Origin of the sequence: Klebsiella sp. K4 (assembly GCF_014596785.2) — a bacterium.
Lineage (GTDB): Bacteria > Pseudomonadota > Gammaproteobacteria > Enterobacterales > Enterobacteriaceae > Klebsiella > Klebsiella pneumoniae.
Genome location: NZ_CP115021.1, coordinates 2,111,752 through 2,169,050 on the forward strand (window position 1 = coordinate 2,111,752; position 57,299 = coordinate 2,169,050).

Here is a 57,299-nt window from a genome sequence, read left to right on the forward strand (position 1 = left end):
CCAACCGCACCCGTGAACGCGCCCAGGCGCTGGCGGAGGAAGTGGGCGCCGAGGTGATAGCCCTCAGCGATATCGACGAACGGCTGAAAGAGGCCGACATCATTATCAGCTCCACCGCCAGCCCGCTGCCGATCATCGGCAAAGGCATGGTGGAGCGTGCGCTTAAGGCGCGGCGTAACCAGCCGATGCTGCTGGTGGATATCGCCGTCCCGCGCGACGTTGAACCAGAGGTCGGCAAACTGGCTAACGCCTACCTCTACAGCGTCGACGATTTGCAAAACATCATTCAGCATAACCTGGCGCAGCGTAAGGCTGCCGCGGTGCAGGCGGAATCGATCGTCGAGCAGGAAACCAGCGAATTTATGGCCTGGCTGCGCGCGCAGAGCGCCAGCGAGACCATTCGCGAATACCGTTCTCAGTCTGAGCAGGTCCGTGAGGAGCTGACGGCGAAAGCGCTGGCCGCGCTGGAGCAGGGCGGTGATGCCCAGGAAATTATGCAGGATCTGGCGCGCAAGCTCACTAACCGCCTGATCCACGCGCCAACCAAATCTCTTCAGCAGGCCGCCCGTGACGGGGACGACGAACGTCTGCATATTCTGCGCAACAGCCTCGGGCTGGAATAGCGCACCTTTCTCTTATTTTCAGGACAGGGTGAATTCACGCCTATGAAGTCTTCTATTGTTGCCAAACTGGAAGCGTTGTACGAGCGCCATGAAGAAGTGCAGGCGCTGCTCGGCGATGCCGCGACGATTGCCGATCAGGATAAATTCCGCGCGCTGTCGCGGGAGTATGCTCAACTGAGCGATGTGGCGCGCTGCTATACCGACTGGCGTCAGGTGCAGGAGGATATTGAAACCGCGCAGATGATGCTCGACGATCCGGAAATGCGCGAAATGGCGCAGGAAGAGCTGCGTGACGCCAAAGAAAAAGGCGACCAGCTGGAGCAACAGCTGCAGGTTCTCCTCCTGCCGAAAGATCCTGATGACGAGCGTAACGCCTTCGTGGAAGTGCGCGCCGGGACCGGCGGCGACGAAGCAGCGCTGTTTGCCGGCGATCTATTCCGCATGTACACCCGTTACGCAGAATCGCGCCGCTGGCAGGTAGAGATCCTCAGCGCCAACGAAGGTGAGCACGGCGGCTTTAAAGAGGTGATCGCCAAGATCAGCGGTGACGGCGTCTATGGTCGGCTCAAATTTGAATCCGGCGGCCATCGCGTGCAGCGTGTGCCGGCCACCGAATCGCAGGGGCGGATCCACACCTCCGCCTGTACGGTGGCGGTGATGCCGGAGCTGCCGGAAGCCGAAATGCCGGACATTAACCCGGCGGATCTGCGCATCGATACCTTCCGTTCCTCCGGGGCAGGCGGTCAGCACGTTAACACCACCGACTCGGCTATCCGCATTACCCACCTGCCCACCGGCATCGTGGTGGAGTGCCAGGACGAGCGTTCTCAGCATAAAAACAAAGCCAAGGCGCTGTCGGTGCTGGGCGCGCGCATCCGCGCCGCCGAAGTGGCCAAACGTCAGCAGGCGGAAGCCTCCACGCGCCGCAACCTGCTGGGCAGCGGCGACCGCAGCGACCGCAATCGCACCTATAACTTCCCGCAGGGCCGCGTGACCGACCACCGCATCAACCTGACGCTCTACCGTCTGGATGAGGCGATGGAGGGCAAACTAGACATGCTGATTGAGCCGATTGTCCAGGAACATCAGGCCGATCAGCTGGCGGCGCTGTCCGAGCAGGAATGATGACCTTTCAGGCCTGGCTGCAGCAGGCGATCGCCCGCCTGGCGGAGAGCGACAGCCCGCGACGCGACGCCGAGATCTTGCTGGGACACGTTACCGGCCGGGCGCGAACCTGGATTTTGGCCTTCGGTGAAACGACGCTTTCTGCTGACGAGGCGGCGAGGCTGGAGGCGCTCCTGGTGCGACGCCAGCGCGGGGAACCTATTGCTCATCTGGTCGGGCAGCGCGAGTTTTGGTCGCTGCCGCTGTTCGTCTCCCCGGCGACGCTGATCCCCCGCCCGGATACCGAATGTCTGGTAGAGCAGGCGCTGGCGCGTCTGCCAACCGCGCCGTGCCGTATTCTCGACCTCGGCACCGGGACCGGCGCCATTGCCCTGGCGCTGGCCAGCGAACGTCCGGACTGTGAGGTCACCGCGGTGGACGTGATGCCGGACGCCGTGGCGCTGGCGTTGCGCAATGCCGAACATCTGGGCATCGCTAACGTGACGATAAGTCAAAGCGACTGGTTTAGCGCGCTGGACGGGCAGCGCTTCGCCACGATCGTCAGCAATCCCCCCTATATCGACGCCGCCGACCCGCATCTCGCCGAAGGCGATGTGCGCTTTGAGCCGTTGACGGCGCTGGTCGCAGGCGACCAGGGGCTGGCCGATCTGGCGCATATCATCCGCGAGGGACGGCAGTATCTGCAGCCCGGCGGTTGGATGCTGCTGGAGCATGGCTGGACTCAGGGCGAGGCGGTTCGCGCGCTGTTCCGCGAAGCGGGCTATCTGGACGTCGCGACCTGTCGCGACTATGGCGACAATGAGCGTCTGACCCTCGGACGTTTACCCGACATGGAGAATGTTGGCTGATGAACTTATTCACGGCTGTCCTCTACCTGCACATTGCCACAGTGGCGGTGTCGGTAGGATTGTTCGTTTTACGTTACTGGTGGATGTATCACCAGAGCCCGCTGCTGAACCAGCGGTGGGTGCGAATTGCGCCGCACTGCAGCGATACGCTGCTGTTTCTCAGCGGCGCAGGGTTAATGGCGATAACGCACTACCTGCCGTTCACAGAAGACGGCGCATGGCTGACTGAAAAGCTGTTTGGCGTTATCATTTACATCGCATTAGGTTTTATCGCGTTGGGCCGTCGTCGTCCGCGCAGCCAGCAGAGCCGCTTTATCGCGTTCCTGCTGGCGCTGGTGGTGTTGTTTATCATCATTCAACTCGCCATCACAAGAATACCGATACTGGGGTAGGTCATGGGGTCATTAGCGGATTTCGAATTTAACAAAGCGCCATTGTGTGATGGCATGGTCCTCATTTCTGAACAGGTCCGCGACGATTTTCCGTCGCGTTTTGTCGAGGAAGAGCTGCAGCGATTGCTGCGCCTCGCGCAGGAGGAGATTGCGCCGTCGTGGGACCAGGAGCGCCAGATAGAACGATTGCTGGAGCTGTTTTATGACGAGTGGGGCTTTGGCGCCTCGCAGGGCGTGTATCGTCTTTCCGACGCGCTATGGCTGGATAAAGTGCTGGTTAACCGCCAGGGGAGCGCGGTGTCGTTAGGCGCGATCCTGCTGTGGATCGCCCAGCGCCTGGCGCTGCCGGTGGTGCCGGTGATTTTCCCGACCCAAATGCTGCTGCGTGCGGACCCGGAAACCAGCGAAGAGATGTGGCTGATTAATCCGTTTAACGGCGAGACCCTCGACGAGCATACCCTGGAGGTATGGCTGAAGGGCAACATCGGGCCGGTGGCGGAACTGTTTAATGAAGATCTCGACGAAGCGGATAACGCCGAGGTGATCCGCAAGCTGCTGGACACCCTGAAGTCGGCGCTGATGGAAGAGCGGCAGATGGAGCTGGCCCTGCGCGCCAGCGAAGCGCTGCTGCAGTTTAATCCGGAAGATCCGTATGAGATCCGCGACCGCGGGCTGATATACGCCCAGCTGGACTGCGATCACGTGGCGCTGTTGGATCTGAGCTATTTCGTTGAGCAGTGCCCGGAGGATCCGATCAGCGAGATGATCCGCGCGCAGATCAACACGATTTCGCATAAACAAATTACATTGCATTAGTCTGGAACCATTCCGGTTACACCCTGATAAGGCGAACTTATGAAACAAAAAGTGGTTAGCATTGGTGATATCAACGTAGCGAACGACCTGCCGTTCGTGCTGTTCGGCGGGATGAACGTGCTGGAGTCGCGCGACCTGGCGATGCGTATCTGCGAACATTATGTCACCGTTACGCAGAAGCTTGGTATTCCCTACGTCTTCAAAGCCTCCTTTGATAAAGCCAACCGTTCCTCCATCCACTCCTATCGTGGGCCGGGTTTGGAAGAAGGGATGAAGATTTTCCAGGAGCTGAAGCAGACCTTTGGCGTGAAAATCATCACCGACGTTCATGAAGCCAGCCAGGCGCAGCCGGTAGCTGACGTGGTGGACGTGATCCAGCTTCCGGCTTTCCTCGCGCGCCAGACTGACCTGGTGGAAGCGATGGCGAAGACCGGGGCGGTGATCAACGTCAAGAAGCCGCAGTTTGTCAGCCCGGGTCAGATGGGCAACATCGTCGATAAGTTTATCGAAGGGGGTAACGACAAAGTAATCCTCTGCGACCGCGGCGCGAACTTCGGTTACGACAACCTGGTCGTGGATATGCTCGGCTTCGGCGTGATGAAGAAAGCCTCCAACAACTCGCCGGTCATTTTCGACGTCACCCACGCGCTGCAGTGCCGCGACCCGTTTGGCGCAGCCTCCGGCGGTCGTCGTGCGCAGGTGAGCGAGCTGGCCCGCGCCGGTATGGCGGTAGGTATCGCCGGTCTGTTTATTGAAGCGCATCCGGATCCGGACCACGCGAAATGCGACGGCCCGTCCGCGCTGCCGCTGGATAAACTGGAGCCGTTCCTCAAACAGATGAAAGCGATTGACGATCTGGTGAAAAGCTTCGACGAGCTGGATACCAGCAAGTAAGCCTGACTGCATCAGTAAAAAAGCCTGCCGGCGTCAAAACCGGCAGGCTTTTTTTCGCCCGGACTCCGCCGGGTGGGAAAGCGGGGTCAGGCGAAAATTGTCATCAGATAGGCGGCGAACAGCGCCATGTGGGCCGCGCCGTTCAGCACATTGGTGCGTCCGGTGGAGAAGGAGATATGGCACAGCACCAGCGAGGCGACCATCACCACCATCTCCGGGGCGCCAAGGCCAAAGCGCAGCTCATTGCCGGTCAGGAAGGCGATGAGGGTGACCACCGGGACCGTCAGCGAGATGGTGGCCAGCACAGAGCCGAAAAACAGATTCATCGCCCGCTGTACCTGATTGTTGAGCACCGCTTTCAGGGCGCCAAGGCCTTCCGGCGACAGGATCAGCAGAGCCACCAGGAAGCCGGTAAAGGCCACCGGGGCATTCATGCTGGTCAACAGCGTTTCCAGCGGGTTAGCGTTCATTTTGGTAACCGCGATCACTGCCACCAGGTGCACCAGCAGCCAGGCGGTATGCCACCCGCTGCTATGGGCGGACGGTTTACCGTGGTGCGGGTCGTCATCGTCGCTGTCGTCTTCATGCTCATAAACAAACAGGCTCTGATGGGTTTTGGTCTGAATAAGCAGGAAAACGCCGTACATGGCCGCCGAAATTACCGCCACCAGCAGCGATTGCCCGGTGCTGAAGTTCGCGCCCGGCAGCGCCATCGGAAAGACCAGCACGATAATCGCTAGCGGAAACAGGGCGATAAGATACTGCTTAATGCCGAACAGATTCATATATTGGGTGGCGAATTTACGCCCGCCCAGCAGCAGAGAGAAACCGACCAGACCGCCGGTGACGATCATAATAATGGAGTAGAGGGTATCCCGCATCAAGGTCGGCGCGGCGTCGCCGGTGGCCATTAAGGCAGAGATCAAACTGACCTCAAGGATAACCACCGACAGGCTTAAAATCAGGGAGCCATAGGGTTCGCCCAGGCGGTGGGCGAGGACGTCGGCGTGGCGGACCACGCTGAAGGCGCTGCTCAAAATGCCGACCAGTGCGAGGATATTGATCGCGATAACCACTGGCAGTGACTGGCTGCTGCCCCAGAAAAACAGCACCGCCAGCGCCAGCACCGGAAAGACGAGGGAAGACTCCTTATGGCGGGTTTTTACCGCCTCATGTGCATGGGTCATGAACCATCTCCATTTATGCAGGTGTTATAATTATAAAAACGTAGGGCGGTAAAGTAACAGATCTTGCTAAATTACCGCTGGTTTTTTACTTAAATTTACGGGTATCGAGGGATATCTTGATTAGTTTATTATAATTTATGTTTACTTATATTTAGTTCTTATTATTCAGATAATTACTAAAATAATTTTTCTACTCATTTTGACCTTGATAGCCAGCCGACTGCGTACCAGACTTAAACTTAATGCTCAAACAGGAGGTCAGTATGCCCTATCGCAGTAAACAAGAACTCCCCGACAGCGTTCAGCATGTACTGCCTGCCCATGCGCAGGAAATTTATAAAGAAGCGTTTAACAGCGCCTGGGATCAATATAAAGATAAAGACGAGCGGCGCGATGACGCCAGCCGCGAAGAGACGGCGCACAAAGTCGCCTGGGCGGCGGTGAAGAACAGCTATGAGAAAGGCGATGATGATAAGTGGCATAAGAAAAAATAATCGCTGACGCCGCTTTTTCGCTTGCCAGCGCCCCGCTGATTGCTTATTGAAAGATAAAGCTGGATAATATTTCAGCAATATTGACGGATGCATGAGACGAACGCCGGGAAGCGGGCAGTGGCGGAGGTAGTAAACAGTGTTAACTCGTGATTTCTTAATGAATGCGGATTGTAAGACAGCGTTTGGCGCTATTGAGGAATCGCTACTCTGGTCGGCAGAACAACGTGCAGCCTCGCTGGCGGCGACGCTGGCCTGCCGCCCGGATGATGGCTCAGTATGGATCTTTGGCTACGGTTCGCTTATCTGGAACCCAGCGCTCAATTATCGCGAGTCCTGCACCGGCACGCTGCCGGGCTGGCACCGCGCGTTTTGCCTGCGGTTGACCGCCGGGCGCGGTAGTGCCTGCCAGCCGGGACGCATGCTGGCCCTCAAAGAGGGCGGCCGAACCACCGGCGTCGCCTATCGTCTGCCTGACGACACGCTGGAGGAGGAGCTGACCCTGCTGTGGAAGCGGGAGATGATCACCGGCTGCTATCTGCCCACCTGGTGCAAGCTGGAGCTGGACGACGGACGGACGGTGAATGCCCTGGTGTTTATTATGGATCCGCGCCATCCATTGTTTGAACCGGATACCAGTGCCCAGGTTATCGCCCCGCTGATCGCCCGGGCCAGCGGGCCGCTCGGCACCAACGCCCAGTATCTGTTTTCGCTTGAGCAGGCGCTGCGCAAGCTGGGCATGCACGATGCCAGTCTCGATGACCTGGTGGCCAGCGTCCGCGCGCTGTTGGGCGAGAGTCCGACGCCGGGCCTGGCCTGAGCGCGCGCAAAAGAAAACGCCCGGCATGACCGGGCGTCCGATTGCTGACCAGTAAGGAAAAAGCGTGGTTTTTCCTTACTGGTGGTTATCAGCCGAAAATCAATAAATTGATTTTCCTTGTTATTTTTCTGGTGCAATCTGCAAGTACAATGATTGCATGAGGTTTGTCATGAATCCCACGCCCGGCATGACCGGGCGTGTGTTCTGGCAGTGACGGTCAGGCCGGCACGTAGCTGATGGAGTGCTCCAGCGACTGGCTGTGACTGTCGATAAGCACGTTCCAGGTGCCGCTGTAGGGCACCGTCAGATAGGCGCTGTCCCGATCCTGCACGCTCAGAATATCCGCATGACTGTCGCCCGGGACCTTCGCGCTCATCAGATGAATATGGCAGCGCTCTGAGCACCGCACCACCAGCGTGTCACCACCAAATAACGTCAAACTTGCTTTAACCATCGCCATTTTATACCCCGTTTCTGTCCCGCTACAGCATCCTGCCCACCCAGTCCTCGCGTGATATTGTTCACACTTTGCTCTGTGCATCACACCAAACGGCGCGGGTCGGGATGCTGATTTTGATCAAAAAAAGGGATAAAGATTAAACAAAAATGACGTTGTTCCTGAAAGCATTCAGCTAACGTTTTTTTTACCTCTGCAGGCGGCGAAACCTGATATTTCCTGCCGTTTGGCGCCCCAGATTCAGAAGGTCAGCACTTTATCTGCCGCCAGGGTCCACTGGGCCAGCTCAACGAGAGTGCCAACCTCCACGCCGTCAACCAGCGGCAGTGCGCTGACCCCGCGGCCGTCCGCGCAGGTTTTACACAGCTTCACGGGAACCTGCTGGGCGGTGAGGATCTCCAGCATCTGCTGCACATTATACCCTTCTGCCGGCTTCTGCCCCCGCAGCCCGGCGGTGACGGCGTCGGACATCAGAAACAGCTTGAGATCGAGGTCGGACTGCTGCTCGCGCAGGGCAATGGCCAGGCGCAGGCTGTTGAACAGGGATTCGCTGCCGTAGGCGGCGCCGTTGGCGATGATCACAATACGTTGCATACAAACTCCTTCTTAAAGGCACGGTTATTGCTTTAGGCAGTATAAAGCGTTAACCCGGAGGAGGGGTATGAATAATACGACTGGTCATGCGCACGATGCGACGGCCTGGCTGCAGCTGGCGCGTCGCCTGCAAAAACAACAGCTTCAGCAGCTTAGCCAACTGGGGGAACTGGCCAGCCAGCTCAGCGCGCTGGTGCATATGCTGCAGTGTGAGCGCGGGGCGTCGAATATCTATCTTTGCTCGGGCGGCTTGCTGTATACAGCGGAGTGTCGGGCGGGAGGGGCGCTGGTTGACGAGCGGCTAGCCCTGTTTTATGCCAGCCTCGAACGTGCGCGCGCGGTAGCCGGCAGCGCGCTGTGCTGGCGTATCGCCAGAGCGGTTGACGAGCTGGCGCAGCTCCCGGCGCTACGCGCGCAGATCGGCCGCCGGCAAATTGCCGCTGAAGCCGCGACGGAGCAGTTCAGCCGCGTCATCCGCCATCTGCTGAACATCGCCCCGCAGCTCAATGACAGCATTGACGATCCGCCGGTGGCTGGTCGGATGGTCGCCCTGTACAGCTTTATGCAGGGAAAAGAGCTGGTGGGCCAGGAGCGCGCGCTGGGAGCATTGGGCTTTACCCGCGGCGAGTTCAGCGACAGCCTGCGCCAGCAGCTGGTGGACCGTATTGACGGTCAGCAGCCCTGCTTCGACAGCTTTCAGGCGCTGGGCAGCCCGGCGACCGTCCAGTTGTTCAGAACCCAGTGCCACGCCGGTCTGGATATTGAACAGCTGCGGCGGATCGCCTGTACCCGCCAGCCGGCTGCCGACGGCGGGGAAACGGCGCTGCGCTGGTTTGGTCTGCAAACCCAACGGCTTGAGCAACTGCGCGAAGTGGAAGAGCAACTGATCGACGATCTGCTGGATGCCACCGACGCGCTGTTAGCAGACGACGCGCCTGGCTGGCAGGCCGGTGAGGAAGACGATAGCGTGACGCCACGGCTCGATAAACAGCTACTGCCGCTGGTGCGCCAGCAGGCCTATGAGCTGCAGCAGCTCTCCAGCCAGCTGGCCTCGCTGAAAGACGCGCTCGAAGAGCGCAAGCTGATCGAAAAAGCGAAAAGTCTGCTGATGACGCACCAGGGAATGCAGGAGGAGCAGGCCTGGCAGACGCTGCGCAAGATGGCCATGGACAAAAATCAGCGCATGGTTGAGATAGCCCGCGCGCTGCTGATGGTGAAGGCGATTTGGCCGCTAACACCAAAGGAGTAGATGCACAATCGATGGGCATTCTTTGCCTGCCGGCGGTGCACTTTTAGGTGAAAAACCGGCCAGCGTTGGGAAAAAGCCCGCCAGCGCGCTATTGCCAAAGCTGGCATCCCGTTTGCATTACTTATTAAGTGAATAAAAGTCCGGGCAACGAACCAATGGCGGTTCGGGTGTCCGTGGATAAAGGCGTCCTGCAGTGCGTATGCACTGTCGGGCGCTTTTTTTTTGCGCATGGTGGAGCGGATATGGGCGACAAATTTTCAATTTCCCGGCGGCGCTTGCTGCAGGCAGGGGCCGCGCTGGGCGGCGCGATGCTGCTGCCGGGCGTGATGCAGGCCGCCTGGGCCGGCGGCTCGGACAAACCGGAGCAAACCCGCGTGCGGGTCGGATTTATTCCGCTGACCGATTGCGCGCCGCTGGCCATCGCCGCGGCGAAGGGGTTTGACCAAAAATATGGCATCACCCTGGTGGCGAGTAAGGAAGCCAGCTGGGCGGCGGTGCGCGACAAGCTGGTGGCCGGCGAGCTCGACGCGGCGCATATTCTCTATGGCCTGCTGTACGGCCTCGAACTGGGGATCGCCAGCAAGCCGCAGGCGATGGCCAATTTGATGACCCTCAACCGCAATGGCCAGGCGATTACCCTCTCCAGCGAGCTGCAGGAGAAAGGGGTGACCGACCTCGGCGGGCTGAAGCGGCTGATCGACCGCAGCGCGCCGGGCAGTTACACCTTCGCCCATACCTTTCCTACCGGCACCCATGCCATGTGGCTTTACTACTGGCTGGCGAGCGCCGGCATCGATCCCTTCAACGATGTGCGCACCGTCGTGGTGCCGCCGCCGCAGATGGTGATGAACATGCGCATCGGCAATATGAGCGGCTTTTGCGTCGGCGAGCCATGGAACGCCCGCGCCATTAACGACCGTATCGGCTTCACCGCGGCCACTTCCCAGGATATCTGGCCCGAGCATCCGGAAAAGGTGCTGGGCACCCGTCGCGACTGGGTGGAACGCAACCCGAACACCGCCCGCGCGCTGGTGGCGGCCCTGATGGAGGCGCAGCGCTGGATCGCCGCCTCGCCGGAGAACACCCGGGAGACGGCCCGCCTGCTCGCCAGACGCGGCTGGCTCAATACCAAGGAGCAATACCTCACCGGCCGGATGCTTGGAGAGTATGACAACGGCCTTGGCCGCCGCTGGCAGGATGCCCATCCGATGCGCTTCTGGGCCGGGGGCGAGGTGAGTTTCCCGTGGCTGTCGGACGGGATGTGGTTCCTCACCCAGTTCCGCCGCTGGGGGTTGCTGAAGCAGGCTCCGGATTACCTCGCGGTGGCGTCGCGCATTAACCGCATCGATGTCTGGCAGGCTGCCGCCCAGGCGGTAGGAGGGATCAGCGCGCCGGCAGCCAGGATGCGCAGCAGCACACTAATGGACGGGACGGTCTGGAACGGGTCCGACCCGGAAGGCTACGCCCGCCATTTCTCTATTCAACGTAAGGGGGCATGAGATGAAGCAGGCACAACGTAAGCAACCGGTCGTCAGCGTGGACAACGCGCCTGGCGAAGTGATTATCCTGCCGCCGGTGCAGGTCCGGCGCACCACGCCGACCGTCACGCGCTGGCTGCGTGAGCTCACCCAGCGCCTGCTGCCCCCGCTGTTGGGGCTGGGAGTGCTGCTGCTGGCCTGGCAGCTGGCGGCGATGCATAGCAAAGGCTTTCCCACGCCGCTGAGCACGCTGGACTCGGCGCTGACCCTGTTTGCCGATCCGTTCTATCAGGACGGGCCCAATGACATGGGCATCGGCTGGAACGTGCTGGCCTCCCTGCAGCGCGTGGCGGTGGGCTTCGGCCTGGCGGCGCTGGCGGGCATTCCGCTGGGGTTTTTGATCGGCCGTTCGCTGTTCTTCGCCCGCATGTTTAATCCGCTGATTGCTCTGCTGCGCCCGGTCAGCCCGCTGGCCTGGCTGCCGATTGGCCTGCTGCTGTTCCAGAAGGCGGAGCCGGCTTCCAGCTGGACCATTTTTATCTGCTCCATCTGGCCGATGGTGATCAACACCGCGGAGGGTGTGCGGCGGATCCCGCAGGACTATCTCAACGTCGCCCGCGTCCTCCAGCTCTCGGAGTGGACGGTGATGCGCAAAATCCTCTTTCCGGCGGTGCTGCCGGCGGTGCTTACCGGCGTGCGCCTCTCCATCGGCATCGCCTGGCTGGTGATCGTGGCGGCGGAAATGCTTACCGGCGGGCTGGGGATCGGCTTCTGGATCTGGAACGAGTGGAACAACCTCAATGTGGAGAACATCATCATCGCCATCGTCATTATCGGCGTCGTCGGCCTGCTGCTGGAGCAGGGCCTGATGCTGCTCGCTCGCCGCTTTAGCTGGCAGGAAAAATAAGGAGCCAACATGAAACCATTAATTCAGGTGCAGGCCGTCAGCCAACGCTTCAACACCGCCAGCGGCGAGTTCCTGGCGCTGCAGAATGTCTCCTTCGATATCGTCGAAGGGGAGACCATTAGCCTGATCGGCCACTCGGGTTGCGGAAAATCGACCCTGCTAAACCTGATCGCCGGGATCACCACCCCTACCGAGGGCGGACTACTGTGTGATAACCGGGAAATCGCCGGTCCCGGGCCGGAGCGGGCGGTGGTTTTCCAGAACCACTCGCTGCTGCCGTGGCTGAGCTGTTTCGACAATGTGGCGCTGGCGGTGGATCAGGTGTTCCGTCGCACCATGAGCAAGAGTGAGCGCCGGGAGTGGATCGAACACAACCTGGCGCGCGTACAGATGGGTCATGCGCTGCACAAACGTCCCGGGGAGATCTCCGGCGGCATGAAGCAGCGGGTGGGTATCGCCCGGGCGCTGGCGATGAAGCCGAAAGTGTTGCTGCTTGATGAGCCCTTCGGCGCCCTGGATGCGCTGACCCGCGCCCACCTCCAGGACACGGTGATGCATATCCAGCAGGAGCTCAATACCACCATCGTCATGATCACCCACGACGTTGATGAAGCGGTGCTGCTCTCGGATCGGGTGCTGATGATGACCAACGGTCCGGCGGCGACGGTCGGCGAGATCCTCGCGGTCGATCTGCCGCGTCCGCGCCACCGCGTTCAGCTGGCGGACGACAGCCGGTATCACCATCTGCGCCAGCAGATCCTCCATTTCCTGTATGAAAAACAGCCGAAAGCGGCGTAAGGAGGCGGTCATGACGCGGCGACTGGTGGTGATCGGTAACGGCATGGCGGCCACCCGGCTGGTGCAGCGGCTGGTTGAGCGCGACCCCGCGCGGTTTGCCATTACCGTCGTCGGCGACGAGCCGCACCCGGCCTATAACCGCATTCAGCTCTCGCCGCTGCTGGCAGGTGAAAAAACGGCGGCGCAGATCCCGTTGCTGCCGGCGGAGTGGTACACCCGGCACGGGGTGTGCCTGCGGTCTGGCGAGGCGGTCGATGAAGTCGATATTCAGCAACGGCGGCTGCGCATCGCGGAAACCTGGCTGCCGTGGGATGAGCTGGTGTTCGCCACCGGTTCGCGGCCCTTTATCCCGCCGCTGCCGGGCATTGATCGTCCGCAGGTTATGCCCTTCCGCACCCTGGCGGACGTGGAACGTATTCTGGCGATACCCGGCCCGGCGGTGGTGATTGGCGGTGGCGTGCTGGGGGTGGAAGCGGCGGCGGCGCTGCGTCGTCACGGCGGAGAGGTCACTCTTCTGCATCGCGGCAGCGGATTAATGGCGCCGCTGACCGACGCTTTTGCCGCCGATGAGCTCAGGCAGCAGCTTGAAGCGCGCGGCATTCGCTGCGTGCTGGAGTGCCGCATCGCCGCCATCGACGCCGATGGCGTGCGGCTGGCGGACGGGCGCGTATTCCGCGCCGCCAGAGTGGTGCTGGCTACCGGCGTACAGCCCGACAGCCGTCTGGCGGCGCAGTCCGGCGTGCTGTGCCAGCGGGGGATCGTGGTCGACCGTCAGATGGCCTCCTCGCTGCCGGGGATCAGCGCCATCGGCGAATGTTGCGAAATTGACGGCCAGACCTGGGGGCTGGTGGCTCCCTGCCTGCGTCAGGCCGAGGTGCTGGCGGATCGCCTGTGCGGCGCCCCCGGCGAGGGCTTTGTCTGGCAGGACGCCGGGACCCGCCTGAAGGTCACCGGCATTGAACTCTTTAGCGCTGGCGAGCAGCAGGCCGGCGAACAGGATGACATTTATACCAGCTGGGACCCCATCGACCGCCACTATCGCCGCCTGCTGCTGCGCGATGGCCGCCTGCGCGGCGTGCTGCTGATGGGCGACTGCACCGCCGCCGCCGCGCTCACCGCGCGCCTGGAAAGCGATGAGCCTGCCACCGTGGACTGGCTTTTTGACCCCTCTTCAACGCAGCCGCAGGCTGCAGGAATAATGACGATGACGAAACCTGTATTAGTGCTGGTGGGACATGGCATGGTCGGCCACCATTTTCTCGAACAATGCGTGAGCCGCAATCTGCATCAGCAATATCGAATCGTGGTGTTTGGCGAAGAGCGTTACCCCGCCTACGACCGGGTACACCTCTCCGAGTATTTTGCCGGACGCAGCGCCGAGTCGCTGTCGCTGGCGGCCGGGGATTTCTTTATTGAACACGGTATTGAACTCCGCCTCGGCGAGGCGGTGGCGACCATCGACCGCGACGCACGGCTGGTGCGGGACGCCGAGGGGCATGAAATCCACTGGGATAAACTGGTGCTGGCGACCGGCTCGTATCCCTTTGTGCCGCCAATTCCCGGTAACGATCTCGCGGGGTGCTTTGTCTACCGCACTCTTGACGATCTCGACCGTATCGCCGCCCATGCCGCCGCGGCGAAGAGCGGGGTGGTTATCGGCGGCGGGCTGCTCGGGCTGGAGGCGGCCAACGCCCTGAAACAGCTGGGGCTGGAGACGCAGGTGGTGGAGTTTGCCCCGAACCTGATGGCCGTCCAGCTGGATAACGGCGGGGCGGCGATGCTCCGGGAGAAGATCGTCGCCCTCGGCGTGGGGGTGCATACCAGCAAAGCGACCACCGCCATCGTGCGCGAGGCCGACGGCCTGCGGCTGAACTTTGCCGACGGCGGCGCGTTGCGGACCGACATGGTGGTCTTCTCGGCGGGGATCCGCCCGCAGGACGCGCTGGCCCGCGGCTGCGCGCTGCAGGTGGGCGAACGCGGGGGAATTCACATCGACGACCAGTGCCGCACCTCTGACCCGAACGTGCTGGCGATAGGCGAATGCGCCCTGTGGGACAATAAAATTTACGGTCTGGTGGCGCCGGGCTATCAGATGGCGCGCATCGCCGCGGCCACTCTCGCAGGAGAGGACGTCTGCTTTAGCGGCGCCGACATGAGCACCAAACTGAAGCTGCTGGGGGTCGACGTGGCCTCGTTTGGCGATGCGCAGGGGCGCACGCCGGGCTGTCAGAGCTATCAATGGACCGACGGTCCGCAGCAGATTTACAAAAAAATCGTCGTCAGTCAGGACGGCAAAGCCTTGCTTGGCGGCGTGCTGGTGGGGGATGCCAGCGACTATGCCACGCTGCTGCAGATGATGCTGAACGGCATGGCGCTGCCGCCGCGTCCGGAGAGTCTGATCCTGCCCGCGCTGGAGGGAGCCGCGCCGAAGGCGCTCGGCGTCGCGGCGCTGCCGGACAGCGCGCCGATCTGCTCCTGCCATAACGTCAGCAAAGGCGATATCTGTCAGGCGGTGGACAATGGGGCGGGGGATATGTCGGCGATAAAAAGCTGCACCAGAGCGGCTACCGGCTGCGGCGGCTGCAGCGCGCTGGTGAAACAGGTGATGGAGTATCAGCTGGCGGAGCAGGGCGTCGAAGTGAAAAAAGACGTCTGCGAACATTTCCCGTGGTCGCGCCAGGAGATCTACCATCTGGTACGGGTTAACCATATCCATACCTTCGAGCAGTTGATTAGTCGCTACGGCCAGGGGCACGGCTGCGATGTCTGCAAACCGCTGGTGGCCTCGGTGCTGGCCTCCTGCTGGAACGAGTACCTGCTGAAGCCGGCGCACCTGCCGCTGCAGGATACCAACGACCGCTATTTCGCCAATATCCAGAAGGACGGGAGCTATTCGGTGGTGCCGCGGATGGCGGCAGGGGAAGTGACGCCGGACGGACTGATCGCCATCGGGCAGATCGCCAAACGTTACCAGCTCTACAGCAAAGTGACCGGCGGCCAGCGCATCGACCTGTTTGGCGCGCGGCTGGAACAGCTGCCGGCTATCTGGCGCGAGCTGGCCGACGCCGGGTTTGAAACCGGCCACGCCTACGGCAAGTCGCTGCGCACGGTGAAATCCTGCGTCGGCTCAACCTGGTGTCGCTACGGCGTGCAAGACTCCACCGGGCTCGCGGTACGGCTCGAGCATCGCTATAAAGGGCTACGCGCCCCGCACAAAATCAAGATGGCGGTCTCCGGCTGCACCCGCGAATGCGCTGAAGCCCAGGGGAAAGATATCGGGGTGATTGCCACCGACAAAGGCTGGAATCTGTACGTCTGCGGCAACGGCGGGATGAAACCGCGTCACGCCGACCTGTTTGCCAGCGATCTCGACGAAGCGACGCTGATCCGCAGCATCGATCGTCTGCTGATGTTCTATATCCGTACCGCCGATCGCCTGCAGCGAACCAGCACCTGGATGGATAACCTGGAGGGCGGCGTCGCCTATCTGCGGCAGGTGGTGCTGGAGGATAGTCTTGGCATTGGAGAGGAGCTGGAGCAGGAGATGGCCCGGATCGTCGACAGCTACCAGTGCGAGTGGCAGACCACCCTCAACGATCCGCAGCGTCTGGCGCTGTTCCGCTCCTTCGTTAATAGCAACCAGCCCGACGAGGCTGTGCAGCGCCGCGATTTGCGCGGTCAGCCGCAGCCGCTGCTGACTGAGACGTTGCCCGAAGGCGAACTCCCATCCCGACCGTGGCAGGCGGTATGCGACCTTGACGCCATTCCGGCGCAGGCGGGGATCGGCGCCCGCTTAGGGGAGCGGCAGATTGCCCTGTTCCGCTTCGGCGAGCGGGTCTACGCCCTCGACAACCGCGAGCCGGGCAGCGCGGCCAACGTGCTGTCGCGTGGGCTGTTAGGGGACGTCGGCGGCGAGCCGGTGGTGATCTCCCCGCTGTACAAACAGCGGATACGCCTGCGCGACGGCTGGCCGTGCGACGGCGACGAACAGGCGGTACGCGCCTGGCCGGTGAAAGTAGAAAACGGCAAAGTGTGGGTGGGCAACCAGCAGCTGCTGGCCCGCGCGGAGGCCTGCTGATGAAGACCATCCGAACGACCTGCCCCTACTGCGGCGTAGGCTGCGGGGTGCTGGCGAGCGTGGACGACGCGGGGCAGGTGAGCGTGCGTGGCGACGATCAGCACCCGGCGAACCTCGGCCGTCTGTGCGTCAAAGGGGCCGCCTTAGGGGAGACCACGGGCCTGGCGGGGCGGCTGCTGACGCCGGAGGTCGACGGCCAGCAGGTAGCCTGGCCTCAGGCGCTGGCGGAAACCGCTGCGCGCCTGAGACAGATTATCGACCAGCACGGACCGCAAGCGGTGGCCTTTTACGCCTCCGGCCAGCTGTTAACCGAGGATTACTATGCCGCCAATAAGCTGATGAAAGGGTTTATCGGCGCGGCGAACATCGATACCAATTCACGGCTGTGCATGTCGTCAGCGGTCACTGGCTACAAGCGGGCCTTTGGCGCCGACGTGGTGCCCTGCAGCTACGATGATGTGGAAAACAGCGATCTGGTGGTGCTGGTCGGCTCGAACGCCGCCTGGGCGCATCCGGTGCTGTTCCAGCGGCTGGCGCAGGCGAAGCGGGATAATCCCCGATTGCGGATCGTGGCGATCGACCCCCGACGCACCGCTACCTGCGAGATCGCCGACCGCCATCTGGCGCTGGCCCCGGGAAGCGACGGCGGGTTGTTTGTGGGGCTGCTTAACGCCCTGGCTGAGGCAGGAGCCTGCGTCGATGGCTTTCGCGACGGCCCGCAGGCGCTGGCCGCCGCCCGCGGCTGGGACGTGGCGAGGGTGGCGGCCTTTTGCGGTCTTCCTGCCGATGAGGTGGCGGGATTCTATCGCGAGTTCATCGCCGCCCCGCGGGCGATCACCCTCTACACCATGGGAATCAATCAATCCGCCAGCGGCAGCGACAAATGTAACGCCATCATCAACGTCCATCTGGCCAGCGGGAAGTATGGCCGCCGCGGCTGCGGCCCCTTTTCGCTGACCGGTCAACCCAACGCCATGGGCGGCCGCGAAGTCGGCGGGCTGGCGACGATACTGGCGGCGCACATGGATTTTGTGCCAGACGATCTGCAGCGGCTGGCCCGCTTCTGGGGGACGGAACGGCTGGCGCAGACCCCCGGGCTGACCGCCGTGGAGCTGTTTGCCGCCATTGGCCGCGGCGAGGTCAAAGCGGTCTGGATCATGGGTACCAACCCGGTGGTGTCGCTCCCTGACAGCCACGCGGTGAGCCAGGCGCTGGCCGCCTGTCCGCTGGTGATCGTCTCAGATGTCGCCGCCCAGACCGATACCGGACGTTTCGCCCACATCCGCTTTCCAGCGCTGGCCTGGGGCGAGAAGAATGGCACGGTCACCAACTCGGAGCGGCGGATATCCCGTCAGCGCAGCTTTCTGCCGCCGCCGGGGGAGGCGAAAGCGGACTGGTGGATCATCGCCAGAGTGGGCCAGGCGCTGGGGTATCGCGAGGCGTTTGCCTGGCAGCATCCGCATGACGTCTTCCGCGAGCATGCGGCGCTGTCCGGTTTCGAAAACGACGGCCAGCGGGCGTTTGATATCGGCGCGCTGGCGGATCTCAGCCGTGAGGCGTGGGACGCCATGCCGCCGGTGCGCTGGCCGGTCAGCCGCAGCGAGGTCGCCTGGGATATCACGCGCGGCTGGCATGGCGATGGCAGGCTGCGGATGGTGCCGGTGACGCCTCAACCGACCCGGGCGACAACCGATGCCTTTTATCCGCTGATCCTCAACAGCGGGCGGATCCGCGATCAGTGGCACACCATGACCCGTACCGGCGCGGTGCCGCGGCTGATGCAGCATATCGCGGAGCCAATGGTGGAGGTGGCGCCGCAGGATGCCGTTCGCTATCAGCTTCCCGCTGACGGGCTGGCGCGGATCTGGTCGCGGCATGGGGTGATGGTGGCGAAAGTGGCGATCAGCGAAGGGCAGCGCCCCGGCTCGCTGTTTGTTCCGATGCACTGGAACAACCAGTTTGCCCGTCAGGGGCGGGTGAATAACCTGCTGGCCGCCGTCACGGACCCGTATTCCGGCCAGCCGGAAAGTAAACAGGCGGCGGTGGCGATCGCCGCCTGGCAACCGGCCTGGCACAGCGAGCTTTTTTGCCGCGAACCGCTACCATTTCCTGCGGCCTGGCACTGGCGGCGGCGGGCGGCGCCAGGCGTGCTGCACTACTCGCTGGCCGGGGAGGCATCTGCCCGACAGTGGCTCAGCGCGTGGTGCGCCCGGCGCGGCTGGCAGTTACAGGTGGCTGACGGCGGCGCGGTGTGGAACCTGCTGGCCTGGCATCAGGGAAGGCTGATGCTCGGCTGGTGGAGCGATGCGCGCGAGCCGGCGGTGGATTGCGCATGGATAAGCGCTGCCTTTGCCGCGCCGCCGTCCGATGCTGTCCAACGACATGCCTTGCTTAGCGGCCGACCGGGCGCCGCCGTCGCGCCGCGGGGGCGGATCGTCTGCAGCTGCTTTGGGGTGGGGGAATGGTCAATTAACGAGGCCATCGCCAGCGGCTGCGCCAGCGTCGGGGCGCTGGGTGGGAAGCTGAAATGCGGGACCAACTGCGGCTCTTGCGTGCCGGAGCTCAACGCGCTGCTGGCGGCGCAACGAACCCGGGCGTAACGGTGGCGCGCGGCGACGCCTCCGGTTGGGCGGCACCTTACCCAACCGGTTTCAGCTTATTCCTGGAATTGCCCACAGGGCTGCGGGAGCAGGGAAAAAACGATAAACTAACACTTCTATCCATTTTTGTGAGCTTGCGCAAACTCTGTTAATGGCTGTGTCGTTCCGTTTGTTGCCAACGTTGACCTTTCTCCTGCTGTTGCCGGGCGTTCCCGTCTGGGCGCTGACCGCCAGCGACACCACCCGCCCTGCGCAAGCGCAAGATCCGCTGCCCGATATGGGGATTGCTCCCCAGGTTGATGACGACGCCCGGCACTTTGCCGAAGTGGCGAAGAAGTTTGGCGAGGCCAGCATGAGCGACAATGGTCTGACTGCGGGTGAACAGGCGCAGCTGTTTGCCATCAGTAAAATCGGCAATGAAGTGAGTCATCAGCTGGAGAGTTGGCTCTCGCCGTGGGGCAACGCCAATGTCGACCTGCTGGTCAATAAAGAGGGGAAATTCACCGGCAGTAAAGGGAGCTGGTTCGTGCCGTTGCAGGATAACGACCGTTATCTGACGTGGAACCAGTACTCGGTGACCCGGCGCGAGCACGATCTGGTGGGCAACATCGGGCTTGGCCAGCGTTGGCGGGTCGGCGGTTGGCTGCTGGGCTATAACTCGTTTTACGATAAAGTGCTGAGCGAAAGCCTGGCGCGCGGCAGCGTTGGCGCCGAAGCGTGGGGAGAATATCTCCGCCTGTCGGCAAACTATTACCATCCGCTGGGCGACTGGCAGCTACGCGATAATCAGACTCAGGAGCAGCGGATGGCCGCAGGGTATGACGTCACCGCCCAGGCGCGGCTGCCGTTCTACCAGCACATCAACACCAGCGTCAGCGTCGAACAGTATTTCGGCGATAGCGTCGATCTGTTTCACTCCGGCACCGGCTACCATAATCCGGTGGCCGTCTCCGTTGGGCTCAATTACACCCCGGTCCCGCTGGTCACGGTGACCGCTAAGCATAAGCAGGGGGAAAATGGCGTCAGCCAGAACAATGTGGGCCTGAAGCTAAACTACCGCTTTGGCGTACCCCTTAAGCAGCAGCTTGCGGCAGACGAGGTGGCGATCAGCAACTCGCTGCGCGGGAGCCGCTTCGATAGTCCGGAGCGGGATAATCTGCCGGTGGTGGAGTATCGTCAGCGCAAAAATCTGACGGTCTATCTGGCCACGCCGCCCTGGGATCTGCAGTCCGGGGAGACGGTGCAGTTGAAGCTGCAGATCCATAGTCTGCATGGCATCAAGGCGCTGCACTGGCAGGGAGACACCCAGGCCCTCAGCCTGACGCCGCCGGTAGATGCCAGCAGCCCCGATGGCTGGAGCATCATTATGCCGGTGTGGAACAGTGAACCGGGCGCCGCGAACCGCTGGCGCCTGTCGGTGGTGGTGGAGGATAAACAGGGGCAGCGCGTCTCCTCCAATGAAATCGCCCTGGCGCTGACCGAGCCGCTGGTCAAGTTTACCACGCCAGGCGTCTCCTGGACGGACTCGCCTTAGAAGATTCGCTCCTGGTGGACCCATACCGCCGCTTCCACGCGGGATTTGAGCTTCATTTTCTTCAGCATGTGCTTTACGTGTACTTTGACGGTGCTTTCGGTGATATCCAGGCGACGGGCGATCATTTTGTTCGGCAGTCCCTGGGCTATCAGCTTGAGAATGTCGCGCTCGCGCGGGGTCAGCTGGCTGATGTCCCGATCGGAGGTGGCGCGGTTGGCGCGCAGGCTGGCGGCCAGCACCGGCGTTAACGCTTCGCTTAATACCATCTCTCCGGCGGCCGCCTGCTGCAGCGCTTTCAGCAGATCTTCCGGTTCCATGTCCTTCAACAAATAGCCATCGGCGCCGCGCTTCAGGGCGGTGACAACGTCCTCTTCATGGTTGGAGACGCTGAAGACCACTACCCGGCCAGAAAGGGATTTCTCACGCAGCTTATCCAGCGTCTCCAGACCGTTCATGCCCGGCATATTAAGGTCCAGCAGGATCAGGTCAGGATCCAGCGACTCGGCCAGCTCGATACCTTGCGCGCCATTGCTGGCCTCGCCAATCACCTGGATGTCCGGCGCCATGCTGATCAACTGTTTCACGCCGGTGCGCAGCATCGGATGGTCGTCAATGAGAAGGATAGTTGCCCGTTCCTGTTGACTCATGAGGGTCTCCTTATTGGATGGAAAACGTTTTTTCCGGGATAAACGTGACGATCACTTCGGTTCCACCGGTTTCCCGGCGTCGTACCTGACAGTCACCGCGCAAGCTCTGGGCGCGATCCCGCATAATAATTAAACCGTAATGGTTACTCCGTTCGGCGTGGTCCGGTACGCCGCGGCCGTTATCCGCTATCACCAGACGAACCTGATTATCGCGTTGTGACACCGTCATGGTCACTTCGGTCGCGCTGGCATGCTTCAGAGCGTTGCTCAACGCTTCGCGAGCGATCTGCAGCAGGTGGATCGCCTGATGCGAGGGCACAAAGCGCGGCGGGAGCTGGTAATCAAGCTGCACCGTAAAGCCGAAGTGGGCGCTGTACTCCTGACAGCTGGACTCCAGCGCCGGGCGCAGCCCCGGCTCGGTCAACTGCAGGCGGAAGGTGGTTAACAGCTCCCGCAGCTGGGCCCACGAGGTATTCAGTTCGTTACGGATCTGCCCCAGCAGCTGGCGGCTCTCCGTCGGCAAGGCGTCGCCTTGCATCTGCAGACAGCTAACCTGCATCTTCATACAGGATAGCGACTGGGCGATGGAGTCGTGCAGCTCGCGGGCGATAGTGGCCCGTTCTTCCATGACGATCAGCTGCTGCTGCTTCTCCTGATGGCGGTCCAGCGCCAGGGTGCTGGTCAGCTGTTCCACCAGGGTATCCACCAGCTGCTGCTGATCGTGGCTGAGATGGCGGCCAACCGGCAGCGTCGCCAGCAGGATGCCGTACTGACTATGCGCATCTGACAGCCGCCACTTCAGCGTTGTTCCGCCATCCGGCAGCGGCGGCAGATTGCGTGGACAGAGGTAGCAGCCTTTATCATCACAGTCATCATCCGAGTGGCAGGTAAACTCCTGGTGATTATCTTCGTCTTCCAGGTCGTAAACCCGTACCTCGATATCGCGCAGCAGCGTCAGCCCCTGCAGGCCATTCAGTACCGGCGAAATACGTTCGCAGAGCGGGGCGCTGGAGTGCAGCCGGCGGTTGGCCTGCCATAAGAAAGCGAGGATCTCGTTCTTCTGCTCCAGTCCGGCAGTCTTCTCCTGCACCCGCCGCTCGAGCACGGCATAGCTTTCCGCCAGCTCTTCCGACATGTTATTCAGCGCCATGCCCAGGGTCGCCATTTCGTTGCGGCCGCTGATGTGCGCCCGCTGGGTGAAATCACGCTGACTCACCGCGCGCGCCATGCTCAGCAGCTGTTTCCACGGCCGCAGCAGGCGGGCGCGTAGCCAGATGATAGTGAAGATCAGCAGCAGCGCCATACCAATGGCGAGGATGCGATGGATCCAGACCACCCGTTCGATACGCTGCTCGGTGGTGTGGTCGAATGCGGTGACCAACTGGTCGATACGATCGACAAAGTCGGCGACATCCTGGGCCACTTCCGCCTGATTGACTGCGCGCTGCATGCCGGGGGCCAGCGCCAGCTGCCAGTACTGCTGCAGGGCTTTAAGCTGGATTTCCTGGCCGTCGCGGCGGGCGGAATTTTGCAGCTCCGGGCTGAAGACGGTGGCGGTCATGTCCGCCACCAGTTTTTGATCGTTTTCATTCAGCGGGATCGCCGCCAGCAGCCGGTAGCTTTGCATACGCAATGAACCGGCCTTGTTAATGGCGTGCGCGCTGCCCTGCACGCCGTTCACCAGGCGCGCGGAGATCGCCATGCCGGCGACGCCAATAATCGTGGCGAGCAGCACGATTAACGCCAGTTGATTGACCAGCGTCAGCGGGGTAAAAAGACGTTTTAACATGGAATGCGTGGCTCCTGACCGGTCATGTCTCCGGGAGTGGCGCTTATTCTCGACTATCCCCTGGAGTATACCCATACCCCCAAAGAGTTACTCCTTAATTGTCGGTGGTAGGCGATGTTAGGGGGGGGATTATACGCAACCCGGCAGCAGCGTGAAAAACCACACTTTTTTCCCCGCCATTCTCTACTCACTTGGAGGCATGGTTTATTTTTGCACAAATTAGCTCGCGCTTTTCCTTTGATTTATATCAACTTACCGCCCCGGGTAACCCCTAAGGTAGCGGCAGGAAATATGAATAATCAGAGGTATCTATGAGTCAATCTTCCCTCCCGGAGAAGGCTAACCGCTCGGTCATAACCGACTGGCGGCCTGAAGATCCTGAATTCTGGCAACAGCGCGGCCATCGTGTGGCAAGCCGCAATTTATGGATCTCCGTTCCCTGTCTGTTACTGGCGTTCTGCGTTTGGATGTTGTTCAGCGCGGTTGCCGTTAACCTCAACAAAGTAGGCTTTCAGTTTACAACCGATCAGCTGTTTATGCTGACCGCGCTGCCGGCGCTGTCAGGCGCCTTATTACGCGTGCCTTACGCCTTTATGGTGCCGCTGTTCGGCGGCCGTCGCTGGACGGCGTTCAGCACCGGGATCATGATTGTGCCGTGCGTCTGGCTGGGCTTCGCGGTCCAGGATACCTCTACGCCGTTTAGCATCTTCGTGATTATCTCTCTGCTGTGCGGCTTCGCCGGAGCCAACTTTGCCTCCAGTATGGCCAACATCAGCTTCTTCTTCCCGAAAGCGAAGCAGGGCGGGGCGCTCGGCGTTAACGGCGGACTTGGCAATATGGGCGTCAGCGTGATGCAGCTGGTCGCGCCGCTGGTGGTCTCGATCTCTATCTTTGCCGTTTTTGGCGGTAACGGTAGCGAGCAACCGGACGGCTCGATGCTGTATCTGGAAAACGCCGCGTGGATCTGGGTACCTTTCCTGATTATTTTCACTCTGGCGGCGTGGTTCTTTATGAACGACCTGTCGGCTTCGAAAGCGTCGCTGAGCGAGCAGTTGCCGGTACTTAAGCGCCTGCATCTGTGGATTATGGCGCTGCTCTATCTCGCGACCTTCGGCTCCTTTATCGGCTTTTCCGCCGGGTTCGCGATGCTGTCAAAAACTCAGTTCCCGGATGTGCAGATCCTGCATTACGCCTTCTTCGGCCCGTTCATTGGCGCGCTGGCGCGTTCGATGGGCGGGGCGATCTCCGACCGCCTCGGTGGGACCCGCGTAACGCTGGTCAACTTTGTGGTGATGGCTGTCTTCTGCGCGCTGCTGTTCCTGACCCTGCCGACCAACGGCCAGGGCGGTAACTTTATCGCCTTCTTCGCGGTGTTTATGGTGCTGTTCCTGACCGCCGGGCTGGGGAGCGCCTCCACCTTCCAGATGATCTCCGTGATCTTCCGTAAGCTGACTATGGACCGCGTGAAGGCCCAGGGCGGCAGCGAAGCGCAGGCGATGCGCGAGGCGGCGACCGATACCGCGGCGGCGCTGGGCTTTATCTCCGCCATTGGCGCTATCGGCGGCTTCTTTATTCCGAAAGCGTTCGGTATCTCGCTGGATCTGACCGGCTCGCCGGCCGGGGCGATGAAAGTGTTCCTCGTGTTCTATATTGCCTGCGTGGTGATCACCTGGGCGGTATACGGTCGTAAGCGTCAGTAATCGGCCGCGGTAACGTTGGCGTATAAAAAGGCGCGCTCCCCACGGAGGCGCCTTTTTTAACCGCTCAATTAGTTACAACATACTATGGGAGAATATTGTCCGCATCGACCGCTGAGCCAGAACAGGTGGGCTTGCCAGTGAAATGGCTCTACCCCTTAATACCTCCGTTGTTAACAAATCCCGGTGAGGCGCCGCTTTTTGAGGTGAAAACCATTAAAAAACAACAAGTTAAAAAATAACATCTTATACCACCTTGGTGGTAATCGAGGTTTTGCTGCGCAGTAACAAGCCAGTTCGGATTGATCGCTATCAATTCTCGCCCTCTTTCATAGCGTTACCTTCGCTGCAAATCCAGCAATGTCGATTTATCAGAGAGCCGTCAGGCTCCATATCAGGAGAAACCCGATGAGTAAATTCCTGGACCGGTTTCGCTACTTCAAACAGAAGGGTGAAACCTTTGCCGATGGGCACGGCCAGCTTCTAAACACCAACCGGGACTGGGAGGATGGATACCGTCAACGTTGGCAGCATGACAAAATTGTGCGTTCCACTCACGGTGTCAACTGCACCGGCTCATGCAGCTGGAAGATTTATGTCAAAAACGGTCTGGTGACCTGGGAAACGCAGCAGACTGACTATCCGCGCACCCGCCCGGACCTGCCGAACCACGAACCACGCGGTTGCCCGCGCGGCGCCAGCTACTCCTGGTATCTGTACAGCGCTAACCGCCTGAAATACCCGCTGATGCGTAAACGCCTGATGAAGATGTGGCGGGAAGCGAAAGTTCAGCATAGCGATCCGGTTGAGGCATGGGCGTCGATTATCGAAGACGCCGACAAAGCTAAAAGCTTCAAACAGGCCCGCGGTCGCGGCGGTTTTGTACGTTCCTCCTGGCAGGAAGTGAATGAGCTGATTGCCGCCTCCAACGTCTATACCGTCAAAACCTACGGTCCGGACCGCGTGGCTGGCTTCTCGCCGATCCCGGCGATGTCGATGGTCTCCTACGCGTCCGGCGCCCGTTATCTGTCGCTGATCGGCGGCACCTGCCTGAGCTTCTACGACTGGTACTGCGACCTGCCGCCGGCTTCGCCGATGACCTGGGGCGAGCAGACCGATGTGCCGGAATCCGCCGACTGGTATAACTCCAGCTATATCATCGCCTGGGGCTCAAACGTGCCGCAGACCCGCACCCCGGATGCGCACTTCTTTACCGAAGTCCGCTATAAAGGGACCAAAACCGTAGCCATCACTCCGGACTACGCCGAAATCGCCAAACTCTGCGATCTGTGGCTGGCGCCGAAGCAGGGTACCGATGCCGCGATGGCGCTGGCGATGGGCCATGTGATGCTGCGTGAATTCCACCTCGATAAGCCGAGCCAGTATTTCACCGACTATGTGCGCCGCTATACCGACATGCCGATGCTGGTGATGCTCGAGGAGCGCGACGGTTATTATGCCGCCGGCCGTACGCTGCGCGCATCCGACCTCGTGGATTCCCTTGGTCAGGAGAATAATCCGGAATGGAAAACCGTCGCCTTTGACGAGAAGGGCGACATGACCGTACCGAACGGTTCCCTCGGATTCCGCTGGGGCGACAAAGGCAAATGGAACCTCGAACAGCGCGACGGTAAAACTGGCGAAGAGATTGAGCTACGTCTGAGCCTGCTGGGCAGCCATGATGAAGTGGCGAACGTCGGCTTCCCGTACTTCGGCGGCGAAGGGTCTGAGCACTTTAACAAAGTCGATCTGGAAAACATTCTGCTGCACAAACTGCCGGCCAAACGCCTGCAGCTGGCCGACGGCTCTACCGCCCTGGTCACCACCGTGTATGACCTGACCATGGCTAACTACGGCCTGGAGCGCGGTCTGAACGATGACAACTGCGCCGCCGGCTACGATGAAGTGAAAGCCTACACCCCGGCGTGGGCGGAGAAGATCACCGGCGTCTCCCGCGCGCATATCATCCGTACCGCCCGTGAATTTGCCGATAACGCCGATAAAACTCACGGTCGTTCGATGATTATCGTCGGGGCGGGCCTCAACCACTGGTTCCACCTCGACATGAACTACCGCGGCCTGATCAATATGCTGATCTTCTGCGGCTGCGTCGGTCAGAGCGGCGGCGGTTGGGCGCACTATGTGGGCCAGGAAAAACTGCGTCCGCAGACCGGCTGGCAGCCGCTGGCGTTCGCCCTTGACTGGCAGCGTCCGGCACGTCACATGAATAGTACCTCGTACTTCTATAACCACTCCAGCCAGTGGCGCTATGAAACGGTGACCGCGCAGGAACTGCTGTCGCCGATGGCGGATAAATCCCGTTACAGCGGCCACCTGATCGACTTTAACGTGCGCGCAGAGCGGATGGGCTGGCTGCCGTCGGCGCCGCAGCTTGGCGTCAACCCGCTGCGTATCGCTGACGAAGCGAAAAAAGCCGGCATGACCCCGGTGGATTACACCGTGAAGTCGCTGAAAGAGGGCTCGATTCGCTTTGCGGCCGAGCAGCCGGAAAATGGCAAAAACCACCCGCGTAACCTGTTTATCTGGCGTTCCAACCTGCTGGGCTCCTCCGGTAAAGGCCATGAATACATGCTCAAGTACCTGCTGGGTACCGAGAACGGCATTCAGGGCAAAGACCTGGGCAAGCAGGGCGGCGTGAAGCCGGAAGAAGTCGAATGGCGGGATAACGGCCTCGACGGCAAACTGGATCTGGTGGTGACCCTCGATTTCCGTCTGTCGAGCACCTGTCTCTACTCCGACATCGTGCTGCCGACCGCCACCTGGTACGAAAAAGACGACATGAATACCTCGGATATGCATCCGTTTATTCACCCGCTGTCGGCCGCCGTTGATCCAGCCTGGGAATCGAAGAGCGACTGGGAGATCTATAAAGGTATCGCGAAGAAATTCTCTGAAGTGTGCGTGGGCCACCTCGGTAAAGAAACCGACGTGGTGACCCTGCCGATCCAGCACGACTCCGCCGCGGAAATGGCGCAGCCGCTGGATGTCAAAGACTGGAAAAAAGGCGAATGCGATCTCATCCCCGGGAAAACCGCGCCGCATATTATTCCGGTTGAGCGTGATTACCCGGCGACCTACGAGCGTTTCACCTCGATCGGCCCGCTGCTGGAAACCATCGGCAACGGCGGGAAAGGCATCGCCTGGAACACCCAGAGCGAGATGGATCTGCTGCGTAAGCTCAACTACACCAAGGCGGAAGGCCCGGCGAAAGGCCAGCCGAAGCTGGAAACGGCCATCGACGCCGCGGAAATGATCCTCACCCTGGCCCCGGAAACCAACGGTCAGGTGGCGGTGAAAGCGTGGCAAGCGCTGAGCGAGATCACCGGTCGCGAGCATACGCACCTCGCGCTGAACAAAGAAGACGAGAAGATCCGCTTCCGCGATATTCAGGCGCAGCCGCGGAAGATTATCTCCAGCCCGACCTGGTCTGGCCTGGAAGATGAGCATGTCTCCTATAACGCCGGTTACACCAACGTTCACGAGCTGATCCCGTGGCGCACGCTGACCGGACGTCAGTCGCTGTATCAGGATCACCAGTGGATGCGCGACTTCGGCGAAAGCCTGCTGGTCTATCGGCCGCCGATCGACACCCGTTCGGTGAAAGCGGTGATGGGCGAGAAGTCCAACGGCAACCCGGAGAAGGCGCTGAACTTCCTGACCCCGCACCAGAAATGGGGTATCCACTCGACCTACAGCGATAACCTGCTGATGCTGACCCTGTCGCGCGGTGGGCCTATTGTCTGGATGAGCGAAGCGGATGCGAAAGATCTGGGTATCGAAGATAACGACTGGATCGAAGTGTTCAACGCCAACGGCGCCCTGACGGCGCGTGCGGTGGTGAGTCAGCGCGTTCCAGCCGGGATGACCATGATGTATCACGCGCAGGAACGTATCGTGAACCTGCCGGGCTCTGAAATCACCGGTCAGCGCGGGGGGATCCATAACTCCGTCACCCGTATTACGCCGAAACCGACCCACATGATCGGCGGCTACGGCCACCTGGCCTATGGCTTTAACTACTACGGCACCGTCGGCTCCAACCGCGATGAGTTTGTGGTGGTACGTAAGATGAAGAACATTAACTGGTTAGACGGCGAAGGCAACGACCAGGTACAGGAGAGCGTAAAATGAAAATTCGTTCACAAGTCGGCATGGTGCTGAATCTCGATAAGTGCATCGGCTGCCACACCTGCTCGGTGACCTGTAAAAACGTCTGGACCAGCCGTGAAGGGATGGAATACGCCTGGTTCAACAACGTGGAAAGTAAGCCGGGCGTCGGTTTCCCGAACGACTGGGAAAACCAGGAAAAATGGAAGGGCGGCTGGATCCGCAAAATCAACGGTAAACTGCAGCCGCGCATGGGCAATCGCGCGATGCTGTTGGGAAAAATCTTCGCCAACCCGCATCTGCCGGGCATCGATGATTACTACGAGCCGTTTGATTATGACTACCAGAATCTGCATAACGCGCCGGAGAGCAAACATCAGCCGATCGCCCGTCCGCGCTCGCTGATCACCGGTCAGCGGATGGACAAGATCACCAGCGGTCCGAACTGGGAAGAGATCCTCGGCGGCGAGTTTGAAAAACGCGCCAAAGATCAGAACTTCGACAACATGCAGAAGGCGATGTACGGCCAGTTCGAAAACACCTTCATGATGTATCTGCCGCGCCTGTGCGAGCACTGCCTGAACCCGGCCTGCGTTGCGACCTGCCCGAGCGGCGCCATCTATAAGCGTGAAGAAGACGGCATCGTACTGATCGACCAGGACAAGTGCCGCGGCTGGCGGATGTGTATCACCGGCTGTCCGTACAAGAAGATCTATTTCAACTGGAAGAGCGGGAAATCCGAGAAATGCATCTTCTGCTACCCGCGTATTGAATCCGGGATGCCGACGGTGTGCTCCGAAACCTGCGTGGGCCGTATCCGCTATCTCGGCGTCCTGCTATACGACGCGGACGCGATTGAAAACGCCGCCAGCACCGAGAACGAGAAAGATCTGTATCAGCGTCAGCTGGACGTGTTCCTCGATCCCAACGATCCGAAAGTGATCGAGCAGGCGCTGAAAGATGGCGTACCGCAGGGGGTCATTGAAGCTGCGCAGCAGTCGCCGGTTTACAAAATGGCGATGGACTGGAAGCTGGCCCTGCCGCTGCACCCGGAATATCGCACCTTGCCAATGGTCTGGTACGTGCCGCCGCTGTCGCCGATTCAGTCCGCCGCCGATGCGGGTGAACTGGGTAGCAACGGGATCCTGCCGGACGTGGAAAGCCTGCGTATTCCGGTGCAATATCTGGCGAACCTGCTGACCGCGGGCGATACCCAGCCGGTACTGCTGGCGCTGAAACGAATGCTGGCGATGCGCCACTATAAGCGTGCGGAAACCGTTGACGGCGTCGTTGATACCCGCGCGCTGGAAGAGGTGGGGCTGAGCGAAGCGCAGGCCCAGGAAATGTATCGCTATCTGGCGATCGCCAACTACGAAGATCGTTTCGTGGTGCCGAGCAGCCATCGTGAACAGGCGCGAGAAGCGTTTCCGGAGAAAAACGGCTGCGGCTTTAGCTTTGGCGATGGCTGCCACGGCTCTGACAGTCAGTTCAACCTGTTCAACAGCCGTCGCATCGACGCCATCGACGTGACCAGCAAAACGGAGCCGCACGCATGATTGAACTCGTGATTGTATCGCGTCTGCTCGAATATCCTGACGCTGCCTTATGGCAGCATCAGCAGGAGATGTTCGAGGCGCTCGCGTCATCAGAGAAACTCAGCAAAGAGGATGCCCACGCGCTGGGCGTTTTCCTGCGCGATTTAGTGGCTCAGGATCCGCTGGACGCCCAGGCGGCCTATAGCGAACTGTTTGACCGCGGCCGGGCCACCTCGCTGCTGCTGTTTGAACATGTCCACGGCGAATCCCGCGATCGCGGGCAGGCGATGGTCGACCTGATGGCGCAGTACGAGCGCCACGGTCTGCTGCTGGATAGCCATGAGCTGCCGGATCATCTGCCGCTATATCTGGAGTATCTGGCGCAGCTGCCGGAAGAGGAAGCGCTTGGCGGCCTGCGGGACGTCGCGCCGATCCTCGGTCTGCTCAGCGCGCGCCTGCAGCAGCGCGAAAGTCGCTATGCGGTGCTGTTCGAGCTATTGCTGAAGCTGGCCAATACTCAGGTCGACAGCCAGAAGGTGGCGGAGAAGATTGCCGACGAAGCGCGCGACGATACGCCGCAGGCGCTGGACGCCGTCTGGGAAGAAGAACAGGTCAAATTCTTTGCCGACCAGGGCTGCGGCGAGTCGGAAATTTCCGCTCACCAGCGTCGTTTTGCCGGAGCCGTGGCCCCGCAATATCTGAATATCTCTAACGGAGGACAGCAATAATGCACTTCCTGAATATGTTCTTCTTTGACATTTATCCGTACATTGCGGGTTCGGTGTTCCTGATTGGCAGCTGGTTGCGCTATGACTATGGCCAGTACACCTGGCGCGCCGCCTCCAGCCAGATGCTGGACCGTAAGGGGATGAACCTGGCGTCGAACCTGTTCCATATCGGCATCCTGGGTATTTTCGCCGGCCACTTCCTCGGCATGCTGACCCCGCACTGGATGTATGAGTCCTTCCTGCCGATCGATGTCAAGCAGAAGATGGCGATGATCGCCGGCGGCGCCTGCGGCGTGATGACCCTGGTGGGCGGGTTACTGCTGCTCAAGCGTCGTCTGCTCAGCCCGCGCGTTCGCGCCACCACCACCGGAGCGGATATTCTGATCCTCTCGTTGCTGATGGTGCAGTGTGCGCTCGGCCTGCTGACGATCCCGTTCTCCGCTCAGCATATGGACGGCAGTGAAATGATGAAACTGGTCGGCTGGGCGCAGTCGGTGGTGACGTTCCACGGCGGCGCGTCACAGCATCTGGATGGCGTGGCGTTTATTTTCCGCGTTCACCTGGTACTGGGTATGACCCTGTTCCTGCTGTTCCCGTTCTCCCGTCTGGTTCATATCTGGAGCGCGCCGGTCGAATACCTGACGCGCAAATACCAGATTGTCCGCGCCCGTCGCTAACTGGCCCGCGACTGCTCACTGACCCCGCCGCGGCGGGGTTTTTTTTCGCCCCAGCCGAGATTATTCCCTGCGGCGGCAAACAGAATAAGCATCCCACCGAGCAATTGCACCGCGGATAACGCATGGTGGAAGACCAGATAGTCGACCACCATCGCCACCAGCGGATAAATAAAGGAGAGCGAACCGGTAACGGGCGTCGGCAGTTTCTGTATCGCGCTATATAAAAGCTGATACATGATCCCGGTATGGACGATGCCGAGGATCAGCAGATAGCGCCAGGGGAAGCTGGCCGTCAATTCTGGGGCATGCACCAGCGGCAGCAGCATCACGACGCCGACGAGAACCTGAATGAAGGCGATATGCTGCGCGGGGAGCGGATGCAGTTTGCGCGCGATGATGGCGGTCAGGGCATAGAAGAATGCCGCGCCCAGCGCCAGCAACACGCCGGTGGTAAGCCCCTCTTCGTGTGCAGGCGTCAGCTCGCTCGACAGCAGGATCACTACGCCGCCAAAGGCCAGCAGTAACCATCCCCATTTCACGGCGCTGACCCGTTCCCCCAGCACCATCCCCATCAGTACCAGCATAAACGGCTGGGTGTTATAGACCACGGTGGCCATACCGATTGAGATCCGCGAATAGGCGGCAAACAGCAGCAGCCAGTTGACGACCAGCGCCGCGCCGCCAATCACCGCCAGAGCGAGAGTGAAACGCGTTAGCCGGCTGAAGGGCTGGCGGCTTAACACGATAAACACCAGCAGGGTTAGCGCGCCAATCAGGCAGCGCCAGAACACCACATCAGTCACCGGCAAACCAGAGAGCAGCACGAACGCGCCGATCGAGCCGGAGATTATCATTGCCAGGCTCATCTGCCAGACGCCGCGGGTAAGTTGCATTTTTCACCTCCACCATTTTTTAGTTATTGTGCGAAAAACCCTGACAGGGTGATATGGCTGAATTAAGGTAGAAGGGGGGAAATGCCTTTTATAATTAGGTGAAATATATGAATGACGTACTTGATGAAATTGACAGGGCGATCCTCTCCTGCCTGACTCAGGATGCCAGAGTTTCGCTCAAGGTCCTGAGCGCGCGAGTGGGGCTGACCTCGCCGAGCACCGCCGAGCGGGTGAAGCGCCTGGAGGAGCGGGGAGTCATTCAGGGCTATGGGGCGCGGGTAAATCTCGCCGCGCTGGGCTATAGCCTGCAGGCGCTGGTGCGGGTCCGGCCGCTGCCTGGGCTGCTGCAGAAGGTGGATAAATATATCCAGGCGATGCCGGAATGTATTGAAAGTGACAAGGTGACCGGGGAAGATTGTTTTGTAATGCGTCTCGTGGTGCGCGATATTGCCCAGCTGGATACCCTGCTGGACGGTCTGGCGGAGTATGCGCAGTGTAACACCTCGGTGGTGAAAAGCTCGCCGGTAAAAAGGCGGTTGCCACCGCTGTGAGTTTTTCCGGAGGCGGTGCTGCGCACCTGTCCGGGCTACCAGACGGCACCACTTGTAGCCTCGCTAAGCGAAGCGCGAGCGATGAGACAGCAGAACAGGTGGCTGAGAGAGTGCAGGAATGTGTAGCCTCGCTAAGCGAAGCGCGAGAGAGGAGATAGCCGAACCGGTGGCTGAGAGAGTGCAACAGTGGTGGGGGAAGGATTACTCGGCGCTAAAGCGCCTCGCCCTTCGGGCCGTTGCCTGCGGCAACGTTCTCTCGCTTCGCTCGAGTCGAACCTTAGTCGAAGCTTCTCATCCTTCCCCGTGGGGCAGAATATAGAATATCGTAGAGTAATTGGATTGAGGTGTTTTTTAAGAAGATGGTGGTGGGGGAAGGATTACTCGGCGCTAAAGCGCCTCGCCCTTCGGGCCGTTGCCTGCGGCAACGTTCTCTCGCTGCGCTCGAGTCGAACCTTAGTCGAAGCTTCTCATCCTTCCCCATGGGGCAGAATATAGCGTATCGCAGGTGGAATAAGCTGGGCAATACATGAAGAGGTGGTGGTGGGGGAAGGATTACTCGGCGCTAAAGCGCCTCGCCCTTCGGGCCGTTGCCTGTGGCAACGTTCTCTCGCTGGCGCTCGAGTCGAACCTTAGTCGAAGCTTCTCATCCTTCCCCATGGGGCAGAATATAGAATATCGTAGAGTAATTGGATTGAGGTGTTTTTTAAGAAGATGGTGGTGGGGGAAGGATTCGAACCTTCGAAGTCGATGACGGCAGATTTACAGTCTGCTCCCTTTGGCCGCTCGGGAACCCCACCAGGGGTAAAATCACATTGTAGGCTATTCAGCAAAATGAATGGTGGTGGGGGAAGGATAACTCGTCGCTATCTCTCCTCGCCCTTCGGGCCGTTGCCTGTGGCAACGTTCTCTCGCTGGCGCTCGAGTCGAACCTTAGTCGAAGGTTCTTACCCTTCCCGCTAAGTGCAAACATCGTTTACGCTTGTCGGGGAAACCATATCACTGTAGTGAATAATGGTGGTGGGGGAAGGATTCGAACCTTCGAAGTCGATGACGGCAGATTTACAGTCTGCTCCCTTTGGCCGCTCGGGAACCCCACCACGGGGTAATGCTTGGTACTGGCCTGCTTCCTTCTCGGGAAGCGGGGCGCATCATACCAAATGATGCGCCCCTGTAAAGCATTCGTTTGACAAAAATAAACTGGTTGCCTGATTTTTACACGTAACGCCGTAAAGCTAACCAATTCATTTCTCAGTCGATTAAAGAATAATCGTCCGGTTACCGTAAACGAAGACGCGCTGCGCCAGTACCTGATACAGCGCCCGGCTCAAGACGTTTTTTTCAACATCGCGCCCAGCGCGCATCATATCTTCTGCGGTATAAGTATGATCAACGTGAATCACGTCCTGCATGATGATCGGGCCTTCATCCAGATTGTCATTCACGTAGTGGGCGGTAGCGCCAATGATTTTCACGCCGCGCTCATAGGCCTGATGATAGGGACGGGCGCCGATAAACGCCGGCAAAAACGAATGGTGGATATTGATGATTTTGTTCGGGAAGCGGGCGACAAATTCTGGCGTCAGGACGCGCATATACTTGGCCAGCACCACGTAATCCGGTTCGTGGGCGGCGATAGCATCGCCCATCCGCTGATCGTGTTCTTCGCGGCTCAGTCCTTCATGGCTGACCAGCTCAAACGGAATACCAAAGCGCTCCACCAACGAGCGTAGGGTGTCATGGTTGCCGATAACCGCGGCAATATCGACATCCAGCCCGCCGTAGTTGGCTTTCATCAGCAGATCGCCCAGACAGTGCGCCTCTTTCGTCACCAGAATCACCACCCGGCGACGGCCTGCCGGATTCAGTTCGCGGATGGAGCCTTCAGGCAGGGCGCTGTCGAGATCGGCCAGCAGAGTAGCGTCGTTAAAAATGCCTTCCAGTTCGGTGCGCATAAAGAAACGACCGGTACGGTGGTCAACAAACTCATTGTTCTGCACAATGTTGAGTTCATGCTTGTAGCAGATATTGGTGATACGCGCGATGAGGCCTTTCTGATCAGGGCAAATAGTGCGTAGTACTTTACGTTGTAATGAATGCATCGCGAGGAAAATCCTGTAATGTTTGCAAGCGCTGCGCCAGCGTTACTGGCCGCAGCATTTTTTAAATTTTTTACCTGAGCCGCAGGGGCAGGGGTCGTTACGGCCAATCAGCGGTCGTGTCCCGTCGATATAGTACCACTGTCCATTTTCTTTTAAGAATCTGGAACGTTCAATAATGGCGCCAGGGCGGTTATTGTCATTAAAGCGGGCGACAAAGCTGACAAAACCTTCATTTGGAGCTCGCCCCTCATCACTGGCGAACAGGGTTAAGCCCAGCCATTCGGTCTGGGAAAACCCTTTCTCCAGCTCGGCGCGAAATTGCTGCGCCTGACAGGACGGGTGCCAGGTTTTGATTAGATAGTCAGCGTCTTTCATGACGAACGCGCTATAACGAGAGCGCATAAGCTGTGACGGGCCCGGCGCAAGCTCAGCGCCGGACAGATATCGCTGGCAACATGAGCTATACTCCAGTGCGCTGCCACAGGGGCATAATTGCGACAAAACTGCCTCCATGGAAGAAAGAGTAACGGCGCTTCTACGCCAAAGGGCATTATGTTAACTGAGCCGTGACAATGTTGCCACGCTCAGAGTGGAAGGATAGTTATTAGTACTAATGAGAAAGCTTAAAATTGGTCTGGCGCTAGGTGCGGGAGCCGCTCGCGGATGGTCGCACATTGGCGTCATCAACGCCCTCCAGCGGGCCGGTATTGAGATTGATATCGTAGCCGGTTGTTCTATCGGTTCGCTGGTAGGGGCGGCGTATGCCTGTAACCGACTCCCGGCACTCGAATCATGGGTCTGCTCATTCAGCAACTGGGATGTCCTGAAGCTGATGGATCTCTCCTGGCGCCGGGGGGGACTGCTGCGGGGGGAAAAGGTATTCAATCATTACCGCCGCATTATGCCCGTCACCGAGATTGAACGCTGCGAGCGCCGGTTTGCCGCTGTTGCCACCAATTTAAGCACCGGTAGGGAGCTGTGGTTTACCGAAGGCGATCTACATTTAGCCATTCGCGCCTCCTGCAGTATGCCGGGGTTAATGTCGCCAGTAAGGCATAATGGTTACTGGCTGGTCGATGGCGCGGTGGTCAATCCGGTTCCTGTGTCGCTCACCCGGGCAATGGGAGCGGATATTGTGATTGCCGTCGACCTGCAACATGATGCCCATCTTATGCAGCAGGATTTGTTCTCCCTTGAAACGCCGCGGCAGGAAGCGGAAGAGAAGGAGGGGCCATGGCATACTCGTCTGCGCGCGCGCTTGACGCGAATGAGTTCCCGCCGTACGGCCGTGACGCCGACGGCGATGGAGATCATGACCACCTCTATCCAGGTACTGGAAAACCGTCTTAAACGCAATCGTATGGCGGGTGACCCGCCGGATATCCTGTTGCAGCCATACTGTCCGCAAGTTTCGACGCTTGATTTTCATCGCGCCGGAGAGGCGATCGCCGCGGGGCAACTGGCGGTAGAAAAGAAAATGGATGAATTATTACCATTAGTGCGTACAGCCGTTTGACGTACGAGTTACTGACTTAAGCAAATTCTGACAGGCGATAGTGAGAATAGCGTGCCACTATTGAATTATCGTCAGCCAGGGGAGATATCATGACGCAGCCATTGGCGGGAAAACAGATTCTGATAGTTGAAGACGAACCCGTTTTCCGCTCACTCTTGCATGGATGGCTGACCTCGCTGGGAGCAACAACCTTCCAGGCGGAAGATGGCAAGGATGCCCTGCATAAAATGACGGAGGTGCATCCGGACCTGATGATTTGCGACATTTCTATGCCGAGAATGAACGGTCTGGAGCTGGTGGAAACGCTGCGTAACCGCGGCGAACAGTTACCGATCCTGATGATCTCCGCCACCGAAAACATGGCGGATATAGCTAAAGCGTTGCGACTTGGCGTCCAGGACGTGCTGTTAAAGCCAGTAAAAGATTTCGATCGCCTGCGCGAGACCGTTTACGCCTGTCTCTATCCCGCGATGTTCAGTTCGCGCGTGGAAGAGGAAGAGCGTTTATTTGAGGACTGGGATGCGCTGGTCAGTAATCCCATCGCCGCTTCAAGACTATTGCAGGAATTACAGCCGCCGGTGCAACAGGAAATGTCGCACTGCCGTATTCATTATCGACAACTGGTGTCGGCAGACAAGCCCGGTCTGGTACTCGATATCGCGCCGCTTTCGGAAAATGATTTGGCTTTCTATTGTCTGGATGTCACACGCGCAGGCGATAATGGCGTGTTGGCAGCATTATTGCTGCGCGCGTTGTTTAATGGTCTGCTGCAGGAGCAACTGGCGCACCAGGGACAACGGCTACCAGAAATGGGAAGTTTGTTAAAACAGGTGAATCAACTGCTGCGTCAGGCAAATCTTCCGGGCCAGTTCCCTCTGTTAGTAGGGTATTACCACAGCGGGCTGAAAAATTTAATTCTGGTGTCAGCGGGACTTAATGGCACGCTGAATACGGGGGAGCATCAAATTCAGATTAGTAATGGCGTTCCTTTGGGGACGCTGGGTGATGCTTATCTTAACCAAATTAGCCAACGCTGCACCTCGTGGCAGTGCCAAATTTGGGGGGCTGGCGGTCGTTTACGCTTAATGTTGTCTGCGGAATGAGCAATTGCGTTTATATCTAAGCAGACGGGATTACCTCTTGCCCTTTAGCGGTGGTAACATCGAGCAGTTTTATGCGTAAAAGTCCTAATTCGAGGCTATCGGCAGCTTTTCAGACCAGTGAATACGCGGTTGACTGATATACTCGACACGTTATTTGTAACGAGAAGTTTAAAAAACAAACAGTCCAGGAGATTTCAATGGCTGCCCTTAATTCTAAAGTCAGAAAAGCGGTTATCCCGGTTGCGGGATTAGGCACCAGGATGCTGCCGGCCACCAAAGCGATTCCAAAAGAAATGCTGCCGCTGGTAGATAAGCCGTTAATTCAGTACGTTGTTAATGAATGTATCGCTGCAGGAATTACTGAAATTGTTCTGGTAACGCACTCGTCGAAAAACTCTATCGAAAACCATTTCGATACCAGTTTTGAGCTGGAAGCGATGCTGGAAAAACGTGTAAAACGCCAGCTGCTGGAAGAAGTGCAGTCTATTTGCCCGCCGCACGTGACTATTATGCAAGTTCGTCAGGGCCTGGCGAAAGGTCTGGGTCACGCGGTGTTGTGCGCCCATCCGGTAGTGGGAGATGAGCCGGTCGCGGTTATTCTGCCAGACGTTATTCTGGATGAATATGAATCCGATCTGAGCCGCGATAACCTCGCTGAGATGATCTCTCGCTTCGATGAGACTGGCGCCAGCCAGATTATGGTTGAACCTGTCGAAGACGTAACCGCTTATGGCGTGGTTGACTGCAAAGGCGAATCTCTGAAGCCGGGCGAAAGCGTACCGATGGTGGGCGTGGTTGAGAAGCCAAAAGCTGACGTTGCGCCGTCCAACCTGGCGGTGGTGGGGCGTTATGTCCTCAGCGCCGATATCTGGCCGCTGCTGGCGAAAACCCCTCCGGGCGCTGGTGATGAAATTCAGCTGACTGACGCCATTGATATGCTGATCGAGAAAGAAACGGTTGAAGCTTATCATATGAAAGGCAAGAGCCATGACTGCGGTAATAAGCTTGGCTACATGCAGGCGTTTGTCGAATATGGTATTCGTCACAAAACGCTGGGCGACGATTTTAAAGCCTGGCTGGAAACGGCGGTAGCGAAGTAATTCGCCGCGCGGTTGAAAGCACAAACCGGGAGCGCATCTGCGACTCCCGGTTTTTTTATATCGGCCCTGAGGGCAAAAAAAATCCCGCCGCAGCGGGATTTTTTATAGCGATCAACGGAGATTAGATCAGGAAATCGTCCAGTGATTTACCTTGCTCATCCATTGCTTTTTTGATCACAGCCGGGGTACGGCCCTGACCGGTCCAGGTTTTGGTTTCACCATTTTCGTCAACATAGCTATATTTAGCCGGACGTGCAGCACGCTTGGTTTTGGTACCGGCTTTAACGGCAGCCATGGTGCTCAGCAGTTCATTCGGATCAATACCGTCAGCAATCAGCATTTCACGGTATTGCTGCAGCTTACGCGTACGCTCTTCAATTTCTGCCGCGGCAGCGTTTTCTTCTTCACGGCGCTCGTTAACGACGACTTCTAATTTTTCCAGCATTTCTTCGAGCGTTTCCAGGGTGCATTCTCTTGCCTGCGCACGAAGAGTACGGATGTTGTTCAAAATTTTAAGTGCTTCGCTCATTGTAGTAATCTCAAACTTATATTGTGGGGTGGTTTGTTGAACTAATAATAGAGCGATAAAATGCGTTGTGCAATAGGGGGGAATGTAAGGAATTCAAAATTACTGGTTATTTGTCGCGAGAATTAATTAATTTAAGTTAAAATTCCCGTGCCGCTTCACATCTTTCATCGCTTATAGCGATGAGGCGAAGGCAAGCTAAAACATTGAGACGGTATGCTTTTTGAGAGGTTCAGTGAGAGAAATGATCCTTTACATGGGTAAATAACCCTCGTCAGTATTAGCGCATTTTTGGTTACAAGGCTTAATATAAAACAACCGGCAGCCCTGCTTATAGCCCATGGGCAACCGGTCTATAAGCACGAAAAGACAATGGTTACCGCGCCAGTAGCGTAACGGGGCGTACAAATAGTGGCCCTGAAAATTCAATTCATCTTCTTAATCCTTTCGGTTTGCAGGCCCTTCAGCTTCGCGACAATACCCCTGCTGAAAGCGCGGCTGTGCGCATAAAATATGGTACAATCGTCGCCGCGATAAAACACTTTGATTGGGGTCACGCAGCCGATGGCACAACTTTATTTCTACTACTCTGCAATGAATGCAGGTAAGTCGACCGCTCTGTTGCAATCTTCGTACAATTACCAGGAGCGGGGGATGCGTACCGTCGTTTATACCGCTGAGATTGATGACCGCTTTGGCGCCGGAAAAGTCAGTTCGCGTATCGGGCTCTCCTCGCCGGCCCGATTGTATAATCCACAGACCTCGTTATTTGACGATATTGCGGCGGAGCACCAGCTAAAGCCGATTCACTGCGTGCTGGTGGATGAAAGCCAGTTTCTGACGCGTGAACAGGTTCATGAGCTGTCCGAAGTTGTCGATACGCTGGATATTCCGGTGCTTTGCTATGGGTTGCGGACGGACTTTCGCGGTGAGCTCTTTACCGGCAGCCAGTATTTACTGGCCTGGTCAGATAAGCTGGTTGAGCTGAAAACGATCTGCTTCTGCGGCCGCAAGGCCAGCATGGTATTGCGCCTCGATCAGGAGGGGCGTCCTTATAATGAGGGTGAGCAGGTCGTCATCGGCGGTAATGAGCGGTACGTATCGGTCTGCCGTAAGCATTATAAAGAGGCGCTGAGCGTCGGTTCGTTAACCAAGGTACAAAACCAGCACCGTCCCTGCTGATACCCTCAGAAGCTCGTACAGGCGCCTGTGGGCGCCTTTTTAATGTCTGCTATAGGTTGGCGTAGCTGGCGATAAAGAATGGCTGATAGCGGGGATAAAAAAAGCCCCGTCAGGTGACGGGGCTTGTCGCGATGCTATCGCTGTTGGTTAAGCGGATTTTTTCGCTTTTTTCTCAGCCTTTACCGGAGCAACTTCGGCTTTCGCACCGGCTTCGCCTTCGACGAATTCGCGGCCGTAGTAGGTATCCAGCAGGATCTGTTTCAGTTCGGAGATCAGCGGGTAGCGCGGGTTAGCGCCGGTGCACTGGTCATCGAATGCATCTTCAGACAGTTTATCAACGTGGGCCAGGAAGTCAGCTTCCTGAACGCCAGCTTCGCGGATAGATTTCGGAATACCCAGCTCAGCTTTAATGCTTTCCAGCCATGCCAGCAGTTTCTCGATTTTCGCTGCGGTGCGGTCGCCTGGTGCGGAGAGGCCCAGGTGATCGGCGATTTCAGCGTAACGACGACGAGCCTGCGGACGGTCGTACTGGCTGAACGCGGTCTGCTTGGTCGGGTTGTCATTCGCGTTATAGCGGATAACGTTGCAGATCAGCAGGGCGTTGGCCAGACCGTGCGGAATATGGAACTGGGAACCCAGTTTGTGCGCCATCGAGTGACACACGCCGAGGAAGGCGTTAGCGAACGCGATACCGGCGATAGTCGCGGCACTGTGTACGCGCTCACGGGCAACCGGGTTCTTGGAACCTTCGTGATAGGAAGCCGGCAGGTACTCTTTCAGCAGTTTCAGCGCCTGCAGCGCCTGGCCGTCAGAGAACTCAGAAGCCAGTACGGAAACGTAAGCTTCCAGGGCGTGAGTCACCGCATCCAGACCACCGAACGCACACAGCGATTTCGGCATATCCATCACCAGGTTGGCATCGACAATGGCCATATCCGGGGTCAGCGCATAGTCTGCCAGCGGGTATTTCTGACCGGTCGCGTCATCGGTCACCACGGCGAACGGCGTAACTTCAGAACCGGTACCGGAAGTGGTAGTGATCGCCACCATCTTGGCTTTGACGCCCATTTTCGGGAACTTGTAGATACGTTTACGGATATCCATAAAGCGCAGCGCCAGTTCTTCGAAGTGGGTTTCCGGATGTTCGTACATAACCCACATGATTTTCGCCGCATCCATCGGGGAACCGCCGCCCAGGGCGATGATCACGTCTGGTTTAAAGGAGTTCGCCAGGTCGGCACCTTTACGTACGATGGTCAGCGTCGGGTCAGCTTCAACTTCGAAGAAGACTTCCGTTTCAACACCCGCTGCTTTCAGTACGGAAGTGATCTGATCGGCATAGCCGTTGTTGAACAGGAAGCGGTCAGTCACGATCAGCGCGCGTTTGTGACCATCGGTAATCACTTCATCCAGTGCGATTGGCAGGGAGCCACGACGGAAGTAGATAGATTTCGGAAGTTTGTGCCACAACATGTTTTCAGCTCGCTTAGCAACGGTTTTCTTGTTGATCAGGTGTTTCGGACCAACGTTTTCAGAGATGGAGTTACCACCCCAGGAACCACAACCCAGAGTCAGGGAAGGCGCGAGTTTGAAGTTGTACAGGTCACCGATACCACCCTGAGAAGCCGGGGTGTTGATCAGGATACGCGCGGTTTTCATCATTTGGCCGAAGTAAGCCACGCGAGCCGGCTGGTTGTCCTGGTCGGTGTACAGGCAAGAGGTGTGACCGATACCGCCCATGGCGACCAGTTTTTCTGCTTTGGCTACCGCGTCTTCGAAATCTTTTGCACGGTACATAGCCAGCGTCGGAGACAGTTTTTCGTGAGCAAACGGCTCGCTCTCGTCAACGTTGGTCACTTCACCAATCAGAATTTTGGTGGTGGCCGGCACGGTGAAGCCTGCCAGTTCAGCGATTTTGGCCGCTGGCTGACCAACGATAGCCGCGTTCAGCGCGCCATTTTTCAGGATAATGTCCTGAACGGCTTTCAGCTCTTTACCCTGCAGCAGGTAGCCGCCGTGGCTGGCGAAACGTTCGCGAACCGCGTCATAGACTGAATCAACCACCACAACGGACTGCTCAGAAGCACAGATCACGCCGTTATCGAAGGTTTTAGACATTAGTACGGACGCTACGGCACGTTTGATGTCGGCGGTTTCATCAATGACTACCGGGGTGTTACCGGCGCCGACGCCGATAGCAGGTTTACCGGAGCTGTATGCTGCTTTCACCATGCCTGGACCACCGGTCGCCAGGATCAGGTTGATGTCCGGGTGATGCATCAGCGCGTTAGACAGTTCTACAGACGGCTGATCGATCCAGCCAATCAGGTCCTTCGGCGCGCCGGCCGCGATGGCAGCCTGCAGCACGATATCAGCCGCTTTGTTGGTGGCTTCTTTTGCACGCGGGTGCGGAGAGAAAATGATGGCGTTACGCGTTTTCAGACTGATGAGCGATTTGAAAATGGCTGTTGAAGTCGGGTTAGTGGTCGGTACGATACCGCAGATGATGCCGATAGGCTCAGCAATAGTGATGGTGCCAAAGGTGTCGTCTTCTGACAGAACGCCACAGGTTTTTTCGTCTTTATAAGCGTTGTAAATGTATTCGGAAGCAAAGTGGTTTTTGATCACTTTGTCTTCAACGATGCCCATGCCGGATTCGGCTACGGCCATTTTGGCGAGAGGGATTCGAGCATCTGCAGCGGCCAGAGCGGCGGCGCGGAAGATTTTGTCGACTTGTTCTTGAGTGAAACTGGCATATTCACGCTGGGCTTTCTTGACACGCTCAACAAGCGCGTTCAGTTCAGCGATATTAGTAACAGCCATAATGCTCTCCTGATAATGTTAAACTTTTTTAGTAAATCAGTCGCTCGATTCGACATTATAGACAGGCCGTTAACAGCTTGCATGTAAATGTTTATGTAGAAAAATCAGGGCGCTGTTTCACCGATTTACTAAAAAAGCTTTATCTCTTTCGCTTTCAGGTACTGCTGCCTTCCACTCTGTTGGTGTCATCAAGATTACTCACTTCTGAGTACAAATTACGTGATTTAGATCAAGTATTGTCGCTGCTGATACCTTTCAGCTGGCTGCTTTTTGACCGGTTCGATCAAGTGTGATGGGAGGGTTTTGAAATTAAAAAAACGATTAGCATTAAATATACAAATGGCTAACATTCGATACATATCACCGGGTTATGCATATTTATAATGAATATTGCAGGTAAAAAGCGTATGTTTCGCGCAGTTATTTTATGCTGTTAACAGTCAACCGCCAATTTTGATGATGCTGCGGAGCCCAATGTGACTCAATCACTGTTCGATTTTTCTGCATATTTCAAGTTTTTCATCGGCTTATTTGCCCTGGTTAACCCGGTTGGCATTATTCCGGTATTCATCAGTATGACCAGCTATCAGCCGGCTGCGGTGCGTAATAAGACCAACCTCACCGCCAACCTGTCGGTGGCGATCATCCTCCTGACGTCGCTGTTCCTCGGCGATGGCATTCTGCAGATTTTCGGTATCTCCATTGATTCCTTCCGTATCGCCGGCGGCATCCTGGTGGTGACCATCGCGATGTCGATGATCAGCGGTAAGCTCGGCGAAGATAAGCAGAACAAGCAGGAAAAGTCGGAGACGGCGGTCCGGGAGAGCATCGGCGTCGTTCCTCTCGCGCTACCATTAATGGCCGGGCCAGGGGCAATCAGTTCAACTATCGTCTGGGGGACCCGGTACCACTCCTGGGTGCATCTGGTCGGGTTCTCACTGGCGATAGCGGTATTTGCCCTCTGCTGCTGGGGGATTTTCCGTATGGCGCCGTGGCTGGTCCGTTTGCTGGGGCAGACGGGAATCAACGTCATCACCCGTATTATGGGCCTGTTGCTGATGGCTCTCGGCATTGAGTTTATTGTGACCGGGATTAAAGCGCTTTTCCCAGGATTGCTGAGTTAGTTCGTCGCCAGCAGGCGGGGAGTCTCGCTTCACGCCTGCGCGATTATTAGCAAAACCTATTAGCCAGCGCGGAACTGGCGGTAGGGATAATATTTTGCGATATCGCTATTAATTTCATGTTTTTCATTAAGATATGAAATATTTCTCTTAACATTCTCCTCACGCCTCCCCATCCTGTGATGTTATTTTCTTCACATCATTCTCTGGTACTTGCTGTCGGATCATCGAAATGATATTAGTAATTTTAACAAGGCGGCAGATGAATGTGCTAAAAAGTAATCTATTGTTAATTTTTTGTACAAAAAACCATCTTGCGGTCGCTGCTCAATATGTCGGCTGATGAAATTATCGTAATGGACTGATTAATAACGATATTTTTACATCGACGTTTTATGGCAAACGCTTGTCACGCTGGCAAAACCGGCAATAAAAGAGAATTCGGTAACATATTTGCAAATTGCATTGGCGGAGGTGTTTACCTTTTGGTACTTTCCGCCGTTATCGTCTGCTGAATTATGTACGCAAATGAGAATTATTTTTAATTAACTCATTTCGCCAGAACGACCCTCCAGCGAGGGCAACGAATCGACGTTAAGACTGCCGTTCGAGCGGTCGTAATAAATAAGTCGGTGATAGCAATCTGCCAATCGCAAACTCCTGCGTTGGACAGAACCCGAAAACGGGAAAAACAGGCTGGTTAAAAAACCAGTAATTATAATGACTGGAGTTACAACACAATGACCATCATCACTAAAAAGCGTTTAATCGCCGCGGGAGTGCTATCCGCACTGATCGCCGGCAATATGGCAATGGCAGCGGATGTCCCGGCTGGAGTGCAGCTGGCAGAGAAGCAAACCCTGGTACGTAATAGCGGCGCCGAGCCGCAATCGCTGGACCCAAATAAAATCGAAGGGGTGCCAGAGGCCAATATTAGCCGCGACCTGTTCGAAGGTTTGCTGAATACTTCGCCGAAAGATGGCCACCCGATCCCAGGCGTGGCGGAGAGCTGGGATAATAAAGATTTTAAAGTCTGGACCTTCCATCTGCGTAAAGATGCAAAATGGTCTAACGGCGAGCCGGTTACCGCCCAGGACTTCGTATACAGCTGGCAGCGTCTGGTAGATCCGAAAACAGCTTCTCCTTATGCCAGCTATCCGCAATATGGTCATATCGTTAACGTCGACGAAATCATTGACGGCAAGAAAGCGCCGAGCGAGCTGGGCGTAAAAGCCATTGACGACCACACGCTGGAAGTCACCCTCAGCGAACCGGTACCCTATTTTTATAAACTGCTGGTTAACCCGGCGATGTCTCCCGTCTACAAACCGGCCATCGAAAAATTTGGCGAAAAGTGGACGCAGCCTGGCAATATCGTTACCAACGGCGCGTATACTCTGAAAGACTGGGTGGTCAACGAGCGGATCGTGATGGAGCGTAACCCGCACTATTGGGATAATGCTAAAACCGTCATTAACACCGTTACCTGGCTGCCGACCTCTTCCGAAGTGACCTATGTTAACCGCTACCGCAGCGGTGAACTGGACATGACTTATAACCAGCTGCCGATCGAACTCTTCCAGAAGCTGAAAAAAGAGATCCCCAACGAGCTGCACGTTGACCCCTATCTGTGTACCTATTATTACGAAATCAACAACCAGAAGGCCCCGTTCACCGACGTGCGCGTGCGTACCGCGCTGAAGCTGGGTCTGGATCGCGATATTATTGCTAATAAGGTGAAAGGACAGGGCGATCTGCCGGCCTACGGCTACACCCCACCGTATACCGATGGCGCGAAGCTGAGCGAGCCGGAATGGTTTACCTGGTCGCAGGAAAAACGGAATGAAGAAGCGAAGAAACTGCTGGCCGAAGCCGGCTATAGCGCCGATAAACCGTTGACCTTCAACCTGCTGTATAACACCTCTGATTTGCACAAGAAGCTGGCGATTGCCGCCGCCTCGCTGTGGCGTAAAAACCTGGGCATTGACGTGAAGCTGGTCAACCAGGAGTGGAAAACGTTCCTCGATACCCGTCATCAGGGCACCTATGACGTGGCGCGTGCGGGCTGGTGCGCCGACTATAACGAGCCAACCTCTTTCCTGAACACCATGCTCTCTGACAGTTCAATGAACACCGCGCACTATAAGAGCCCGGCGTTCGACAAGATTATGGCTGAATCCGTAAAAGCATCCGATGAAGCGCAGCGCACGGCGGCCTATGCGAAAGCAGAGCAGCAGCTGGACAAAGACAGCGCGATCGTACCGGTCTATTACTACGTTAACGCCCGCCTGGTGAAACCGTGGGTCGGTGGCTATACCGGTAAAGACCCGATGGATAACGTCTATACCAAAGACCTCTACGTTATCAAACATTAATGGCAATACGTGGAGCGGGTCTCGGCTCGCTCCATCGTGTCTTATTTGAGAGCAGTGCAAAGGCACACGCCAGAAGGTACGGGCAATGTTAAAATTTATCTTACGTCGCTGTCTGGAAGCGATTCCGACGCTATTTATTCTTATCACCATCTCATTCTTCATGATGCGTCTGGCGCCGGGAAGTCCTTTTACCGGGGAACGCACGCTACCGCCGGAAGTCATGGCGAATATTGAAGCAAAATACCATTTAAACGACCCTATCATGACGCAGTACTTCAATTATCTGAAGCAGCTGGCGCATGGCGATTTTGGTCCCTCTTTTAAATACAAAGATTATTCCGTCAACGATCTGGTGGCCGCCAGCTTCCCGGTTTCAGCGAAACTGGGCTTCGCCGCCTTTTTACTGGCGGTGGTGATCGGCGTTGCCGCCGGGGTGATAGCCGCCCTGAAGCAAAATACCCGCTGGGACTACGCGGTGATGGGGGTAGCCATGACCGGCGTGGTTATTCCGAGCTTTGTGGTCGCGCCGCTGCTGGTGATGATCTTTGCCATTACCCTGCACTGGCTGCCGGGCGGCGGCTGGAACGGCGGGGCGCTGAAATTTATGATCCTGCCGATGGTGGCGCTTTCCCTGGCCTATATCGCCAGCATCGCGCGTATCACCCGCGGCTCAATGATTGAAGTGCTGCACTCTAACTTTATCCGCACCGCGCGGGCGAAGGGGCTGCCGATGCGTCGCATTATTCTGCGCCATGCGCTGAAGCCGGCGCTGCTGCCGGTGCTCTCCTATATGGGGCCAGCTTTCGTGGGCATCATCACCGGCTCAATGGTCATTGAAACCATTTACGGCCTGCCGGGGATCGGCCAGCTGTTCGTTAACGGGGCGCTTAACCGCGACTACTCGCTGGTGCTCAGCCTGACGATCCTCGTTGGCGCCCTGACTATCCTGTTCAACGCCATCGTTGACGTGCTGTACGCCGTTATCGATCCGAAGATTCGCTACTGAAGCCGGAGTTCGCCATGATGTTAAGTAAGAAAAATAGCGAGGCGCTGGAAAACTTCAGTGAGAAGCTGGAAGTGGAGGGGCGTAGCCTCTGGCAGGACGCGCGTCGCCGCTTTATGCATAACCGCGCCGCGGTGACCAGCCTGATTATGCTGGTGCTTATTGCGCTGTTCGTTACCTTCGCGCCGATGGTGTCGTCGTTCTCCTACTTCGATACCGACTGGGGCATGATGTCCAATGCCCCGGATATGGCCTCCGGCCACTACTTCGGAACCGACTCCTCCGGGCGCGACCTGCTGGTGCGCGTAGCGATCGGCGGGCGCATTTCGCTGATGGTCGGGGTGGCGGCGGCGCTGGTGGCGGTGATCCTCGGCACGCTGTACGGTTCGCTCTCCGGTTATCTCGGCGGCAAAGTGGATTCGGTCATGATGCGTCTGCTGGAGATCCTCAACTCCTTCCCGTTTATGTTCTTCGTCATCCTGCTGGTGACCTTTTTTGGTCAGAATATCCTGCTGATCTTTGTCGCCATCGGAATGGTGTCCTGGCTGGATATGGCGCGTATCGTGCGCGGGCAGACGCTAAGCCTGAAGCGCAAAGAGTTTATCGAAGCCGCGCAGGTCGGCGGGGTCTCGACGGCGAGCATCGTTCTGCGCCATATCGTCCCCAACGTGCTGGGGGTGGTGGTGGTGTATGCCTCGCTGCTGGTCCCCAGCATGATCCTCTTCGAATCCTTCCTCAGTTTCCTGGGACTGGGGACGCAGGAGCCGCTCAGCAGCTGGGGGGCATTGCTCAGCGATGGCGCCAACTCAATGGAAGTTTCGCCCTGGCTACTGTTGTTCCCGGCGGGTTTCCTGGTGGTGACCCTGTTCTGTTTCAACTTTATCGGCGATGGTCTGCGTGATGCCCTCGACCCGAAAGACCGCTAAGGAGCGCTGCCATGACCATGATTGAAACGGCAAAAGCGCCGCAAGCGCAGAGCCACAGCGGGCTACTGCTGGACGTGAAAGATCTTCGCGTCACCTTTAAAACGCCGGATGGCGACGTCACCGCCGTCAATGATCTGAACTTCACCCTGCAGGCGGGCGAGACGCTCGGCATTGTGGGCGAATCGGGCTCCGGTAAATCGCAAACCGCCTTCGCCCTGATGGGACTGCTGGCGGCCAACGGTCGCATCGGGGGTTCCGCCACCTTTAACGGTCGGCAAATCCTCAATTTGCCCGAGCGTGAGCTGAACAAACTGCGCGCTGAACAAATCTCAATGATTTTCCAGGATCCGATGACCTCTCTTAACCCCTATATGCGGGTGGGCGAGCAGTTAATGGAAGTCCTGATGCTGCATAAAGGGCTGAGTAAAGCCGAAGCGTTTGAAGAGTCGGTGAAGATGCTCGACGCGGTAAAAATGCCGGAAGCGCGTAAGCGCATGAAAATGTTCCCGCACGAGTTCTCCGGGGGCATGCGTCAGCGCGTGATGATTGCCATGGCGCTGCTGTGCCGGCCCCGGCTGCTGATTGCGGATGAACCGACCACTGCCCTGGACGTCACCGTGCAGGCGCAGATCATGACGCTGTTGAATGAGCTTAAACGCGAATTCAACACGGCCATTATCATGATCACCCACGACCTTGGGGTGGTGGCAGGGATCTGCGATAAAGTGCTGGTGATGTACGCCGGGCGCACCATGGAGTACGGTCAGGCGCGCGATGTCTTCTATCAACCGTCGCACCCATACTCTATTGGGCTGTTGAATGCGGTTCCACGTCTGGATGCGGAAGGCGATGCGTTGTTGACCATTCCCGGCAACCCACCGAACCTGCTGCGATTGCCGAAAGGCTGTCCATTCCAGCCGCGCTGCCCGCATGCCATGGAGCAGTGCAGCAGCGCGCCGCCGCTGGAATCGTTCGCGCCAGGCCGCCTGCGCGCCTGCTTTAAACCGGTGGGGGATCTGCTATGAACGCCGTAACTGAACAACGAAAAGTCCTGCTCGAAATTGCCGACCTGAAGGTGCACTTCGATATCAAAGATGGCAAGCAGTGGTTCTGGCAGCCGTCGAAAACGCTGAAAGCGGTGGATGGCGTGACGCTGCGCCTTTACGAGGGGGAAACCCTCGGTGTGGTAGGGGAGTCGGGCTGCGGCAAATCGACCTTCGCCCGCGCCATTATTGGTCTGGTGAAAGCGACCGATGGCAAAGTGGCCTGGCTGGGTAAAGATCTGCTGGGCATGAAGCAGGAAGAGTGGCGCGACGTGCGCAGCGATATCCAGATGATCTTCCAGGATCCGCTGGCCTCGCTGAACCCGCGCATGACCATCGGAGAAATTATCGCCGAACCGCTGCGTACCTATCATCCGAAGATGCCCCGTCAGGAAGTGCGCGATCGCGTCAAAGCGATGATGATGAAAGTTGGGTTGCTGCCCAACCTGATCAACCGCTATCCGCACGAGTTCTCCGGCGGTCAGTGTCAGCGTATCGGCATCGCGCGGGCGCTGATCCTTGAGCCAAAGCTGATTATCTGCGATGAGCCGGTCTCCGCGCTTGACGTGTCGATTCAGGCGCAGGTCGTCAACCTGCTGCAGCAACTGCAGCGTGAGATGGGGCTATCGCTGATATTTATCGCTCACGATCTGGCGGTGGTTAAGCATATCTCCGATCGGGTTCTGGTAATGTATCTGGGCCATGCGGTGGAGCTGGGGACTTACGACGAGGTGTACCATAATCCGCTGCATCCCTATACCAAAGCGCTGATGTCGGCGGTGCCGATCCCCGATCCTGATCTCGAGAAAACGAAAACTATCCAACTGCTGGAAGGCGAATTACCCTCGCCGATTAATCCGCCCTCAGGCTGCGTATTCCGCACCCGCTGTCCGCTTGCCGGACCGGAGTGCGCCAAAACCCGCCCGGTGCTGGAAGGCAGTTTCCGCCATGCGGTTTCCTGCCTTAAGGTAGACCCGTTATAATCTCAGGGGCTGACGCAGGTCAGCCCTTTTTTTTTGCGAGGTTAACGAAGTGGGTATGCTTTCTGCCGCTCGTCTGCGGCTTTATCATTTACTTTTCGATCAGAACCGACGTTCCGGCCGCCGCTTTGAAGGGCTGTGCGGACTTTTCGCCCTGCTCAGCGTACTGGTGATATTTATCGAGTCGGGACTGGGCACGCAATATCACCTGACATTAGATGAATGGCATATTTTCGTCTGGCTGGAGCTGCTGGTGACCGCGGTCTTTACCTTGGAATACCTGCTGCGTATCGCTACCTGGCCCAATCCGCTCCACTATATTTTCAGCTTTTGGGGGCTGATTGACCTGGCGACGATTTTACCGCTGTATGTGATGTGGCTATGGCCGGAAATTAGCCTCAATTATGTATTCGCCTGGCGGGCAATGCGGGCGATCCGCGCGCTGCGTATTCTCAAACTACTGCGCTTTATGCCTTCGCTCAACGTGTTCTGGCGAGCGATTGTCAGCGCGCGCCATCAGCTGATCCTGTTTTATTCGTTTATCGCCATTGTGATGGTGATTTTCGGCTCGTTAATGTATCTGATTGAGGGGCCGGAATACGGCTTTACCACGCTTAACGCCTCGGTCTATTGGGCCATCGTGACCATCACCACCGTCGGCTACGGAGACATCACGCCGCACACGCCGTTGGGTCGCATCCTGGCCTCCATTCTTATCCTGATCGGCTACTCCATTATTGCCATACCGACCGGACTTATCACCACGCATATGACCAGCGCCTTGAATCGTCGACGACAGCAGCGCCTGTGTCCGCAGTGTCAGCAGGGCGACCATGACGATAACGCCCGTTTCTGCCATGCCTGCGGTCATGCCTTGCCGAAGTAAGCTGGCGACGTAAAAAAAGCCTGCCGGGAGAACCGCGGCAGGCTTTTTACTGGATGTTAAAGGTTATTCACGCCACAGAATATGGCACAGCTTATGATCTTTCTCGCGGCACAGCAGAACGCGGGCGAAGATATCATTGATTTCCCCGCCGTCGGTATCCGCCAGACCAATCACCACTTCGGCGAAGAAATCCGGGTTGAGATCGTAATCCACATGCTCTTCCCAGTCTGCCGAAGGGTCGAACAGTTCGGCGCCGCCGCGCTCCTCAAACTGCAGGTTAAACAGAATGATGTCCGCCGGGTCGAGATTGTCGGCCGCCAGTTCGAGGAAGATATCGTAAGCCTGCTCGAGCGTTTCGTCTTCGGTCAGGCGGTTGTTTAAATCCATATCCATGATTGCTACTCATTCGGTATCTGATGGGCACGTTTTACAGCAACGGGCTGAAGAAGTAAAACAGTCGCTCGGCGATCCGCTGCCACAGCGGACGTTTTAACCAGAGACGGGCATCCAGCAGGCGCGAGCGCGAGATATAATCATCCTGAACCGCCGCCAGATCGCTGCCGAAACCGGCGTCATCGATGACCAGGGTAATCTCGAAGTTGAGCCACAGGCTGCGCATATCCAGGTTGACGGTCCCCACCAGACTTAGCTCGCCATCGACCAGCACGCTCTTGGTATGCAACAGTCCGCCCTCAAACTGATAGATTTTGACCCCGGCCGCCAGCAGCTCGGTGAAGAAGGCCCGGCTGGCCCAGCCTACCAGCAGCGAATCGTTCTTGCGCGGTAAAATAATGCTCACGTCAACGCCGCGCTGGGCGGCGGTACAGATCGCATGCAGCAGGTCGTCGCTGGGTACGAAGTAGGGGGTGGTCATGATCAGATGCTCTTTCGCCGCATAGGCGGCGGTGAGGAGAGCCTGATGAATCAGATCTTCCGGAAAGCCCGGTCCGGAGGCGATCGTGTGAATAGTATGTCCGCTGGCCTCTTCGAACGGCATGATATTGACGTCCGGGGGCGGCGGCAGAATGCGCTTGCCGGTCTCTATTTCCCAGTCGCAGGAGTAGACGATGCCCATCGAGGTCGCCACCGGGCCTTCCATTCGCGCCATCAGATCAATCCACTGTCCGACTCCTGAGTCCTGTTTAAAGTAGCGCGGATCGACCATATTCATGCTGCCGGTGTAGGCGATATAGTTATCGATCATCACCATTTTACGATGCTGACGCAGGTCCATCCGGCGCAGGAATACGCGCATCAGGTTAACCTTAAGAGCTTCGACGACTTCAATACCGGCGTTACGCATCATCGCCGCCCATGGGCTGCGGAAAAAGGCCACGCTGCCCGCGGAGTCGAGCATTAGCCGACAGTGAACCCCGCGGCGAGCGGCGGCCATCAGGGATTCAGCGACGCTGTCGGCCATGCCGCCGGGCTGCCAGATATAAAAGACCATCTCTATGTTGTGACGGGCCAGCTGAATATCGCGGATCAGGGCCTGCATCACGTCGTCAGATTCCGTCAGCAGCTGTAGCTGGTTGCCTTTTACGCCGCCAATGCCCTGACGCCGTTCGCACAGCTTGAACAGGGATTCGGCCACCGGGCTGTTATCTTCCGCGAAGATATGTTTGCAGGCTTTGAGGTCGTTTAACCACTTGGCCGTCGAGGGCCACATCGCCCTGGCGCGCTCGGCCCGACGCTTGCCGAGATGCAGCTCGCCAAAGGAGAGATAGGCGATGATCCCCACCAGCGGCAGGATATAAATGATCAGCAACCATGCCATGGCGGACGGGACAGCGCGGCGTTTCATTAGAATTCGTAATGTTACACCGGCGATCAACAGCCAGTACCCCAGAATGACCAGCCAGTTCACCACCGTGTAAAAGGTTGTCATAGATGTAAAATCCTTTTGAATGACGATATGTGATGAGTTTACGCATCAGTATTTTTCTGGCAAATAAAAACGCAGCGAAAGCGGTAGTCAGTTGCTGGCAGAGGTTTATAATGGGGGCTGTTTTCACTCGTAGAGTCGTTGCAATGAAGCGTAGTAGAACGGAAGTAGGGCGCTGGCGCATGCTGAGACAGGTGAATCGCCGTAAAGCGCGCTGGCTGGAAGCCCAATCGCGCCGCAATATGCGGATCCTCGCTATCAGGAAGGGACTGGTGAAACGGCAGCGTCATGCCCTGTTGTTTATCTTCCCTGACAGCTAAGCGAGCAGGCAAACGGCACCGTACGCGGTGCCGTTGTCGTTTTCTCTCTGCGCTAAATTCCCGTTGCACATCTCCATAGGGCAATGATGGTTTTTCATGCTGCGATGCGACGACAAAACAGAGCTCCCGCCTCAGTGAAAGAGAGATGCTACGCCTGGCTTGTAATGACGGACGACAAGATCCAGAGCCAAGTCGTTTGCGGCGCGACAGGAATTAACCGTCAGATAGCATTTATTGCTGCTCAGGAAGGGCATGGCGTTGTTAAATGCTTAATGATATGACCGGCCAGCTGCGGTAACCAGGCGGGAACTGAGGGCATGAGAAAACAGACTCAGACAGGCAAGGGGGTTATTAAGCGGTCCAGCGCGTTGAAACTAAATGAACCGACCGATCCTGACCATGAATAATCTGAGCCTGTTATATTATCCAGAGAGGCCATGCAATAAGCATCCTGAATAAAACGCAATCGTTGCGCCAGCTTTTACTTATTTTGCATAGGCTTCCGTGGATAACGTGATGGTGACGTTATCACTTACCGCCGGCACATATTTATCAAGCTTAAAGTCTGAACGTTTTATCACCCCGGTGGCATCAAATCCAATGGCCTCTTTTTTCACCATTGGGTGCATATCCTGCTTATTCAGGACGGCATGCAGGACCACCGGTTTGGTGATGCCTTTAATGGTCAAATTACCTTCCACATCATATTTATTGTCGCCTTTGCTTTCCACTTTGGTACTCTGGAAAGTGGCGTCGGGAAACGTTTTAACATCAAAATACTCTTTGCCTAAAAACTCATCCGTTAACGCCTTGACGTGAGCGTCAATGGTTTTCACTGGCAGCGTGACGTTCACCGAGGATTTCTCCGGATTCTCTTTATCAAAGGCCAGTTTCCCTGAAACATCAGAGATATAGGCGGTAGGGTTTGAGAAGCCGAAATGGTTCCAGGAGATCACAACCGAGGTATGCTGTGGATCAAGACTGTATTCCTTAGCCGCGGCTTGCGACACAGGAATATATAAGGCAAGTACAGAAAGCAATGCGGTTTTTTTCAGGGTATTCACACAATAATCCTCAAAATCGGCAGGTACATAAATGTTAGCCCAAAAAAATACAGGGCTTATTGAAAACATTTGTTATTCCCTTTCAAATTTTTTAATCAAGCAGTGATGCCCCTACTATCACTCTGCGTGAAGTTTACGCAACGAAATTAATAGGCTTTAAAAATGATGCTCAGCAACTTAACGCTGGCAGCGTAGTTAATACCCCTTTATGCCTGCCAGGTAAACCTTTGTCTGCAGGGTGTTATTTCCACGTGCTTTCAAGCGGCTACGGTCCTGAATATAGCAAGATGGGCTACGTTCGGTTCCGCGGCATCCGCAGTGGATGCCCAATAATATTTTTTCGGGTTTTCATATCTGTCGTTAAGCAACTATCTTTCAGTTATTTTTTTCATTCTATTGCACTGTGGATTTATAGGGCTATATCAGGATGTGCTGACATTAAATGCAAGCGCTAAATAACAACGCGATCCTCCCTAACAGCCTTACACAAGGTATTAGTAATTCACTATCACGCGTGGCGTCGATGTTTTGTCAGCATTTTCCATTGCCGAAAAAAGCGAGGCGATGGTCGATGATGGGGTAGCAGGAGAAAGTGCGTGCTCATCTTCCAGGCTTCTCAGGCGGATAACAGTCAACGCTTTCGCGAGGTTAAAAAGGGCGACACTTCAATGTCGTGTACCAAAATGCGCCCTTCATTCTGATGACCTGGGTGTTTTTGTGGTTAGCCAGAAAAAGGAAAGGGTATTTTTCAAAAAACCTTTTTGTATGGCTTAACAGAGACCTGGCGGTAAACCCCGGCGGCGATATACGGATCGTCATTAGCCCAGGCCTGGGCCGCTTCCAGCGATTCAAACTCGGCAATCACCGTTGAGCCGCTGAATCCTGCTGCGCCCGGTTCGTTACTGTCAACGGCCGGCATTGGCCCGGCGGTAAGCAGTCGGCCTTCATCGTGTAAGAGTTGTAAACGCGCGAGATGCGCGGGGCGAACCGACAGCCGCTTTTCCAGAGAATCGGCGATATCTTCAGCGTAGATAACGTAAAGCACGGCAAAGCTCCTTATCAATAATCAGGCGAATTACGTTAAGTTAAACAGCGATGGACTGCAATGCAAAGATGCGCTCTGGAGTGGAAAGCACTGCCGACGCAGCTTTTTTCTGCAAATGGCGGCAAAAATTGACTCAGGTTAAGACGCCTTATTGAATATGATTGCTATTTGCATTTAAAATCGGAGCATCATTTTTCAACAGAAACGACTATGAGCGCAATGACCCTTGATTTACCTCGCCGCTTTCCGTGGCCAACGCTGCTGTCCGTGGCTATCCACGGTGCCGTTGTGGCGGGACTGCTTTATACCTCGGTACATCAGGTTATTGAACAGCCTTCTCCGACGCAGCCGATAGAGATCACAATGGTGGCGCCGGCCGATCTTGAGCCGCCTCCGGCGGCGCAGCCTGTCGTGGAGCCCGTTGTTGAACCCGAACCTGAGCCGGAGCCAGAGGTAGCGCCTGAACCGCCGAAAGAGGTGCCGGTGGTGATCCATAAACCGGAACCTAAGCCGAAGCCCAAACCTAAACCCAAGCCTAAGCCGGAGAAAAAGGTTGAACAGCCGAAGCGGGAAGTGAAGCCGGCAGCAGAGCCGCGTCCGGCCTCGCCGTTTGAAAACAACAATACGGCGCCGGCGCGTACAGCGCCAAGTACCTCGACCGCAGCGGCTAAACCCACCGTTACTGCTCCGAGCGGCCCGCGGGCGATCAGCCGCGTTCAGCCGTCCTATCCGCCGCGCGCTCAGGCGCTGCGCATTGAAGGGACGG

Annotated in this window: 52 protein-coding genes, 2 tRNA genes and 4 other RNA genes (2 of these 58 only partly in view); 36 read left to right on the plus strand and 22 right to left on the minus strand. The window is 57.6% G+C overall.

Features of this window, described 5'->3' with window-relative positions; genetic code table 11:
• The 6 genes in view from hemA to kdsA are tightly spaced (at most 42 nt apart) and all read left to right on the plus strand, a layout consistent with a single transcriptional unit that may run on beyond the window.
• Window positions 1–623 carry the 3' portion of a glutamyl-tRNA reductase gene (gene hemA / locus IB144_RS10490; RefSeq protein WP_002910404.1) on the plus strand. It extends 634 nt beyond the left edge of the window, so only the last 623 of its 1,257 coding nucleotides appear in the window; its start codon lies off the left edge, out of view; its stop codon occupies window positions 621–623.
• Between the two features lie 42 nt (window positions 624–665).
• Complete coding sequence (gene prfA, locus IB144_RS10495; RefSeq protein ID WP_002910403.1) at window positions 666–1,748, plus strand: peptide chain release factor 1; 1,083 nt, start codon at window positions 666–668, stop codon at window positions 1,746–1,748.
• A complete protein-coding gene (gene prmC, locus IB144_RS10500) occupies window positions 1,748–2,596 on the plus strand; it encodes a peptide chain release factor N(5)-glutamine methyltransferase (protein WP_004215201.1) in 849 nt (282 codons plus the stop codon). Before prfA ends, prmC begins: the two co-directional genes overlap by 1 nt.
• Window positions 2,596–2,988 (plus strand): invasion regulator SirB2, encoded by a 393-nt coding sequence (gene sirB2, locus IB144_RS10505; RefSeq protein WP_004145428.1) that lies wholly within the window; start codon window positions 2,596–2,598, stop codon window positions 2,986–2,988. Before prmC ends, sirB2 begins: the two co-directional genes overlap by 1 nt.
• Window positions 2,989–2,991: 3 nt before the next feature.
• A complete protein-coding gene (gene sirB1 / locus IB144_RS10510; protein WP_002910395.1) occupies window positions 2,992–3,804 on the plus strand; it encodes an invasion regulator SirB1 in 813 nt (270 codons plus the stop codon).
• A 39-nt stretch (window positions 3,805–3,843) separates the two neighbouring features.
• Window positions 3,844–4,698 (plus strand): 3-deoxy-8-phosphooctulonate synthase, encoded by an 855-nt coding sequence (gene kdsA / locus IB144_RS10515; protein ID WP_002910393.1) that lies wholly within the window; start codon window positions 3,844–3,846, stop codon window positions 4,696–4,698.
• 86 nt (window positions 4,699–4,784) lie between these two features.
• Here kdsA and chaA read toward each other — a convergent pair whose 3' ends face one another.
• Window positions 4,785–5,885: a sodium-potassium/proton antiporter ChaA gene (chaA, locus tag IB144_RS10520; RefSeq protein ID WP_002910392.1), complete on the minus strand. Its 1,101-nt coding sequence runs from the start codon at window positions 5,883–5,885 to the stop codon at window positions 4,785–4,787.
• Between the two features lie 263 nt (window positions 5,886–6,148).
• Between chaA and chaB the strand changes: the two genes are divergently transcribed.
• Together chaB and IB144_RS10530 are read left to right on the plus strand one after the other, a co-directional pair.
• Entirely contained in the window at window positions 6,149–6,379 is a 231-nt protein-coding gene (gene chaB / locus IB144_RS10525; RefSeq protein ID WP_002910389.1) for a putative cation transport regulator ChaB, read from the plus strand.
• A 136-nt stretch (window positions 6,380–6,515) separates the two neighbouring features.
• Window positions 6,516–7,196, plus strand: coding sequence for a gamma-glutamylcyclotransferase (locus IB144_RS10530; RefSeq protein WP_004152258.1), 681 nt, complete (start codon window positions 6,516–6,518; stop codon window positions 7,194–7,196).
• Window positions 7,197–7,413: 217 nt separating this feature from the next.
• Here the strand turns inward: IB144_RS10530 and IB144_RS10535 are convergent, their stop codons facing one another.
• A complete protein-coding gene (locus tag IB144_RS10535) occupies window positions 7,414–7,656 on the minus strand; it encodes a DUF1883 domain-containing protein (RefSeq protein WP_002910387.1) in 243 nt (80 codons plus the stop codon).
• Between the two features lie 237 nt (window positions 7,657–7,893).
• Entirely contained in the window at window positions 7,894–8,247 is a 354-nt protein-coding gene (locus tag IB144_RS10540; RefSeq protein ID WP_002910380.1) for a DsrE/DsrF/TusD sulfur relay family protein, read from the minus strand.
• A 67-nt stretch (window positions 8,248–8,314) separates the two neighbouring features.
• On the opposite strand from IB144_RS10540, the gene nasR reads away from it, so the two are divergent.
• From nasR to IB144_RS10575, 7 genes are all read left to right on the plus strand, one after another.
• The gene (nasR, locus tag IB144_RS10545; protein ID WP_004214922.1) at window positions 8,315–9,496 is read left to right on the plus strand and encodes a nitrate regulatory protein NasR; all 1,182 of its coding nucleotides are present in this window, start codon (window positions 8,315–8,317) and stop codon (window positions 9,494–9,496) included.
• 242 nt (window positions 9,497–9,738) lie between these two features.
• On the plus strand, window positions 9,739–10,995 hold the full coding sequence (locus tag IB144_RS10550; protein WP_004175561.1) for a CmpA/NrtA family ABC transporter substrate-binding protein: 1,257 nt from the start codon (window positions 9,739–9,741) through the stop codon (window positions 10,993–10,995).
• Window position 10,996: 1 nt separating this feature from the next.
• The gene (gene ntrB, locus IB144_RS10555) at window positions 10,997–11,881 is read left to right on the plus strand and encodes a nitrate ABC transporter permease (protein ID WP_004152255.1); all 885 of its coding nucleotides are present in this window, start codon (window positions 10,997–10,999) and stop codon (window positions 11,879–11,881) included.
• 9 nt (window positions 11,882–11,890) lie between these two features.
• Entirely contained in the window at window positions 11,891–12,679 is a 789-nt protein-coding gene (locus IB144_RS10560) for an ABC transporter ATP-binding protein (protein WP_004145418.1), read from the plus strand.
• 10 nt (window positions 12,680–12,689) lie between these two features.
• A complete protein-coding gene (gene nirB, locus IB144_RS10565; protein WP_077269712.1) occupies window positions 12,690–16,757 on the plus strand; it encodes a nitrite reductase large subunit NirB in 4,068 nt (1,355 codons plus the stop codon).
• Window positions 16,757–19,357, plus strand: coding sequence for a nitrate reductase (locus IB144_RS10570; protein WP_149358891.1), 2,601 nt, complete (start codon window positions 16,757–16,759; stop codon window positions 19,355–19,357). Before nirB ends, IB144_RS10570 begins: the two co-directional genes overlap by 1 nt.
• A 151-nt stretch (window positions 19,358–19,508) precedes the next feature.
• Window positions 19,509–20,891: a YchO/YchP family invasin gene (locus IB144_RS10575; RefSeq protein ID WP_023341789.1), complete on the plus strand. Its 1,383-nt coding sequence runs from the start codon at window positions 19,509–19,511 to the stop codon at window positions 20,889–20,891.
• Here the strand turns inward: IB144_RS10575 and narL are convergent.
• Both narL and narX read right to left on the minus strand, forming a co-directional pair.
• Window positions 20,888–21,538 carry a two-component system response regulator NarL gene (gene narL, locus IB144_RS10580; RefSeq protein ID WP_002910198.1) on the minus strand — a complete coding sequence of 217 codons (651 nt, stop codon included), beginning with the start codon at window positions 21,536–21,538 and terminating at the stop codon, window positions 20,888–20,890. The genes IB144_RS10575 and narL overlap by 4 nt on opposite strands.
• Window positions 21,539–21,548: 10 nt before the next feature.
• On the minus strand, window positions 21,549–23,327 hold the full coding sequence (narX, locus tag IB144_RS10585; RefSeq protein ID WP_149358890.1) for a nitrate/nitrite two-component system sensor histidine kinase NarX: 1,779 nt from the start codon (window positions 23,325–23,327) through the stop codon (window positions 21,549–21,551).
• A 311-nt stretch (window positions 23,328–23,638) separates the two neighbouring features.
• On the opposite strand from narX, the gene IB144_RS10590 reads away from it, so the two are divergent.
• From IB144_RS10590 to narI, 6 genes are all read left to right on the plus strand, one after another.
• Entirely contained in the window at window positions 23,639–25,027 is a 1,389-nt protein-coding gene (locus tag IB144_RS10590; protein WP_004175568.1) for a NarK family nitrate/nitrite MFS transporter, read from the plus strand.
• Between the two features lie 125 nt (window positions 25,028–25,152).
• Complete coding sequence (locus tag IB144_RS10595) at window positions 25,153–25,266, plus strand: hypothetical protein (protein WP_004218943.1); 114 nt, start codon at window positions 25,153–25,155, stop codon at window positions 25,264–25,266.
• A gap of 166 nt (window positions 25,267–25,432) precedes the next feature.
• Window positions 25,433–29,176, plus strand: a complete 3,744-nt coding sequence (locus tag IB144_RS10600) for a nitrate reductase subunit alpha (RefSeq protein ID WP_004180382.1) — start codon at window positions 25,433–25,435, stop codon at window positions 29,174–29,176.
• The gene (gene narH / locus IB144_RS10605; RefSeq protein ID WP_002910193.1) at window positions 29,173–30,708 is read left to right on the plus strand and encodes a nitrate reductase subunit beta; all 1,536 of its coding nucleotides are present in this window, start codon (window positions 29,173–29,175) and stop codon (window positions 30,706–30,708) included. Before IB144_RS10600 ends, narH begins: the two co-directional genes overlap by 4 nt.
• Complete coding sequence (gene narJ, locus IB144_RS10610) at window positions 30,705–31,415, plus strand: nitrate reductase molybdenum cofactor assembly chaperone (RefSeq protein WP_002910191.1); 711 nt, start codon at window positions 30,705–30,707, stop codon at window positions 31,413–31,415. The genes narH and narJ overlap by 4 nt, the downstream gene beginning before the upstream one ends.
• Window positions 31,415–32,092 (plus strand): respiratory nitrate reductase subunit gamma, encoded by a 678-nt coding sequence (gene narI / locus IB144_RS10615; protein WP_002910189.1) that lies wholly within the window; start codon window positions 31,415–31,417, stop codon window positions 32,090–32,092. Before narJ ends, narI begins: the two co-directional genes overlap by 1 nt.
• Here the strand turns inward: narI and IB144_RS10620 are convergent.
• Window positions 32,089–32,985, minus strand: a complete 897-nt coding sequence (locus tag IB144_RS10620) for a DMT family transporter (RefSeq protein ID WP_004180381.1) — start codon at window positions 32,983–32,985, stop codon at window positions 32,089–32,091. The two genes, narI and IB144_RS10620, sit on opposite strands and share 4 nt — an antisense overlap.
• A 107-nt stretch (window positions 32,986–33,092) precedes the next feature.
• Here IB144_RS10620 and IB144_RS10625 point away from each other — a divergent pair, with 107 nt between their 5' ends.
• Window positions 33,093–33,536 (plus strand): Lrp/AsnC family transcriptional regulator, encoded by a 444-nt coding sequence (locus tag IB144_RS10625; RefSeq protein ID WP_004180380.1) that lies wholly within the window; start codon window positions 33,093–33,095, stop codon window positions 33,534–33,536.
• 184 nt (window positions 33,537–33,720) lie between these two features.
• Here the strand turns inward: IB144_RS10625 and IB144_RS10630 are convergent.
• The 8 genes from IB144_RS10630 to IB144_RS10665 all read right to left on the minus strand — a co-directional run bounded on the left by IB144_RS10630 (window position 33,721) and on the right by IB144_RS10665 (window position 36,136).
• Window positions 33,721–33,852: non-coding RNA, RtT sRNA (locus IB144_RS10630), on the minus strand.
• Between the two features lie 44 nt (window positions 33,853–33,896).
• A non-coding RNA gene (locus IB144_RS10635) (RtT sRNA) lies at window positions 33,897–34,028 on the minus strand.
• A gap of 43 nt (window positions 34,029–34,071) precedes the next feature.
• A non-coding RNA gene (locus IB144_RS10640) (RtT sRNA) lies at window positions 34,072–34,204 on the minus strand.
• A 44-nt stretch (window positions 34,205–34,248) separates the two neighbouring features.
• Window positions 34,249–34,333: transfer RNA gene (locus tag IB144_RS10645), tRNA-Tyr, on the minus strand.
• 39 nt (window positions 34,334–34,372) lie between these two features.
• Window positions 34,373–34,505: non-coding RNA, RtT sRNA (locus tag IB144_RS10650), on the minus strand.
• A 43-nt stretch (window positions 34,506–34,548) separates the two neighbouring features.
• A tRNA-Tyr gene (locus tag IB144_RS10655) sits at window positions 34,549–34,633 on the minus strand.
• A 159-nt stretch (window positions 34,634–34,792) separates the two neighbouring features.
• A complete protein-coding gene (gene purU / locus IB144_RS10660; protein ID WP_004151854.1) occupies window positions 34,793–35,635 on the minus strand; it encodes a formyltetrahydrofolate deformylase in 843 nt (280 codons plus the stop codon).
• A gap of 42 nt (window positions 35,636–35,677) precedes the next feature.
• A complete protein-coding gene (locus IB144_RS10665; RefSeq protein ID WP_002910109.1) occupies window positions 35,678–36,136 on the minus strand; it encodes a YchJ family protein in 459 nt (152 codons plus the stop codon).
• 112 nt (window positions 36,137–36,248) lie between these two features.
• Here IB144_RS10665 and rssA point away from each other — a divergent pair, with 112 nt between their 5' ends.
• The 3 genes from rssA to galU all read left to right on the plus strand — a co-directional run bounded on the left by rssA (window position 36,249) and on the right by galU (window position 39,354).
• Entirely contained in the window at window positions 36,249–37,151 is a 903-nt protein-coding gene (rssA, locus tag IB144_RS10670; RefSeq protein ID WP_002910108.1) for a patatin-like phospholipase RssA, read from the plus strand.
• A gap of 89 nt (window positions 37,152–37,240) precedes the next feature.
• The gene (rssB, locus tag IB144_RS10675; protein WP_002910107.1) at window positions 37,241–38,254 is read left to right on the plus strand and encodes a two-component system response regulator RssB; all 1,014 of its coding nucleotides are present in this window, start codon (window positions 37,241–37,243) and stop codon (window positions 38,252–38,254) included.
• Window positions 38,255–38,451: 197 nt separating this feature from the next.
• Window positions 38,452–39,354: a UTP--glucose-1-phosphate uridylyltransferase GalU gene (galU, locus tag IB144_RS10680; RefSeq protein WP_002910105.1), complete on the plus strand. Its 903-nt coding sequence runs from the start codon at window positions 38,452–38,454 to the stop codon at window positions 39,352–39,354.
• 121 nt (window positions 39,355–39,475) lie between these two features.
• Here galU and hns read toward each other — a convergent pair whose 3' ends face one another.
• Both hns and IB144_RS10690 read right to left on the minus strand, forming a co-directional pair.
• Window positions 39,476–39,883, minus strand: a complete 408-nt coding sequence (gene hns / locus IB144_RS10685) for a histone-like nucleoid-structuring protein H-NS (protein ID WP_002910103.1) — start codon at window positions 39,881–39,883, stop codon at window positions 39,476–39,478.
• A gap of 422 nt (window positions 39,884–40,305) precedes the next feature.
• Window positions 40,306–40,437: a hypothetical protein gene (locus IB144_RS10690; protein WP_004145401.1), complete on the minus strand. Its 132-nt coding sequence runs from the start codon at window positions 40,435–40,437 to the stop codon at window positions 40,306–40,308.
• 7 nt (window positions 40,438–40,444) lie between these two features.
• On the opposite strand from IB144_RS10690, the gene tdk reads away from it, so the two are divergent.
• Complete coding sequence (gene tdk, locus IB144_RS10695) at window positions 40,445–41,062, plus strand: thymidine kinase (RefSeq protein ID WP_002910100.1); 618 nt, start codon at window positions 40,445–40,447, stop codon at window positions 41,060–41,062.
• A 147-nt stretch (window positions 41,063–41,209) separates the two neighbouring features.
• On the opposite strand, the gene adhE is transcribed toward tdk, so the two are convergent.
• Complete coding sequence (gene adhE / locus IB144_RS10700; RefSeq protein ID WP_002910097.1) at window positions 41,210–43,885, minus strand: bifunctional acetaldehyde-CoA/alcohol dehydrogenase; 2,676 nt, start codon at window positions 43,883–43,885, stop codon at window positions 41,210–41,212.
• A gap of 77 nt (window positions 43,886–43,962) precedes the next feature.
• On the opposite strand from adhE, the gene IB144_RS10705 reads away from it, so the two are divergent.
• The 8 genes from IB144_RS10705 (at window position 43,963) to IB144_RS10740 (ending at window position 52,219) form a co-directional block, all read left to right on the plus strand.
• Window positions 43,963–44,178, plus strand: coding sequence for a hypothetical protein (locus IB144_RS10705; protein ID WP_004145398.1), 216 nt, complete (start codon window positions 43,963–43,965; stop codon window positions 44,176–44,178).
• 183 nt (window positions 44,179–44,361) lie between these two features.
• Window positions 44,362–45,009, plus strand: a complete 648-nt coding sequence (locus tag IB144_RS10710) for a YchE family NAAT transporter (RefSeq protein WP_002910095.1) — start codon at window positions 44,362–44,364, stop codon at window positions 45,007–45,009.
• Window positions 45,010–45,746: 737 nt separating this feature from the next.
• The gene (gene oppA / locus IB144_RS10715; RefSeq protein WP_004148754.1) at window positions 45,747–47,381 is read left to right on the plus strand and encodes an oligopeptide ABC transporter substrate-binding protein OppA; all 1,635 of its coding nucleotides are present in this window, start codon (window positions 45,747–45,749) and stop codon (window positions 47,379–47,381) included.
• An 85-nt stretch (window positions 47,382–47,466) separates the two neighbouring features.
• Entirely contained in the window at window positions 47,467–48,387 is a 921-nt protein-coding gene (gene oppB / locus IB144_RS10720; RefSeq protein ID WP_002910089.1) for an oligopeptide ABC transporter permease OppB, read from the plus strand.
• A 14-nt stretch (window positions 48,388–48,401) separates the two neighbouring features.
• The gene (gene oppC, locus IB144_RS10725) at window positions 48,402–49,310 is read left to right on the plus strand and encodes an oligopeptide ABC transporter permease OppC (protein WP_004145396.1); all 909 of its coding nucleotides are present in this window, start codon (window positions 48,402–48,404) and stop codon (window positions 49,308–49,310) included.
• 11 nt (window positions 49,311–49,321) lie between these two features.
• Entirely contained in the window at window positions 49,322–50,335 is a 1,014-nt protein-coding gene (locus IB144_RS10730) for an ABC transporter ATP-binding protein (RefSeq protein WP_004151853.1), read from the plus strand.
• The gene (gene oppF / locus IB144_RS10735) at window positions 50,332–51,336 is read left to right on the plus strand and encodes a murein tripeptide/oligopeptide ABC transporter ATP-binding protein OppF (RefSeq protein WP_002910083.1); all 1,005 of its coding nucleotides are present in this window, start codon (window positions 50,332–50,334) and stop codon (window positions 51,334–51,336) included. The genes IB144_RS10730 and oppF overlap by 4 nt, the downstream gene beginning before the upstream one ends.
• Window positions 51,337–51,391: 55 nt before the next feature.
• The gene (locus tag IB144_RS10740; protein ID WP_002910080.1) at window positions 51,392–52,219 is read left to right on the plus strand and encodes an ion transporter; all 828 of its coding nucleotides are present in this window, start codon (window positions 51,392–51,394) and stop codon (window positions 52,217–52,219) included.
• Between the two features lie 63 nt (window positions 52,220–52,282).
• Here IB144_RS10740 and IB144_RS10745 read toward each other — a convergent pair whose 3' ends face one another.
• The gene (locus tag IB144_RS10745; protein WP_002910079.1) at window positions 52,283–52,612 is read right to left on the minus strand and encodes an HI1450 family dsDNA-mimic protein; all 330 of its coding nucleotides are present in this window, start codon (window positions 52,610–52,612) and stop codon (window positions 52,283–52,285) included.
• 34 nt (window positions 52,613–52,646) lie between these two features.
• Window positions 52,647–54,107 (minus strand): cardiolipin synthase, encoded by a 1,461-nt coding sequence (gene cls / locus IB144_RS10750; RefSeq protein ID WP_002910077.1) that lies wholly within the window; start codon window positions 54,105–54,107, stop codon window positions 52,647–52,649.
• A gap of 143 nt (window positions 54,108–54,250) precedes the next feature.
• Here cls and IB144_RS10755 point away from each other — a divergent pair, with 143 nt between their 5' ends.
• On the plus strand, window positions 54,251–54,424 hold the full coding sequence (locus IB144_RS10755; protein ID WP_004194006.1) for a YciY family protein: 174 nt from the start codon (window positions 54,251–54,253) through the stop codon (window positions 54,422–54,424).
• A gap of 485 nt (window positions 54,425–54,909) precedes the next feature.
• On the opposite strand, the gene IB144_RS10760 is transcribed toward IB144_RS10755, so the two are convergent.
• From IB144_RS10760 to IB144_RS10770, 3 genes are all read right to left on the minus strand, one after another.
• A complete protein-coding gene (locus tag IB144_RS10760) occupies window positions 54,910–55,557 on the minus strand; it encodes a YceI family protein (protein ID WP_004148751.1) in 648 nt (215 codons plus the stop codon).
• A 425-nt stretch (window positions 55,558–55,982) separates the two neighbouring features.
• Window positions 55,983–56,123: a hypothetical protein gene (locus IB144_RS10765; RefSeq protein WP_014343182.1), complete on the minus strand. Its 141-nt coding sequence runs from the start codon at window positions 56,121–56,123 to the stop codon at window positions 55,983–55,985.
• A 113-nt stretch (window positions 56,124–56,236) separates the two neighbouring features.
• Window positions 56,237–56,533, minus strand: a complete 297-nt coding sequence (locus tag IB144_RS10770) for a YciI family protein (protein WP_002910042.1) — start codon at window positions 56,531–56,533, stop codon at window positions 56,237–56,239.
• A 210-nt stretch (window positions 56,534–56,743) separates the two neighbouring features.
• Between IB144_RS10770 and tonB the strand changes: the two genes are divergently transcribed.
• Window positions 56,744–57,299 carry the 5' portion of a TonB system transport protein TonB gene (tonB, locus tag IB144_RS10775; RefSeq protein WP_065888589.1) on the plus strand. The gene runs 191 nt beyond the window's last position, so the window shows 556 of its 747 coding nt (coding positions 1–556); it begins with the start codon at window positions 56,744–56,746; its stop codon lies beyond the right edge, outside the window.

Excerpts from the sequence above, each read along its gene's own strand:
- IB144_RS10570 (WP_149358891.1), top strand. The coding sequence starts at position 16,757 with ATGAAGACCATCCGAACGACCTGCCCCTACTGCGGCGTAGGCTGCGGG.
- oppF (WP_002910083.1), top strand. The coding sequence starts at position 50,332 with ATGAACGCCGTAACTGAACAACGAAAAGTCCTGCTCGAAATTGCCGAC.
- narJ (WP_002910191.1), top strand. The coding sequence starts at position 30,705 with ATGATTGAACTCGTGATTGTATCGCGTCTGCTCGAATATCCTGACGCT.
- IB144_RS10540 (WP_002910380.1), bottom strand. The coding sequence starts at position 8,247 with ATGCAACGTATTGTGATCATCGCCAACGGCGCCGCCTACGGCAGCGAA.
- oppA (WP_004148754.1), top strand. The coding sequence starts at position 45,747 with ATGACCATCATCACTAAAAAGCGTTTAATCGCCGCGGGAGTGCTATCC.
- nirB (WP_077269712.1), top strand. The coding sequence starts at position 12,690 with ATGACGCGGCGACTGGTGGTGATCGGTAACGGCATGGCGGCCACCCGG.
- IB144_RS10575 (WP_023341789.1), top strand. The coding sequence starts at position 19,509 with ATGGCTGTGTCGTTCCGTTTGTTGCCAACGTTGACCTTTCTCCTGCTG.
- IB144_RS10740 (WP_002910080.1), top strand. The coding sequence starts at position 51,392 with ATGCTTTCTGCCGCTCGTCTGCGGCTTTATCATTTACTTTTCGATCAG.
- nasR (WP_004214922.1), top strand. The coding sequence starts at position 8,315 with ATGAATAATACGACTGGTCATGCGCACGATGCGACGGCCTGGCTGCAG.
- rssB (WP_002910107.1), top strand. The coding sequence starts at position 37,241 with ATGACGCAGCCATTGGCGGGAAAACAGATTCTGATAGTTGAAGACGAA.
- purU (WP_004151854.1), bottom strand. The coding sequence starts at position 35,635 with ATGCATTCATTACAACGTAAAGTACTACGCACTATTTGCCCTGATCAG.
- oppC (WP_004145396.1), top strand. The coding sequence starts at position 48,402 with ATGATGTTAAGTAAGAAAAATAGCGAGGCGCTGGAAAACTTCAGTGAG.
- IB144_RS10550 (WP_004175561.1), top strand. The coding sequence starts at position 9,739 with ATGGGCGACAAATTTTCAATTTCCCGGCGGCGCTTGCTGCAGGCAGGG.
- narH (WP_002910193.1), top strand. The coding sequence starts at position 29,173 with ATGAAAATTCGTTCACAAGTCGGCATGGTGCTGAATCTCGATAAGTGC.
- hns (WP_002910103.1), bottom strand. The coding sequence starts at position 39,883 with ATGAGCGAAGCACTTAAAATTTTGAACAACATCCGTACTCTTCGTGCG.
- rssA (WP_002910108.1), top strand. The coding sequence starts at position 36,249 with ATGAGAAAGCTTAAAATTGGTCTGGCGCTAGGTGCGGGAGCCGCTCGC.
- cls (WP_002910077.1), bottom strand. The coding sequence starts at position 54,107 with ATGACAACCTTTTACACGGTGGTGAACTGGCTGGTCATTCTGGGGTAC.
- narX (WP_149358890.1), bottom strand. The coding sequence starts at position 23,327 with ATGTTAAAACGTCTTTTTACCCCGCTGACGCTGGTCAATCAACTGGCG.
- IB144_RS10560 (WP_004145418.1), top strand. The coding sequence starts at position 11,891 with ATGAAACCATTAATTCAGGTGCAGGCCGTCAGCCAACGCTTCAACACC.
- prfA (WP_002910403.1), top strand. The coding sequence starts at position 666 with ATGAAGTCTTCTATTGTTGCCAAACTGGAAGCGTTGTACGAGCGCCAT.
- IB144_RS10745 (WP_002910079.1), bottom strand. The coding sequence starts at position 52,612 with ATGGATATGGATTTAAACAACCGCCTGACCGAAGACGAAACGCTCGAG.
- IB144_RS10755 (WP_004194006.1), top strand. The coding sequence starts at position 54,251 with ATGAAGCGTAGTAGAACGGAAGTAGGGCGCTGGCGCATGCTGAGACAG.
- ntrB (WP_004152255.1), top strand. The coding sequence starts at position 10,997 with ATGAAGCAGGCACAACGTAAGCAACCGGTCGTCAGCGTGGACAACGCG.
- kdsA (WP_002910393.1), top strand. The coding sequence starts at position 3,844 with ATGAAACAAAAAGTGGTTAGCATTGGTGATATCAACGTAGCGAACGAC.
- IB144_RS10620 (WP_004180381.1), bottom strand. The coding sequence starts at position 32,985 with ATGCAACTTACCCGCGGCGTCTGGCAGATGAGCCTGGCAATGATAATC.
- oppB (WP_002910089.1), top strand. The coding sequence starts at position 47,467 with ATGTTAAAATTTATCTTACGTCGCTGTCTGGAAGCGATTCCGACGCTA.
- IB144_RS10760 (WP_004148751.1), bottom strand. The coding sequence starts at position 55,557 with ATGTTTTCAATAAGCCCTGTATTTTTTTGGGCTAACATTTATGTACCT.
- IB144_RS10730 (WP_004151853.1), top strand. The coding sequence starts at position 49,322 with ATGACCATGATTGAAACGGCAAAAGCGCCGCAAGCGCAGAGCCACAGC.
- narI (WP_002910189.1), top strand. The coding sequence starts at position 31,415 with ATGCACTTCCTGAATATGTTCTTCTTTGACATTTATCCGTACATTGCG.
- chaA (WP_002910392.1), bottom strand. The coding sequence starts at position 5,885 with ATGACCCATGCACATGAGGCGGTAAAAACCCGCCATAAGGAGTCTTCC.
- narL (WP_002910198.1), bottom strand. The coding sequence starts at position 21,538 with ATGAGTCAACAGGAACGGGCAACTATCCTTCTCATTGACGACCATCCG.
- adhE (WP_002910097.1), bottom strand. The coding sequence starts at position 43,885 with ATGGCTGTTACTAATATCGCTGAACTGAACGCGCTTGTTGAGCGTGTC.
- IB144_RS10535 (WP_002910387.1), bottom strand. The coding sequence starts at position 7,656 with ATGGCGATGGTTAAAGCAAGTTTGACGTTATTTGGTGGTGACACGCTG.
- IB144_RS10600 (WP_004180382.1), top strand. The coding sequence starts at position 25,433 with ATGAGTAAATTCCTGGACCGGTTTCGCTACTTCAAACAGAAGGGTGAA.
- IB144_RS10590 (WP_004175568.1), top strand. The coding sequence starts at position 23,639 with ATGAGTCAATCTTCCCTCCCGGAGAAGGCTAACCGCTCGGTCATAACC.
- galU (WP_002910105.1), top strand. The coding sequence starts at position 38,452 with ATGGCTGCCCTTAATTCTAAAGTCAGAAAAGCGGTTATCCCGGTTGCG.
- sirB1 (WP_002910395.1), top strand. The coding sequence starts at position 2,992 with ATGGGGTCATTAGCGGATTTCGAATTTAACAAAGCGCCATTGTGTGAT.
- sirB2 (WP_004145428.1), top strand. The coding sequence starts at position 2,596 with ATGAACTTATTCACGGCTGTCCTCTACCTGCACATTGCCACAGTGGCG.
- tdk (WP_002910100.1), top strand. The coding sequence starts at position 40,445 with ATGGCACAACTTTATTTCTACTACTCTGCAATGAATGCAGGTAAGTCG.
- IB144_RS10625 (WP_004180380.1), top strand. The coding sequence starts at position 33,093 with ATGAATGACGTACTTGATGAAATTGACAGGGCGATCCTCTCCTGCCTG.
- prmC (WP_004215201.1), top strand. The coding sequence starts at position 1,748 with ATGACCTTTCAGGCCTGGCTGCAGCAGGCGATCGCCCGCCTGGCGGAG.
- chaB (WP_002910389.1), top strand. The coding sequence starts at position 6,149 with ATGCCCTATCGCAGTAAACAAGAACTCCCCGACAGCGTTCAGCATGTA.